Annotated in this window: 37 protein-coding genes (1 of these 37 cut by a window edge); 27 read left to right on the top strand and 10 right to left on the bottom strand. The window is 45.3% G+C overall.

Annotated features, from left to right (window positions below):
• A partial coding sequence (locus tag QVO66_RS04355) for an outer membrane beta-barrel protein (RefSeq protein WP_288172580.1) occupies window positions 1–347 on the bottom strand: 347 nt, incomplete at its 3' end.
• Window positions 348–569: 222 nt separating this feature from the next.
• Here QVO66_RS04355 and kdsA point away from each other — a divergent pair.
• From kdsA to cls, 3 genes are read left to right on the top strand one after another with little or no spacing between them, the layout of a single operon-like run.
• On the top strand, window positions 570–1,325 hold the full coding sequence (kdsA, locus tag QVO66_RS04350) for a 3-deoxy-8-phosphooctulonate synthase (protein ID WP_021854193.1): 756 nt from the start codon (window positions 570–572) through the stop codon (window positions 1,323–1,325).
• Window positions 1,326–1,337: 12 nt separating this feature from the next.
• Window positions 1,338–2,309: a KpsF/GutQ family sugar-phosphate isomerase gene (locus tag QVO66_RS04345; protein WP_021854192.1), complete on the top strand. Its 972-nt coding sequence runs from the start codon at window positions 1,338–1,340 to the stop codon at window positions 2,307–2,309.
• Between the two features lie 45 nt (window positions 2,310–2,354).
• Complete coding sequence (gene cls / locus QVO66_RS04340; protein ID WP_021854191.1) at window positions 2,355–3,614, top strand: cardiolipin synthase; 1,260 nt, start codon at window positions 2,355–2,357, stop codon at window positions 3,612–3,614.
• Window positions 3,615–3,806: 192 nt separating this feature from the next.
• Here the strand turns inward: cls and QVO66_RS04335 are convergent, their stop codons facing one another.
• Window positions 3,807–5,981 carry a tetratricopeptide repeat protein gene (locus QVO66_RS04335; protein WP_021854190.1) on the bottom strand — a complete coding sequence of 725 codons (2,175 nt, stop codon included), beginning with the start codon at window positions 5,979–5,981 and terminating at the stop codon, window positions 3,807–3,809.
• 6 nt (window positions 5,982–5,987) lie between these two features.
• Window positions 5,988–6,911: an ABC transporter substrate-binding protein gene (locus QVO66_RS04330; RefSeq protein ID WP_021854189.1), complete on the bottom strand. Its 924-nt coding sequence runs from the start codon at window positions 6,909–6,911 to the stop codon at window positions 5,988–5,990.
• A 273-nt stretch (window positions 6,912–7,184) separates the two neighbouring features.
• On the opposite strand from QVO66_RS04330, the gene radA reads away from it, so the two are divergent.
• The 15 genes from radA to QVO66_RS04255 all read left to right on the top strand — a co-directional run bounded on the left by radA (window position 7,185) and on the right by QVO66_RS04255 (window position 23,764).
• The gene (radA, locus tag QVO66_RS04325; protein WP_287601943.1) at window positions 7,185–8,576 is read left to right on the top strand and encodes a DNA repair protein RadA; all 1,392 of its coding nucleotides are present in this window, start codon (window positions 7,185–7,187) and stop codon (window positions 8,574–8,576) included.
• Window positions 8,577–9,370: 794 nt separating this feature from the next.
• On the top strand, window positions 9,371–10,210 hold the full coding sequence (locus QVO66_RS04320) for a hypothetical protein (RefSeq protein WP_021854187.1): 840 nt from the start codon (window positions 9,371–9,373) through the stop codon (window positions 10,208–10,210).
• A 132-nt stretch (window positions 10,211–10,342) separates the two neighbouring features.
• Window positions 10,343–10,693, top strand: a complete 351-nt coding sequence (locus tag QVO66_RS04315) for an NADH-quinone oxidoreductase subunit A (protein ID WP_021854186.1) — start codon at window positions 10,343–10,345, stop codon at window positions 10,691–10,693.
• On the top strand, window positions 10,684–11,349 hold the full coding sequence (locus QVO66_RS04310; RefSeq protein ID WP_021854185.1) for an NADH-quinone oxidoreductase subunit B: 666 nt from the start codon (window positions 10,684–10,686) through the stop codon (window positions 11,347–11,349). Before QVO66_RS04315 ends, QVO66_RS04310 begins: the two co-directional genes overlap by 10 nt.
• Window positions 11,350–11,363: 14 nt before the next feature.
• Complete coding sequence (locus QVO66_RS04305; RefSeq protein ID WP_021854184.1) at window positions 11,364–12,932, top strand: NADH-quinone oxidoreductase subunit D; 1,569 nt, start codon at window positions 11,364–11,366, stop codon at window positions 12,930–12,932.
• A gap of 87 nt (window positions 12,933–13,019) precedes the next feature.
• A complete protein-coding gene (nuoH, locus tag QVO66_RS04300; protein WP_053398488.1) occupies window positions 13,020–14,102 on the top strand; it encodes an NADH-quinone oxidoreductase subunit NuoH in 1,083 nt (360 codons plus the stop codon).
• A 97-nt stretch (window positions 14,103–14,199) separates the two neighbouring features.
• Entirely contained in the window at window positions 14,200–14,730 is a 531-nt protein-coding gene (locus tag QVO66_RS04295) for a NuoI/complex I 23 kDa subunit family protein (RefSeq protein WP_021854182.1), read from the top strand.
• Between the two features lie 15 nt (window positions 14,731–14,745).
• Entirely contained in the window at window positions 14,746–15,258 is a 513-nt protein-coding gene (locus QVO66_RS04290; protein WP_021854181.1) for an NADH-quinone oxidoreductase subunit J family protein, read from the top strand.
• A 6-nt stretch (window positions 15,259–15,264) separates the two neighbouring features.
• Window positions 15,265–15,573 (top strand): NADH-quinone oxidoreductase subunit NuoK, encoded by a 309-nt coding sequence (gene nuoK, locus QVO66_RS04285; RefSeq protein WP_021854180.1) that lies wholly within the window; start codon window positions 15,265–15,267, stop codon window positions 15,571–15,573.
• A 6-nt stretch (window positions 15,574–15,579) separates the two neighbouring features.
• Window positions 15,580–17,559, top strand: a complete 1,980-nt coding sequence (locus QVO66_RS04280; RefSeq protein WP_021854179.1) for an NADH-quinone oxidoreductase subunit 5 family protein — start codon at window positions 15,580–15,582, stop codon at window positions 17,557–17,559.
• Window positions 17,560–17,574: 15 nt separating this feature from the next.
• Window positions 17,575–19,080 (top strand): complex I subunit 4 family protein, encoded by a 1,506-nt coding sequence (locus QVO66_RS04275; RefSeq protein ID WP_021854178.1) that lies wholly within the window; start codon window positions 17,575–17,577, stop codon window positions 19,078–19,080.
• Between the two features lie 15 nt (window positions 19,081–19,095).
• The gene (locus QVO66_RS04270) at window positions 19,096–20,532 is read left to right on the top strand and encodes an NADH-quinone oxidoreductase subunit N (RefSeq protein ID WP_021854177.1); all 1,437 of its coding nucleotides are present in this window, start codon (window positions 19,096–19,098) and stop codon (window positions 20,530–20,532) included.
• Window positions 20,533–21,236: 704 nt separating this feature from the next.
• Window positions 21,237–22,325 carry a tRNA 2-thiouridine(34) synthase MnmA gene (gene mnmA, locus QVO66_RS04265; protein WP_021854175.1) on the top strand — a complete coding sequence of 363 codons (1,089 nt, stop codon included), beginning with the start codon at window positions 21,237–21,239 and terminating at the stop codon, window positions 22,323–22,325.
• A gap of 77 nt (window positions 22,326–22,402) precedes the next feature.
• Window positions 22,403–22,720, top strand: coding sequence for a heavy metal-binding domain-containing protein (locus QVO66_RS04260; protein ID WP_021854174.1), 318 nt, complete (start codon window positions 22,403–22,405; stop codon window positions 22,718–22,720).
• A 186-nt stretch (window positions 22,721–22,906) separates the two neighbouring features.
• Window positions 22,907–23,764, top strand: a complete 858-nt coding sequence (locus QVO66_RS04255) for an enoyl-ACP reductase FabI (protein ID WP_021854173.1) — start codon at window positions 22,907–22,909, stop codon at window positions 23,762–23,764.
• 134 nt (window positions 23,765–23,898) lie between these two features.
• Here QVO66_RS04255 and QVO66_RS04250 read toward each other — a convergent pair whose 3' ends face one another.
• From QVO66_RS04250 to QVO66_RS04225, 6 genes are all read right to left on the bottom strand, one after another.
• A complete protein-coding gene (locus tag QVO66_RS04250) occupies window positions 23,899–24,633 on the bottom strand; it encodes an HAD family hydrolase (RefSeq protein WP_021854172.1) in 735 nt (244 codons plus the stop codon).
• Window positions 24,634–24,753: 120 nt separating this feature from the next.
• Window positions 24,754–26,112 carry a glucose-6-phosphate isomerase gene (locus QVO66_RS04245; RefSeq protein WP_021854171.1) on the bottom strand — a complete coding sequence of 453 codons (1,359 nt, stop codon included), beginning with the start codon at window positions 26,110–26,112 and terminating at the stop codon, window positions 24,754–24,756.
• Between the two features lie 22 nt (window positions 26,113–26,134).
• On the bottom strand, window positions 26,135–27,163 hold the full coding sequence (locus QVO66_RS04240; RefSeq protein WP_021854170.1) for an NAD(P)H-dependent glycerol-3-phosphate dehydrogenase: 1,029 nt from the start codon (window positions 27,161–27,163) through the stop codon (window positions 26,135–26,137).
• Window positions 27,164–27,272: 109 nt separating this feature from the next.
• The gene (gene lysS, locus QVO66_RS04235) at window positions 27,273–29,015 is read right to left on the bottom strand and encodes a lysine--tRNA ligase (RefSeq protein WP_021854169.1); all 1,743 of its coding nucleotides are present in this window, start codon (window positions 29,013–29,015) and stop codon (window positions 27,273–27,275) included.
• Window positions 29,016–29,797: 782 nt separating this feature from the next.
• Window positions 29,798–30,484 carry a peptidylprolyl isomerase gene (locus QVO66_RS04230; RefSeq protein ID WP_288172587.1) on the bottom strand — a complete coding sequence of 229 codons (687 nt, stop codon included), beginning with the start codon at window positions 30,482–30,484 and terminating at the stop codon, window positions 29,798–29,800.
• Window positions 30,485–30,536: 52 nt separating this feature from the next.
• Window positions 30,537–31,175 carry an HD domain-containing protein gene (locus tag QVO66_RS04225; RefSeq protein ID WP_053398468.1) on the bottom strand — a complete coding sequence of 213 codons (639 nt, stop codon included), beginning with the start codon at window positions 31,173–31,175 and terminating at the stop codon, window positions 30,537–30,539.
• Window positions 31,176–31,451: 276 nt separating this feature from the next.
• Between QVO66_RS04225 and menA the strand changes: the two genes are divergently transcribed.
• The 5 genes from menA (at window position 31,452) to QVO66_RS04200 (ending at window position 35,177) form a co-directional block, all read left to right on the top strand.
• Window positions 31,452–32,354, top strand: a complete 903-nt coding sequence (gene menA / locus QVO66_RS04220; protein WP_021854166.1) for a 1,4-dihydroxy-2-naphthoate octaprenyltransferase — start codon at window positions 31,452–31,454, stop codon at window positions 32,352–32,354.
• 12 nt (window positions 32,355–32,366) lie between these two features.
• Window positions 32,367–33,050 carry a hypothetical protein gene (locus tag QVO66_RS04215; RefSeq protein WP_021854165.1) on the top strand — a complete coding sequence of 228 codons (684 nt, stop codon included), beginning with the start codon at window positions 32,367–32,369 and terminating at the stop codon, window positions 33,048–33,050.
• A 204-nt stretch (window positions 33,051–33,254) separates the two neighbouring features.
• Complete coding sequence (locus QVO66_RS04210; RefSeq protein WP_021854164.1) at window positions 33,255–33,776, top strand: DUF4494 domain-containing protein; 522 nt, start codon at window positions 33,255–33,257, stop codon at window positions 33,774–33,776.
• Window positions 33,776–34,450 (top strand): YggS family pyridoxal phosphate-dependent enzyme, encoded by a 675-nt coding sequence (locus QVO66_RS04205; RefSeq protein WP_021854163.1) that lies wholly within the window; start codon window positions 33,776–33,778, stop codon window positions 34,448–34,450. The genes QVO66_RS04210 and QVO66_RS04205 overlap by 1 nt, the downstream gene beginning before the upstream one ends.
• A 103-nt stretch (window positions 34,451–34,553) precedes the next feature.
• The gene (locus QVO66_RS04200; protein ID WP_021854162.1) at window positions 34,554–35,177 is read left to right on the top strand and encodes a flavodoxin family protein; all 624 of its coding nucleotides are present in this window, start codon (window positions 34,554–34,556) and stop codon (window positions 35,175–35,177) included.
• A gap of 363 nt (window positions 35,178–35,540) precedes the next feature.
• Here QVO66_RS04200 and QVO66_RS04195 read toward each other — a convergent pair whose 3' ends face one another.
• A complete protein-coding gene (locus QVO66_RS04195; RefSeq protein ID WP_288172576.1) occupies window positions 35,541–36,326 on the bottom strand; it encodes an EFR1 family ferrodoxin in 786 nt (261 codons plus the stop codon).
• A gap of 249 nt (window positions 36,327–36,575) precedes the next feature.
• Between QVO66_RS04195 and QVO66_RS04190 the strand changes: the two genes are divergently transcribed.
• From QVO66_RS04190 to dapA, 4 genes are all read left to right on the top strand, one after another.
• The gene (locus QVO66_RS04190; protein WP_021854160.1) at window positions 36,576–38,084 is read left to right on the top strand and encodes a ComEC/Rec2 family competence protein; all 1,509 of its coding nucleotides are present in this window, start codon (window positions 36,576–36,578) and stop codon (window positions 38,082–38,084) included.
• Between the two features lie 178 nt (window positions 38,085–38,262).
• Window positions 38,263–38,994: a tRNA pseudouridine(38-40) synthase TruA gene (gene truA, locus QVO66_RS04185; protein WP_021854159.1), complete on the top strand. Its 732-nt coding sequence runs from the start codon at window positions 38,263–38,265 to the stop codon at window positions 38,992–38,994.
• Window positions 38,995–39,041: 47 nt separating this feature from the next.
• The gene (locus QVO66_RS04180; RefSeq protein ID WP_021854158.1) at window positions 39,042–39,959 is read left to right on the top strand and encodes a DMT family transporter; all 918 of its coding nucleotides are present in this window, start codon (window positions 39,042–39,044) and stop codon (window positions 39,957–39,959) included.
• A gap of 100 nt (window positions 39,960–40,059) precedes the next feature.
• Window positions 40,060–40,479, top strand: partial view of a 4-hydroxy-tetrahydrodipicolinate synthase gene (gene dapA / locus QVO66_RS04175; RefSeq protein ID WP_021854157.1) — the beginning only. Its footprint extends 465 nt past the window's final position; only the first 420 of its 885 coding nucleotides appear in the window; it begins with the start codon at window positions 40,060–40,062; its stop codon lies beyond the right edge, outside the window.

The following is a 40,479-nucleotide window of genomic DNA, read 5'->3' as shown; positions in this document are numbered from 1 at the left end:
CATGAGAGGATAAAAGAGTTGCGGAAATGAGGGTTGATAAGTTTGCTGTGCAGGAATGTATAACGTGCATAGGGGCTGATTTCAAATGTGTGAGTAGTAAGGCGCTCTGATGTAGCAAACTCGCCATTGTCAATCTGGAGTCCAGCCTTAGACCATCCGAACATAACACCGGCAGCCCAGTTGTCGTTGAACTTATATCCAATTTCAGGAAGCAGGCTATAGATTGTTTCATCGTCGTCGCCGCCGTAATCAACACTTGCAATACCAACATTACCACCTAAATAAACCTGTGCGTTAGCGCATACTGCAATCATAACGACAGCTAAAGTCATGAAAAATTTCTTCATACTAAATCCTTTCTTTTCTTTAATGGTTAATTAACTATTGTTTTTATGCAGGCCGTTTACCAAAACAGCATGCATGTGATTGCAAAGATGGATATTTAATTTAACATTAGCAAATGTTTTATCCCTTTTTTTGAGTGTTTTGGCAATATGTGTTAAATATTTGGAATAAACGGACAAATTATTTATCTTTGCAAATCTTAATCAATATGTGAAACTTTTAAGATGCAGCGAGTTTTCATAGCAGGCCCATGTGTTATAGAGTCGCAGGATTTATTAAATCGTGTGGCAGAGTGTCTTGTGCGTATAAACAAGAAGTTTAACACTGATATTATTTTCAAGTCGTCTTTTGATAAGGCGAACCGTACTTCAATCAGTTCTTTCCGTGGTCCCGGTATCGACCGCGGACTGCAGATGCTGTCAGACATAAAAGAACGGTATGGCTTGAGGATATTGACAGACATACATGAGAGCTGGCAGGCTAAGCCAGTTGGAGAGGTGGCTGACGTTATTCAGATACCGGCATTCCTTTGCCGGCAGACTGATCTGCTTGTTGCTGCGGCCAAGACAGGACGCATTGTCAACATCAAAAAAGCGCAATTCTTAAGCGGAAAGGATATGGTTTATCCTGTGGAGAAAGCAAAGGATGCAGGTGCAGTAGATGTATGGCTTACCGAACGCGGCAATATGTATGGCTATAATAATCTTGTGGTGGATTTTAGGAATATTTCCGATATGCTCGACATCGTTCCCACTGTCATAATGGATTGTACGCACAGCGTGCAGAGACCTGGCGGTGGAGGAGGCAAGACTTCTGGCGACAGACGTTTCGTGCCGTCAATGGCTCTTGCTGCCAAGGCTTTTGGTGCAACCGGATACTTTTTTGAAGTACATCCTGATCCTGATAAGGCATTGAGCGATGGTCCAAACATGTTATGTATTGACGATTTGGAAAAAGTTATTGAAAGTATTTGTAAATAAAGTATTTATTTTATGATGGTCGCTAACGAAAGATTGACTCATGTAAGAGAGTATGCCGTCCAGTGTATAAAGGATGAGGCTCAGGCCGTAATGGAACTTCTTCCGCAATTGGATGATAACTTCGATAAGGCCGTTGCCTTGATGTATGGATGTCATGGCAAAGTGATAGTTACTGGAGTTGGTAAGAGCGGGCATATTGGTGCCAAAATAGCTGCAACATTGTCAAGTACCGGAACACCGTCATTCTTCATTAATCCGCTGGATGTCTATCATGGCGATCTCGGAGTTATGACAAAGGATGATGTCGTCTTGGCCATAAGCTACTCCGGACAGACAGATGAACTATTGCGCTTTATCCCGATGGTGCTTCACATGAACATTCCTATTATTGGCATGAGCGGAAATCCCGGTTCGTTGTTGGCTAAATATAGCACGGTGCATCTTCATGTGCAGGTAGAGAAAGAGGCGTGTCCGCTTAATCTTGCACCAACGAGCAGCACGACTGCTACTCTTGTTATGGGCGATGCTTTGGCTGTTGCCCTTATGCGTGTACGGGATTTCAAACCAAGAGATTTTGCTCAGTTCCATCCCGGAGGCGAACTTGGAAAGCGTCTTTTGACAACGGCATACGATGTTATGCGTACAGATGATATGCCTGTCGTTCCGCCGACGATGCATCTTGGTGAAGCTATAATCCATGTGAGCAAATGCAAACTTGGTCTGGCTGTGGCTGTCGTAGACGACAAGATTGTCGGTCTGATAACAGATGGCGATATCCGTAGGGCTATGGAAAAATGGCAGGCGGAATTCTTTGACCGCACTGTCAGTGATATTATGACGCGTACACCGAAGGTAGTTTCGCCGCAGACTAAGATTAGTGACATTCAGAATATAATGAACAAGTATAAGATACATTCGGTGCTGGTGGTTGACGACAACAATCGGCTTTTAGGAGTCGTTGACCATTATCGCTGTATGTTGTGATAATGTATAGCGCCTGCTTTGGGGCAGGCGCTGTTTTTATAAGGTATGAAGATTTGTATTTTTTCAGTATTATTATTTTTTACGTGTAACGTCTGTGCACAGACTTCAGACTCGTTAATTGTTGAGAATTTGCGCGATGAGGGCATAACATTCTCTCATAACAATTCCGTTACACTTTTGATGAGCGGACAGGAGAAGTTCGACGATATGTTTCAGGCCATACGACAGGCACGGAGCAGCGTACATCTTGAATATTTTAATTTTCGTAATGACTCAATAGCATCTTTGCTGTTTCGTCTTTTGGCACAAAAGGCGAAAGAAGGTGTTGAGGTGAGAGCCTTGTTTGACGGTTTCGGTAATGATTCAAACAACCGGCCGCTGAAGCGTAAGCACCTTAAGCAGATGCGTTCAGTGGGGATTGAAATATATGAGTTTGATCCGGTAAACTTTCCCTGGGTGAATCATGTGTTCCATCGTGACCACCGTAAAATTGTCGTAATAGACGGTAAAATAGCATACACGGGCGGAATGAATGTGGCCGACTATTATATCAACGGAACAGAGGTCGTTGGCGAATGGCGCGACATGCATTGCCGTATTGAAGGGGATGAAGTGAACACCCTGCAGAAGATATTCCTACGTATGTGGAATAAAGTGACAGGGCAGAATGTGTATGGTGCAAAATATTATCGTGGTTATCATGGTACCGACTATATCACAGGACTGAAGCCAGATACATGTTGTACGGCAGGAAAGAAGATGGTAGGCATTATAAACCGCGAACCGCGTGTGACGAATAAGATTATACGCAAGTTCTATACTGATGCCATCAATGAGGCCAAGGACAGCATAAAACTGGTAAATCCTTATCTTACTCTTAACAATACACTGAAACGGGCCTTGCGCAATGCCGTCAAGCGAGGCGTAAAGGTAGAGATTATGGTTTCTGCCCATAGTGATATTCCGCTTACTCCTGACTGCGTCTTTTATAACGTGCATAATCTTATGCAGCATGGTGTGGATGTCTGGATATATAAGAAAGGATTTCATCATACGAAGATCATAATGGTAGACGGGCGTTTCTGCACAGTCGGAAGTGCTAATTTGAATGCCAGAAGTCTTAACTTTGACTATGAAGAAAATGCTGTAATCATAGATCCGTGTACGACAAAAGAGCTTAACGATATGTTTGAAAGGGACAAAGCCGAATCGTTTAAGCTGACAGAAGAGACATGGGATGAATGGCGAACTCCGTGGCAGAAGTTTGTCGGATGGTTCGCTAGTCTGCTTACTCCGTTCTTGTAGTAGGTCGTTTGCCGGCAGATGTGAATTTTTTGGCTTGGTCTGCCATTTAGTCAAAGCCACAATGTTCTGACTATTGCCGTTAACATGTGTGTGGCTATAGATTAATAAATAAAGATGTCGCGCAAATTATAAGATTTTTTCTTATAGTTTGCGCGACAATTTTGAAATTACAAAGAAAACAGATAATTCCCTTTATTCCTTTATCAGGTCTGTCATCAGCAAGATGTCAATTTCATCAATGCCGTGTGAAAGCAGGAATTTTCTGTCTTTTGCCAATTCGTCGTATAAGGTTGTTGACGTATCCTTACTTTGGCAAGACATGAACTTCTTAAACATCTCTACGGCTTCGCTTATGTTTCCGAGAAGCCATTGGCAGTATCCGGCATTTAGCCAGTCGCCATTTTCTGTGTCGTTGCTCTTCAGTATGCGCCTGTATGCCTTTTCCGCCTGTTGAAGTTTGTCAAGTCCCATAAGGTTCCATGCAAGGACTCTTGTTACCGGAATAGAGTCGGGATACTCTATGTCGAGCTTAAACAACAAGTTGGTAGCCTCAGAGTATCTTTCGGCTTTTGACAATGCAACACAATAGTTAAGTGCGTTTGCCTGGCTTTGTGAGTTCTCGTTATATAGAACCTCATACCATTTAGCCGCATCATCATAGTTTTCTGCTTCAAAGCAGGCACGTGCGAGCATCGACTTGGCACGCCGGTTGTCAGGCTGAAGTTCCAGAGACTTTTCGAGATATTCTGCTGCAGATTTAGGATTGCCGCAATAATTAAGCTCATAGATGCCGTGAATCAGCATGCATTTAGAGTCGTTCGTGTCGTTGTATTTAGGCAGCAGATGCTCCAGGGCATTCTTGTTCTTGTGCTTAAGCATGAAATAACACAAGTCGGGGAGCACCTTCTGTATTTCTGTTCCATTGAAAAGGTCATCGGCAACAAATATAGAGTTCGACTTGTCGAACGGGTTTACAAGTTGTCCGCGCTGATGGAAAAGGCGGAAGAAACGATACATATCCTGCAGAATCATGCGTCGTATATATGCCGGCTGCCTTTGGTCTTCATCGCTGACTGTCTGGCCGAGAGCCTCTTTCGTGTTGAACATCTCGCGCATGTTGGCCGGTATATGACTGATGACAGATGCCACGGCAAGCGTGAACGAATATTTGTCGCTGTCGCAGAACGGGCCGTTGTTTAGAATGTTTGTCAGCAACGGAGTGTCTTTCAGCTTGTCAACCGTAGATGATATTTCCGGATGCTCAAGGTAGAAAGGACAGAACCAGTTGGCTGCATGATAGAAGAACGGGAAACGCTTCATCTGAGAGAAACCTCCGAAATAGATGTCTGAGCCTGCTTTCTGCATGTTCATCATCTTTTGGAAACTCTCTTCCATTTTCTCCATTGCACGGTCTGACGCACCCGGATCAAAGATGTCGTTCATCGGGTCGTCTTCTTTCTCGGTAATGCCGAATCGTGTAATGTTAAGGTTGTTGTTCTTCATCAGCTCCGGCATTATGTCGCGCTGAATGGTGTTGTTGTCCTGTTCAGCGTTCATGCAGAATATTATCTGCTTCTGCAGGTCGGCTATCTCGTTTGCCACGCCGTTGCCTTCAAGTACAGAAGCTACCATCTCCCGCATCTGCGGATGCAGTCGCGGACCGGCTGAAAGCGCAAACACCCATCCGACCAGTGCCCGCTGGCGCAGCTTGCTGTCGGTTGTCTTCTTATAGACGTTGATCAGAACATGAAACTTGTTTATGTCCATGTTGTTCATCGTGGCCAGCATTATTGCACTTGTAATCAGCTGCGCGTCAATGATGTCTGTGGCAGGCGACAGCAGTATGCCTTCAAAGAAATCACGCTCGTTGTCGGTCCATTGTCTTGAAACTATGATATAGCCGAACAGGGCCTGTATGAAATCGTTGTGGCGACGGTAAATCTCTTTGCTCTTTTCTGTCCTTGCAGGTTCAGGCTCAAGACTTAGCATGGCAACATCTGTAACAAAAGTCTCGAGAGCTGTCTTGATACGCTCTTCGGAGAACGACTGATTGACAGACTTTCGTGTGGCTTCGGTGTAAAAAGATATGTTCTGGGCCATATACGCTATGCGCAGGTTGCTTACGAAATTGTATAGCCTTGCCAGCAGTTTGCTGTAAATATCCTTGCGCTGCGGATCGTTGAAGCCCCGCTTCATATATTCCAGCATCAGGTTATAGTCGCGCTCGATGTTTTCAAGTTCATCGTCATACATCATGTATGGATGTGCGCTTACAAACGACCGTGTGGAATGAATGCAGTAGCCCAGTTTTTTTCTGCCGAGCTCTTTGATTATATTGTCAAGCTGTTTGATGTCCTTCGTGTCCATAGGTCTTTATTGTTTTTTAAGCCATTTGTCGGCTGTGTCGATGTCTTTCTGCCTCGGAGGCGTAGCATGCTCAAATTTGATTTTAGGCAGAGCCTTTATTGTACGGCTGTCTATTTTGTAATATTTTTCAAATATCGGTGCAAAGTGCTGCAGCCCATATTTATTTATGGTGTCGCATGCGGCATTGTATCCTTTCAGAAACTCCTGCAGTTGCTGCTTTCTCCTCTTGTCTGTCATGGCCTTGCTTCTGAATGCTATCACGCCCAGGCGCATGTCCTTGTCGCGGCTGTCCATGAGCACGTCGTTCTTATATATTCGTGCCGTCGTTGCCTGCGGCTCTGTCAGCAGCATTGCGTCCATCTCGTTGTTGAGAAGCATCTGCAGCCTTAGCGCTACGTCGTTAATCTGCACCTTGAACACCTCTTCCGGTTTTAGCTTAACGCTGTCTGTGGCATAGTCGGCAAGCAGGGCCGTGGCAGAAAATCTTGCCATGGCTATCATCTTGTCGTTAAGCTGCTTTATGTTTCTGATACGCGCCTTGCGGTTGCTTATCAGCTGCCAGTAAGTGTTGGTGGCACTGATGTAGTCGAGACCGGTGCCTTTGGCTTTCATGCGCTGTCCTCTTACCAGGTCTGTAATTCCGCCTTCAGTCTTTTCCGCCTTCAGGGCCGCGTCACAGTCAATCTGCGACATAAACTGCTTTAGCCTTATGTCTGCCTTGGCCGTGTCGAAGAGGCATTTCTCCTTGGCAACATACATGGGGAGACAGTCGAGCGTGGGCAGCACTCCTACTTTAAGTGCCAGCGAGTCTTCTTTTTTCCTTTTCTCATATTCGGCCTTTGACTGTTTCCTGGCTTCCTCATACGATTGTCCGCATGCTGTAAGAATCAAGGTTGACAGTAGGAAAATGACAATATGTTTGGCTTTCATATTTTTTTATAAAGATTAAAAGGGCAGCCCGGCTTTTATACACGGGCCGCCCTTCCGGTTTTATTATTAATGTGCGATATTAGTCATCCGTATTTATTGATGTTGCAAAGTTAGCGATTTATTTTGTAACTCAAAAAATAATCACTAATTTTGTATCGAAAAGGATAGTGGGCGGTGAATGTCTGTTTATTGCCTGACATGTCGGCGATTAGTGACTTTTCGTTTTTAAGGCCTTCATGTGCCCCCTTTACGTTTTTATATTATATAAAGGTTATGGCTAAAGACAAGATAGCTTATGTATGTTCCAACTGCGGTCAGGAGTCGGCAAAGTGGATTGGCAAGTGTCCGAGCTGCGGCCAGTGGAACACGTTTAAGGAAATCAGAATATCATCAGACGCAGGCCAGATGGCTGCCACGTCGGCCGCTGCTACAGTGAGGCGCACATTAAGAAACGGCGAGAGCCGCGCCGTGTCTCTTTCGGAGATAACGGCCGTAGACGAGCCTCGCATGGACATGCACGACGCCGAGCTGAACAGAGTGCTTGGCGGCGGGCTTGTGCCTGGCTCGATAGTGCTGCTTGGCGGAGAGCCTGGTATAGGAAAGAGCACGCTCACGCTTCAGACGATATTGCGGATGCCCGAACGTAAGATTCTGTATGTTAGCGGTGAGGAAAGCGCCCATCAGCTGAAGATGCGTGCCGACCGCATTGAGCATGGCGACAACGACGGTTGCCTGATTCTTTGCGACACCTCGCTCGAGAGCATATTCAGGCATATCAAGGAAATAGCGCCGGAGATAGTTATCATTGACTCTATACAGACAATAAGCACCGAGACTGTTGACAGCTCTGCCGGAAGCATCTCACAGGTGCGCGAGTGCGCATCGGCATTGTTGCGCTTTGCCAAGTCGAGCGGCATACCTGTTCTCCTTATCGGGCACATCAACAAGGAAGGAAGCCTGGCAGGACCGAAGATTCTTGAACACATCGTTGATACGGTGATACAGTTTGAGGGCGACCAGCATTATATGTACCGCATTCTGCGCTCAATAAAAAACCGATTCGGAAGCACTTCGGAGCTGGGCATTTATGAGATGCGCAACGACGGGCTGCGCCCCGTGAGCAATCCGTCGGAACTGCTGCTTACGCAAGACCACGACGGACTGAGCGGCGTGGCCATATCCTCGGCCATTGAAGGCGTGCGCCCGTTTCTTGTAGAGACGCAGGCGCTCGTGTCGACGGCTGCATACGGAACGCCGCAGCGCAGTGCGACGGGCTTCGATCAGCGAAGACTCAACATGCTTCTGGCCGTACTCGAAAAGAGAGTGGGCTTTAAGCTGATGCAGAAAGACGTGTTTATAAACATTGCAGGCGGACTGCGCGTAACTGATCTTGCGATGGACCTTAGTATTATTGCTGCCGTGCTGTCGAGCAATGTCGACACGGCCATCGAGAGCGGCTGGTGTATGGCAGGTGAAGTGGGACTGAGCGGTGAGGTGCGCCCTGTTAGCCGTATTGAACAGCGTGTGGCTGAGGCCGAGAAGCTTGGCTTTACGCATATAATAGTTCCGGCAAACAACATGCAGAGCCTTAACAAGGCAAAGAGCAACATAGAGATTGTGCCCGTGCGCAAGGTTGAAGAAGCGCTGAGAGCATTGTTCGGATAGCAGTGTAGGGCGCCTTAGAGTTTTCTGTTTTTCTGACGTTTAATGCGTCCAGAATGGCTATGCTGACGGCAAAGTCGTTGCTTGGCCGGAAAATATACTGTTTAATGTATTTTTGTGTAATGCGCTTATATACAGCGTGTTACATAAAATACAAGGGAAAGCCGTGTTGCATTAATTTATAAAAGGTATGCTTTTACAGCCTAAAAGGTGGCCTTTTAGGTTGCAAAATGTATGCTTTTGCCCCTCCGTTTGGCTTGTTTAGTTCTTGAAATTCATTGGTTTTTGCCCTGAAACACACTGATTTTGGCGTTATATGGGCATATTTTTGTCATTTATTGCATGTAAAAGTGTAATATATTTCTCTATTTCGCAAATTTATATTGTAATAACTTTTTACTGCGTTCGGTGTGCCTTCCGTCAAAAAGTTTTCTGTTCTTGGCTTCCGTCGTGCAATGCCTCAAACTGCTGAAGCATGTTCATCAGTATGCCGTTTTTATGTAAAAGAGAATTATCCTGCTAAACGCTGTGAGGCCGTTTTTGTGTCCTGCCGTTTCTTGTCTCGGCAGATTAAATCTTCGTCAGTATTATGCAGCTGCGGCAATGCCGTGTAAGTTGAAGCCCGTCGGCGCAAGATGCAAATGCAGCATTAATGCTTGCACATTTGCATGGATATGTGCCGTTTATCAGGTTAAATGCCGTGCGGGGCTTAAAGTTTTTTATGAAAATACGGCAGTTATTCAGACTTAATACTTATCTTTGCGAAATGTTTTAAACAAAAAATAATGTTATAAAATATGAAACTGATCGCTGACAGCGGAAGTACAAAAACAGACTGGTGTGTGATGGACGGCAGCCGTGTCGTCCAACGCATGGCGGGGCAGGGCATCAACCCCTTTCAGCAGTCCCCGCCGGTTATCCTTAAAACAATAACAGACGACGTGGTTTCAAAGATTACGTGTGCCGGAGATATTGATGAGGTCTATTTTTATGGCGCAGGATGCCGTGAGGAGATGAAGCCCATGATGCGTGGCGTATTGTCAGAGTGTTTCCCGGGTGCCGTAAAGGTGGATGTCGAAACCGACATGCTCGGTGCTGCCCGTGCCCTGTTTGCCGATGAGCCCGGCATTGCCTGCATATTGGGTACAGGGGCAAACTCGTGCATGTATGACGGTAAGAACATCACAGGCAACGTGCCGCCGCTAGGCTATATCCTTGGCGATGAAGGCAGCGGGGCTGTGCTGGGCAAGCTCTTTGTCAACGCAATGTTCAAGGGCGGTGTCTCTGATGCAGTGCGCGACGGCTATCTGAGCGAGTCGGGACTTACGCTTGCGGATATAATAAACAGAGTTTACCGCGAGCCTCTGCCAAACCGCTTTCTGGCAAGCATGTCGCTGTATGTTCACAGGCATCTTGACGATGAGAGAGTAAGGCTGCTCGTGGTGGACAATTTCCGTAATTTCTTCAGACGCAACGTTGCCCTCTATAGCCATGACGGCTATGCCGTAGGCTGTGTCGGCAGCATGGCATATTGTTATGGCAGTCAGCTGGCAGAGGCAGCGCGTATGGAAGGTTTTGAGGTGGCAAAAGTGCTTAAAAGTCCGATGGAAGGACTCGTGGCATATCATTCTCGTTGATAAGGTGCGTGTTTTTGTAAAGATAAAGTTATTTGGCTAAATAAAAAATGTGTATTTATGATTAATCTTTGCAAAATAAATTGTACCTTTGCATGCGTTTGTATATAATTACATTTTTTAAATAAAATATATATGTATTTTATCTTGTTAGTTACCGTTTTGATAACGGCTGTTTTCTTGGTAGTGGCTGCTTTTGTCATCGCTAAGTTGATAGGTCCGCGTACGTACAACAAGGTTAAGGGAGAGCCATTCGAGTGCGGTATACCGACTCACGGTTCTTCATGGATACCTGTGCACGTGGGCTACTATCTGTTCGCAATCCTTTTCTTGGTCTTCGACGTGGAAACAGTATTCCTCTATCCGTGGGCCGTTGTAGTTAAGGAGTTCGGCGTGATGGCTATGGTCAGTATCGGATTCTTTTTGTTAGTCTTAGTGTTTGGCCTTGCTTATGCATGGCGGAAAGGAGCGTTGGAATGGAAGTAAAGAAACCAGTAATCAAGAGTATTCCTTATGCAGAGTTTAAGGATAACGAGACCCTTGAGAGAACCATTCAGGAACTTCATGAGGGCGGAGTCAACGTCATTGTAGGCTCTCTCGATGAAGCTATCAACTGGGGACGCTCAAATTCTTTGTGGTCATTGACTTTTGCCACAAGTTGCTGTGGTATCGAGTTTATGGCAGTAGGTTGCGCCCGTTATGACTTTGCGCGCTTTGGCTTCGAGGTTACACGTAACTCTCCACGTCAGGCCGACCTCATAATGTGTGCCGGTACGATTACTCATAAAATGGCTCCTGTGTTCAAGCGCCTTTATGACCAGATGGCAGAACCGAAATATGTTGTTGCCGTCGGCGGATGCGCTATATCAGGCGGACCGTTCAAGAGCAGCTATCATGTTGTGAGGGGAATCGACGAGATTGTGCCTGTAGACGTTTACGTTCCGGGCTGTCCTCCGCGCCCCGAGGCAATTCTGTATGGCATGATGCAGCTTCAGAGAAAGGTGAAGATAGAGAAGTTCTTCGGTGGAGTGAACCACAAGGAGAAGAAGCCTATCATTGTTGACGGTAATGATGTTGACGAAGAAAAACTGAAGCAGGCATCGGCTGCGCTGAACGATGTTGATTCGTCTGTTTCTAAATAATTAAAAGGGAAGCAATGAAATTAGAAAATAAAGTATTCGAACTGAAGGATTTTGCCCGCGAGATGGCAAAACTGAAGAATGAGAAGCATTTCGACTTCCTCGTTACTATCGTAGGTGAAGATTTTGGTGAAGAAGGACTGGGAGCTGTTTACATCCTCGAAAACACCGAAACACACCAGCGCATGAGCGTAAAGGCTGTTAATGCCGACCGCGATAACGCCTATATCCCAACAGTGAGCAATCTGTGGAAGAGCGCCGACCTGCTTGAACGTGAGGTTTACGACTTCTACGGAATAAAGTTCCTCGGACATAAGGACATGCGCCGCTTGTATCTTCGTTCAGATTTCAATGGATATCCTTTCAGAAAGGACTATGACATGAGTCCTGAAAACAACAAGTATACATTGGAGGATGATCCGGAGCCCGACTACACCGTTGAGTATAACCTTAACGAAGACGGCACGCTGAGCGAGACGAAGCACAAGCTCTTCACAGAAGACGATTATGTGATAAACATAGGTCCTCAGCACCCTGCCACTCACGGTGTGCTGCGTCTGCAGACAATCCTCGATGGTGAGGTTATCAGAAAGGTTTATCCTCATTGCGGATATATCCACCGTGGAGTAGAGAAGATGTGCGAGAGCTATACATATCCGCAGACATTGGCTCTGACCGACCGTCTTGATTACCTTTCAGCCATGATGAACCGTCATGCGCTTGTGTCGGTTATCGAAGAAGGTATGGGCATTGAACTTTCTGACCGTATTAAGTATATCCGCACCATAATGGACGAGCTTCAGCGTCTTGACTCTCACCTGCTGTTCTACAGCTGTTGTGCTCAGGACCTCGGAGCGCTCACTGCATTTATTTATGGTATGCGCGACCGTGAGCAGGTGCTTAACGTTATGGAGGAGACCACCGGCGGACGACTCATTCAGAACTATTATCGTATTGGCGGATGTCAGGCCGACATCGACCCGAACTTTGTCAAGAACGTTAAAAAACTCTGTGAGTACATCAAGCCGATGTTCAAGGAATATCACGACCTCTTTACAGGCAACGTTATTCTGCAGAACCGTTTCAAGGGTGTTGGCGTGCTCTCTAAGGAGGATGCTATATCTTATGGATGTACCGGAGGTACCGGACGTGCTGCAGGATGGCACAATGATGTCAGAAAGTATCATCCTTACGACCTCTACGGCAAGGTTGATTTCAATGAAATCACTTACAACAACGGTGACTGCTTTGACCGTTATATGGTTCGTATGGACGAGATGGAGCAGAGCGTGCGCATTCTCGAACAGCTTATCGACAACATTCCTGAAGGCGACTTCTATATCAAGCAGAAGCCTATTATAAAAGTTCCTGAAGGTGAATGGTATACAAGTTGTGAGGGCAGCCGTGGCGAAATTGGTGTTTATCTCAGAAGCGACGGCGGCAAGAATCCTTGCCGACTCAAGTTCCGTCCTATGGGTTTGCCGTTGGTTTCAGCCATGGATGAGATTTGCCGCGGTGAGAAGATTGCCGACCTTATATCAATCGGTGCAACTCTCGACTACGTCATCCCTGATATTGACAGATAATCAAAAATATAAAAGTGCATGATGGCCGTATGGCTCTTGAATGCCTTTTATTATTTGAATTTCATAATATATTTAAATTTAAGCAAAGTGTTCGATTTTAGTATAGTAACAACGTGGTTTGACAGCCTTCTCAGAGATACTCTGGGATTGGGCAATTTCTTGTCAATCCTTATTGAATGCGTTTTGGTTGGGCTTATTATTCTTATGGCCTATGCCATGCTCGCCATTGTGCTTATATATATGGAACGTAAGGTCTGCGCCTTCTTCCAGTGCCGTCTTGGCCCGATGCGCGTAGGAAAATGGGGTATCTTCCAGGTCTTTGCCGACGTGGTTAAGATGCTTATAAAAGAAATCTTCCCTGTTGACAAGGCAGATAAGCTTTTGTATGCAATAGCTCCGTTCCTCGTTCTTATCGGAAGTGTTGGCGCTTTCTCTTTCATGCCATGGAACAAGGGAGCTGCTATTCTCGATTTCAACGTAGGTATATTCCTGCTTACAGCTATATCAAGTATAGGTGTAGTTGGTATCTTCCTTGCCGGTTGGGGTTCTAACAACAAGTATTCTGTTGTGTCTGCTATGCGTGGAGCCGTACAGATGATATCTTATGAGATGTCTTTGTGCCTCTGCCTTATCACGGCCGTAGCCTTGACTGGAACAATGAGCCTGACTGGTATTGTTGAGTCGCAGAACGACGGATGGCTTGTTTTCAAAGGCCATATCCCTGCTATTATAGCTTTCCTCGTATTCCTCGTTGCAGGTAATGCTGAGGCTAACCGTGGTCCGTTCGACTTGGCTGAGGCTGAGAGTGAGCTTACCGCCGGTTACCATACAGAGTATTCTGGTATGGGATTCGGTTTCTTCTACTTGGCAGAATACCTCAACATGTTTATCATTGCAGGCGTTGCGTCAACAGTGTTCCTCGGAGGATGGATGCCTCTGCATGTAGCAGGACTTGACGGATTCAATGCCGTAATGGATTACATCCCCGGCATTGTATGGTTCCTGGCCAAGACTTTCTTCCTTGTATGGATACTGCTTTGGATCAAGTGGTCTTATCCTCGTCTTCGTATCGACCAGATACTGAAGCTCGAGTGGAAGTATCTTATGCCGCTGAGTCTGCTTAACCTTGTACTGATGACTATCGTCGTTGCTCTGGGATGGCATTTCTAAGATGTTAAATTACTGAAAATTAAAAATTATTGAATTTACAGATTAAATGCAGAAAACTGTTGTTCATTGATTCTTTAATTTCTTAACGTAAAAAATAATGGAAGATAATAATAAATCTTATTTTGGTGGAATTAAGTTTGGTCTGAAGTCTTTGCTTACAGGTCTTGGTGTCACCTTCCGTGAGTATCTTACAAAGAAGGTTACCGAGCAGTATCCGGAGAACAGAAAGACCACGCTCCATGTTTCGCCGCGCCATCGCGGACGCCTTATAATGCCACAGGATGCTGAAGGCAACAATAAGTGCATCGCATGCAAACTTTGCGAGATGGCTTGTCCTAATGGTACGATTAAAGTCGTACAGAAGACAATTGAGACAGAGGACGGTAAGAAAAAACGTGTCCTTGATGATTATATTTATGATTTGGGCGAATGTATGTTCTGTGAGTTGTGTGTAAACGCATGTCCTCATGAGGCCATTAAGTTTGTGAACGACTTTGAGAACTCAACCTTTGGAAGAGACAAGCTGGTCTTGCATCTTGACAAAGAGAAGTTTGAGCCTGCATTGCCGAATATCGAGGATGGCGGTACTCCATTGGAGATCGGTGTCTTTAATACTAAAATTAAATAAAAGGAGAACGTAGATATGGCTAATATGGTAATGTTTATAATTCTTGCTGTTGTCATTTTAGGTTCTGCACTTATGTGCGTAATGACAAAGCGGATAATGAGAGCGGCCACTTTCTTGCTGTTCGTTCTTTTGGGTGTTGCTGGTTTATACTTCCTTCTTGACTACACTTTCCTTGGCGCAGCCCAGATAAGTGTTTATGCCGGAGGTGTGACTATGATTTATATTTTTGCAATACAGCTCGTAAGCAAGCGCACATTGCAGGGACTTGTAGAGCGTTTGAAAGGTAGCCGCGTTGTATTTGGCGCGCTTATAACCTTGATAAGCCTTGTTACGGTCGTTGCAGTGTTCTTGAAGAACAAGTTTATCGATATGGCAGTGCAGATGCCTGATGAGGAAGTTTCAATGAATGTCATTGGCAACACTTTGATGGGTTCTGAGAAATATCAGTATGTGCTTCCGTTCGAGTTTATCTCTGTATTCTTGCTGGCTTGCATTATTGGTGGAATCGTAATATCTAGAAAGGAGTAATAATTTATGATACCAGTAGAATATTTCTTTGTGCTTTCAGCACTGTTGTTTTTTATCGGTGTATTCGGATTTATAACCCGTCGCAACCTGATTGCAATGTTGATTTCTGTTGAGTTGATTCTCAACTCTGTTGATATCAACTTTGCAGCATTCAACCGCTTGTTGTTCCCCGGACAGATGGAAGGTTTCTTCTTCACTTTGTTCAGCATCGGCGTAAGTGCTGCGGAAACAGCTGTTGCAGTGGCAATTATTATTAATGTTTACCGCAACTTCAATAGTGATCAGGTGAACTGTATTGAAAACATGAAAAATTAGTGCGTTATGGATTATGGTTTTGTATTTTTAATACTCTTGTTACCGGCGCTGACATTTATTTTACTCGGATTGGCGGGTATGAAGATGTCGCATAAAGTGGCCGGTCTTATCGGAACATGCTCTATCGCTGTTGTTACAGTGCTTTGCTACTACGCTGCGTTTGAGTATTTTCTGGTTCAGGGAAGAGACGCTGCCACAGGTCTTTATCCTACGGTAACGGCATTTGATATTACATGGCTTAGATTTTCTGAGCTGCTGACATTTAATATCGGTTTCCGCATCACTCCGATTTCTGCGATGATGCTTATCGTTATATCAACAGTCAGCCTGATGGTCCACATCTATTCATTCGGCTATATGCATGGAGAGAAGGGCTTTCAGCGTTACTATGCGTTCTTGAGCCTGTTCACAATGTCAATGCTCGGATTGGTTGTAGCTACAAACATCTTCCAGATGTATCTGTTCTGGGAGCTTGTGGGAGTTTCTTCTTATCTCCTTATCGGCTTCTACTATCCTATGCATGCCGCAGTGGCAGCTTCAAAGAAGGCATTTATCGTAACACGTTTTGCCGACTTGTTCTTCCTTATCGGTATTCTTATCTACAGCTTCTATGTAGGTACGTTTAATTACGATCTGTCTCAGATGTCACCTGCACAGATGACAGCGCTCAATCAGGCCGGTTGGATTATGCCTACAGCATTGTTCCTTATGTTTATCGGTGGTGCCGGTAAGAGTGCAATGTTCCCGTTGCATATCTGGTTGCCCGATGCTATGGAAGGTCCTACACCTGTCAGTGCTCTTATCCATGCTGCAACCATGGTTGTTGCCGGAGTTTATCTCGTGGCAAGTCTGTTCCCGATATTTGTCAAGTTTGCGCCGGAGGCTTTGCACTGGGTTGCCTATATAGCAGCGTTTACAGCTTTCTATGCAGCAGCCGTTGCATGCTGTCAGAGCGATATCAAACGTGTGCTTGCATTCTCAACAATTTCTCAGATCGGTTTCATGCTTGTTGCTCTTGGCGTATGTATGCCAGATCCTGAAACAGGAGCTGTTGCCATGACTGCAGAATATGCTGATGCAAACGGACTTGGTTATATGGCCGGAATGTATCATCTGTTCACACACGCCATGTTTAAGGCTTGTCTGTTCTTGGGTGCCGGTTGTATCATCCATGCCGTTCATTCTAATGAGAAGATGTACATGGGCGGACTGCGTAAGTATATGCCTGTAACACATTGGACATTCCTTATCTCATGTCTTGCAATTGCAGGTATACCGTTCTTCTCAGGATTCTGCTCTAAGGATGAAATCTTGGTAGCTTGCTATAACTTCTCACCTGTAATGGGTGCGATAATGAGCGGCATTGCTGCTATGACAGCATTCTATATGTTCCGTCTGTATTATGTAATCTTCTGGGGCAAGAGCTATTATGAAACTCACAAGGCGGAGGGCGCACATCAGCCTCACGAAGCTCCGCTGACAATGACAGTACCTCTTATCATTCTTTCTGTCATAACAATGTTGGTAGGTATCTTCGGTACATTGCATGTATTTGAGTTTGGCGAGTTTGTTTCTGCCAACGGTGTTGCATTCGGCACACATACCAACTGGTTTGTTGCTGGAGTCAGCACAGTGCTTGCAATATGCGGTATCGGTCTTGCTACTTATATGTATAAAGGTGAGGAGACTCCTGTTGCAGACATGCTTGCCCGTAAGTTCCCGAAACTTCATCGTGCAGCTTACAAGCGTTTCTACATGGATGAGGTATGGATGTTTGTTACACATAAGATAATCTTCAAGTGTGTGAGCACTCCATTGGCATGGTTCGACCGCCATGTTGTTGACGGAGCTATGAACTTTATGGCTTGGGGTACGAATGAAGCCGGAGAAAGCATACGTGGCTGGCAGAGCGGTGACGTGCGCCAGTATGCAGTATGGTTCCTCACAGGTGCTATTGCATTAGTGTTGTTATGTATTTGTCTATAAAAGAAAACCGGTAAAATGAGTATATTAAGTTTATTTGTAGTTTTTCCCGTACTGATGCTGTTGGGTCTTTGGCTGGCCCGCAACCTTAATCAGGTACGTGGCGTAATGGTTGCAGGATCATCATGTCTTTTGATTTTGTCAATCTGGCTTACGGTAACATTCATACAGATGCGTGCTGGAGGCAACACAGACGAGATGTTGTTCACATACAGCATTCCTTGGTTTGCGCCGCTGAACATTGCCTACTCTGTAGGTGTTGACGGTATATCTGTGGTTATGCTTCTGCTTTCAAGCATCATCGTGTTTACTGGTACTTTTGCATCTTGGCAGCTGAAACCCATGACAAAGGAATACTTCCTGTGGTTTACTCTGCTGAGCACCGGTGTGTATGGCTTCTTCATCAGCACCGACCTGTTCACAATGTTTATGTTCTATGAGGTTGCCCTCATCCCTATGTATCTTCTTATCGGTGTATGGGGTAGTGGTAACAAGGAGTATTCAGCAATGAAGCTTACTCTTATGCTCATGGGCGGATCTGCATTGTTGATTCTTGGTATTATCGGAATCTATTTCGGTAGCGGTGCAACCACGATGAACATCCTTGAGATTGCAGCAATGCATAATATTCCTGTTGAAGTTCAGAAGGTATTCTTCCCGTTCGTGTTTATCGGATTCGGCGTTCTCGGAGCACTGTTCCCGTTCCACACATGGAGCCCCGACGGTCACGCATCAGCGCCTACAGCTGTGTCAATGCTTCACGCCGGCGTGCTTATGAAGCTTGGAGGTTATGGCTGCTTCCGCATTGCCATGTTCCTTCTGCCTGATGCTGCTCACGAGCTTGGATGGATATTCCTGATCCTGACAACAATCTCTGTTGTATATGGTGCTCTGTCTGCATGTGTTCAGACCGACCTGAAGTATATCAATGCATATTCCTCTGTTTCTCACTGCGGTCTTGTATTGTTCGCATTGCTTATGATGACCAAGACAGCTTGCACAGGAGCTATTCTTCAGATGCTTTCTCACGGATTGATGACAGCCCTGTTCTTCGCCCTCATCGGTATGATCTACGGCCGTACACACACACGTGACGTACGCAAGCTTGGCGGTCTGATGAAGATTATGCCTTTCCTCAGCGTGGGTTATGTTATCGCCGGTTTGGCTAACCTCGGTTTGCCGGGCTTCTCAGGATTCGTAGCTGAGATGACAATCTTTGTCGGTTCTTTTGCTAATAACGATGTGTTCCACCGTACATGTACAATCGTAGCTTGTACAAGTATTGTTGTTACGGCTGTCTACATCTTGCGTGTTGTCGGCAAGATTCTTTATCAGAAGGTTGCTGATCCGCATTATCTGACACTTACCGACGCAACATGGGATGAGCGCGTGGCTGTATGCTGCCTTATATTCTGCGTAGCAGGACTTGGTCTTGCTCCGTTGTGGGCCAGTGAGGTTATCGACAATGCAATGATACCAATCCTTGACCAGATTAACAATGTTTCAGCTATTGCATCAATATAATAAATCAGCAGAAAAATGAATTACAGTCAATTTCTTAATATGATTCCGGAAGCCACATTGATGGCTATCCTTATTATCGTCTTTATTGCCGATTTTGCATCATCGCGCAACAGTGAGCGCAAGTGGTTCAATCCGCTGGTTTGCATTCTGATGCTTGCTCAGGTGATTATCAACATCTTCCCTCAGGAGCCGGTTTCGGCATTTGGCGGAATGTATGTTACAACATCGGCTGTGAACGTTATGAAGACTATTCTGGCTGCAGGTACACTCATCGTGCTCATTCAGAGCCGTAAGTGGCTGAGCCGTCAGGATACATCTTTCAAAGAAGGCGAGTTCTACATGCTAACTGTTTCAACCCTGCTCGGTATGAACATGATGATGAGCGCCGGCCACTTCCTGATGTTCTTTCTCGGACTCGAAATGGCATCTGTGCCTATGGCATGTCTTGTTGCGCTCGACAAATACCGTCATAATTCAGCTGAGGCAGCAGCCAAGTTTATCCTTACTGCTACATTCTCAAGCGGAATAATGCTTTATGGTATTTCGTTCATCTATGGTGGAGTAGGTACTCTCTACTTCGATGACGTTGCAACAGTTCTTGCTCAGAAGCAGAACCTTACAATGAACGTAATGGGTATGGTATTCTTCATGAGCGGATTAGGATTCAAGATCAGCCTTGTTCCTTTCCACTTCTGGACTGCTGACACATATCAGGGTGCTCCTACAACGGTTACAGGTTATCTTAGCGTAATCTCTAAGGGTGCTGCCGCATTTACACTCATGGCTATCCTCATGAAGGTGTTTGCTCCGCTCACTCCGTATTGGACTTACGTTATGTATGTGCTCGTTGTGCTCAGTATCACCATCGCCAACCTGTTTGCCATCCGCCAGAAAGAGCTCAAGCGCTTCATGGCCTTCAGTTCTATCTCACAGGCAGGTTACATCATGCTGGCAGTTATTGGCGACAATGCTCTTGGCGTAGCTGCCCTGTCTTACTATGTGCTGGTTTATGTAGTGGCCAACCTTGCAGTATTCACCGTAATCAGCGTTGTTGAGGAAAACAACAATGGTGTTACCAAGATGGATGCATACAACGGCTTCTATACAACTAACCCCAAACTGTCATTGCTTATGACGTTTGCGCTGTTCTCTCTCGGCGGTATTCCTCCGTTTGCAGGTATGTTCAGCAAGTTCTTCGTCTTCATGGCAGCATTGGAGGAAGGTTCTGTACTTACTCACATAGTAGTGTTCGTTGCTTTGATCAATACAGTGATAAGTCTTTACTACTATCTTCTCATTGTTAAGGCAATGTACATCAAGTCTGCCGAGAATCCTCTGCCTACATTCAAGAGCGACTGCAACACTAAACTGGCTCTTGCCATCTGCACAGCCGGTGTGCTTCTTTGCGGTGTATGCAGCTTCTTCTATGACTGGATATGGGCATCAATTTAATGTTGAAGTTTAGTTGACAAAAACATTATAACAAGCGTGACCAAAGACATGGTTTTACACCGGTCTTTGGCCATGTTGTTTTTCAGAGCCTTGCATCTAAATTTATGTCTGCCTTGCATCCCATGTTTTTCCTCTAGGTTATAAATCGTCCATTTCTGATAGATTTGCCGGTAAAAAATATTGTCAAAATTATTTTCCGTTCTAGAAAAACAAATCCACAATATTCTTGTTTCTTGCCGTTTCTCATGCACTTCAGCCTGCTTGTTCATGCATATTTTTGTTGTTTTCTGCCTGAAACACATTGGTTTGCGCTGCAAAAATCAGCCTTTTGCGTTGCAAAAGACGGCTTATTGCATTATAAAATGTGCCCTTTTATGATGCAAAACGTGGTCTTTTGCATTGTCTGATTTCCCGCTATATTTTCTTGTTTGGGCTAATCTCTTGATATACAGCGCGTTAAACGTGAAGCGCGATTTTACGATAAATCATTCTTTTAGGCTGTTATTTTCTCGCCATGCCACTTCTGGAGCCCTTAACCGGAAAGGGGCTATAAGCTGATTGTTCCTGAATATCCCATTCTGTTCAGAATGTTTCAGCCGCAGTTGCGGCTCATTATTCGTGCATGTAAGCTCATATTTGTTGGTAAATTATCGTAGAATGTCGTTATTTTTATGTATGTTTGCATCACGAAAAAATGATTTGCGATGGAGAATCTGAAAGATAAAAAGATTGCAGTGCTGCTTTCCGGCGGAGTAGACAGCTCAGTGGTGGTTTATGAGTTGGCCCGTCAGGGATTGCATCCCGATTGCTTTTATATAAAGATAGGTCCCGAGGAAGAAGAGGAGTGGGACTGTTCGAGCGAGGAAGACCTCGAGATGGCCACAGCCGTTGCTGCCAGATATGGCTGCAGGCTGCAGGTGATCGACTGTCATAAGGAGTATTGGGAGCAGGTTACTAAATATACTATGGACAAGGTGCGCAATGGTCTTACGCCCAATCCTGACGTGATGTGCAACCGTCTGATAAAGTTTGGAGCTTTCGACCTGAAGGCCGGGCACGATTATGACTTGATAGCAACAGGGCATTATGCACAGACCGAAATCATAGACGGGCAGAAGTGGCTCGTTACAAGTCCCGATCCGGTGAAAGACCAGACCGATTTTCTTGCACAGATATACGACTGGCAGTTGCGCAAGGCATTGTTTCCAATAGGACATTACATGAAGGAAGAGGTGCGCGAGATTGCCGAACGCGAACATCTTGTTAATGCAAAGCGTAAGGACAGTCAGGGCATCTGTTTTCTTGGAAAGATAAATTATAATGATTATATACGGCGCTATCTCGGTGAAAATCCCGGCGACGTGCTCGAGCTGGAGACAGGAAAGAAGCTTGGCAAGCACAAAGGCTTGTGGTTTCACACTATAGGTCAGCGCCACGGACTCGGTTTCGGAGGCGGACCCTGGTATGCGGTCAAGAAGGACATGAAGCAGAACATACTTTATGTAAGTAAGGGATATGAGCCGCTTACGGCTTATAAGAAAGACTTCAGCATACATGATTTCCATTTCCTTACATGCAATCCTTGGGGCGATGCCGGTGAGGTAAGCGTAACGTTCAAGATACGTCATACGCCCGAATATCATCCGGCAAGGCTAGAACGTAAGGCAGATGGCGAATATGTGGTGCATTCAGAACATCTTATACAAGGTGTTGCTCCCGGCCAGTTCTGTGTGGTTTATGATGAAGACCATCACAAATGTTTCGGCAGTGCTGAGATTTCATGGAGCGAATAGCTCGCTCCACAGATATTGCCGTCAGCAATTATTTTGATGTAAAGGAAAGAAATGTGTAACAGAAAAATCATACGATTATGTTATTGTCAACAACTCAGACCATTGAAGGCAGACCTGTAAGGGAGTATCTCGGCGTAGTGACGGGCGAGGTTATTGTAGGTGCCAATGTGTTTAAGGATTTTCTGGCAGGCGTCAGAGATTTCTTCGGAGGCCGTAGCAGCTCTTACGAGGGAGTGTTGCGCAAGGCTAAAGACAATGCGCTGGCAGAGATGACGCAGCGTGCCGAGGCTCTTGGAGCCAATGCCGTTGTCGGTATTGATCTCGATTATGAAACCGTAGGCGAGTCAGGCTCAATGCTTATGGTGTCGTGCAGCGGAACAGCAGTGATTCTTTAGGCTGTATGTCAGTGGCGTTATAGCCAATTTTGCTTTATTGATTTTTATGACGGCTGCTTATTCTGTAATGAGTTTGTAAGCCGTCAAGTGGCTTGTGCTAATAATTCTTAACTTTAAATGTTTGCCTATTTTGTGTAAAAGTTGTAACTTTGCACTCTAAAATTAAATCAAAGAAATAAATTAAAGATGACTCAAAATTTGTTGAAAGGTAAGCGCGGTATTATTTTCGGCGCGCTTAATGAAGAATCCATAGCATGGAAAGTAGCCGTGAAGGCTGTAGAAGAAGGCGCCTCAATAACCTTGAGCAACACAGCAATGGCGCTGCGCATGGGTACACTTGATCAGCTGAGCAAGCAGCTCAACGCTCCTGTCATAGCAGCTGATGCTACAAGTGTTGAGGATTTGGAGAAGGTATTTGCCGAGTCTGTTCAGCTGCTTGGCGGAAAAATCGACTTCGTGCTCCATTCTATCGGAATGAGTCCTAACGTGCGTAAGCACCGTACATACGACGATCTTGATTACAATTATCTGCAGAAGACTCTCGACATTTCTGCCATCTCTTTCCACAAGATGTTGCAGGTTGCCAAGAAGCAGGATGCCATTGCCGAGTATGGTTCAGTGGTTGCCCTCACTTATGTTGCAGCTCAGCGTACATTCTTCGGCTACAACGATATGGCAGACGCCAAGAGCATGCTTGAGAGTATAGCACGCAGCTTCGGATATATTTATGGACGTGAGAAGAATGTCCGCATCAACACAATCTCTCAGTCACCTACACCTACTACAGCAGGTAAGGGAATTAAGGACATGGACAACCTCATGGATTTTGCCAACAAGATGTCTCCGCTCGGCAACGCTGATGCTGAAGAGTGTGCAAACTATTGCGTAATGATGTTCTCTGACTTCACACGTAAGGTGACAATGCAGAATCTTTATCATGACGGCGGATTCTCTTCAATGGGTATGAGCCTTCGTGCCATGAACCAGTATGCTAAGGACCTTGCTCCTTATGAAGATGAAAACGGAAAGATAATCTACGGATAATACGTTTTTTCAACAGTACTATTATATGCGAAAGGACAATGCCCATGTGGGTATTGTCCTTTTATTTATGTTTGCCAACTAAAGATTTTTTGTTCTTTACAGTTATTCTGGTCCTGCGGTATTTTGTTTTTTCGTTATCGGTTTTTCCAGTTTTCGCTTAGTAAATTCCACGAATCCCTGAATGACGGCATGCTTTCAAATATCAAGTTGGCTCCTTCGTCTGCAAGCATCTTTTGTGGCAGCGGACCTGTGTTTACTGCAACGGTGAATACGTTGGCAGCAACGCCGGCTCTTACTCCTAGGGGAGCATTTTCAACAACAATGGCTTCCCACGGCATGACGCCCGCCTTCTTCAGTCCGCATAGGTAGGGCTCCGGGTTGGGTTTTCCGTGTTTCACGTCAAAGCTGCTGATTATCAGTTCATGGTGTATAAGTCCGTTGAACTCGCTTTCTAATTTTTCCAGCAAACTTCTTTGCCCGCTTCCTGTTACAACAACAATTTTCAGACCGTCAGCTTTTATTTTTCTCATAAGTTCTTCAACGCCGTCCATCTTCTCTGCTTTGGGGCATTTTCTGAACTCGTTTGATTTCTCTTCATACATGTTGGCGGCTTCTTCGTCTGTCAGTTCTTTGTTCCATTGGCGCTTGGCCAATAGCTTTATCGTTTCAACACCCCTCATCCCTTCATATTGGTAGGCTTCTTCCGGTGAGATATTCAGTCCGAACCTCTCCATCGACTTATGCCAGCTGACTGCGTGATAGGGCATGCTGTTATATAGAACTCCGTCCATGTCAAAAAGAACGGCTTTGGGCTTAAAAGCCTCAAAGCCGTGTCTTTCTAGATATTGTTTAATTTCTTTTTCAAACATAATATGTCATATAGTTTGATTATACGCACATACGCAGATTTACTTGCGCTTATTTTGCGCTTTTAGCGTACCTTCTTAGTCCTTTATCCATGAATCGCTCATGGCTTTTTCCGGATATAATTATTTCTCTTTTGCGAGGCGTTCTTTTATTGCCTTGCTGTCTTCCTCGTATCCGGGTTTGTCAAGAAGGGCAAACATATTCTTCTTGTAAGCCTCAACACCGGGCTGGTTAAACGGATTAACTCCTAATATATTGCCGCTTATACCGCAGGCTTTTTCAAAGAAGTAGATAAGCTGTCCGATGTAGTATTCATTCAGCACAGGAACTGAAATTCTGATGTTTGGCACACCTCCGTCAACATGTGCGAGGCGTGTTCCGAGCTCTGCCATCTTGTTCACTTCGTCAACACGTTTGCCGGCAAGGAAGTTCAGACCGTCAAGATTTTCCTCGTCGTTAGGGAAGAGGAGTTTCTTTGCAGGCTCTTCAACGCTGATAACAGTTTCATATATTGAGCGTTCGCCCTGCTGAATCCACTGTCCCATAGAGTGAAGGTCTGTCGTGAAGTCGCATGAAGCAGGGAATATACCCTTGTTGTCTTTACCTTCACTTTCGCCGAACAGCTGCTTCCACCATTCGCTGATGAAGTGCAGTTTGGGCTGGTAGTTAACCATTATTTCGATTTTCTTGCCTGCCTGATCATAAAGTCCGTTGCGTACAGCAGCATAAACGGCAGCCGGGTTCTCTTCATAGGCAACATCCTTTCCGCATGCTTTTTCCATATCAGCAGCACCTTCAACAAGTTTTGTTATGTTGAATCCAGCACATGCTATTGGCAGAAGACCTACCGGAGTGAGCACAGAGAAGCGTCCGCCTACGTTGTCTGGAATAACAAATGTCTTGTAGCCTTCCTTGTCGGCAGCTGCTCTTGCAGCACCTTTCGTTGCATCAGTAACGGCAACTATGACTTTCTTTGCCTCTTCTTTGCCTCTTTGCTCCTCGCATTGTTTCTTCAGCAGTCTGAATGTGAGGGCCGTCTCTGTTGTTGTTCCTGATTTAGATATGTTGATTACGCCAAATTTCTTGTCTTTAAGATATTCAGTCAGCTCATACAGATAGTCTTCGCCGATGTTGTTTCCTGCGAAAAGAATTGTTGGGTTGCTCTTGTCGCCGATTAACCATGAGAAAGAGTTGCTCAAGGCTTCAATCACTGCACGTGCTCCAAGGTAGCTTCCGCCGATACCTGCAACGACAATAGCCTCGCAGTTTTCGCGTAAAGTGTTTGCGCAGTCTTGTATTTCTTTCAGAAATTCAGGTGTTATAGATGATGGCAAATGTAGCCAGCCTAAGAAATCATTGCCAGGGCAAGTGCCGTTTTCAAGAGCCTCTTGTGCCTCTTTTACTTTAGCTTCATAATTTTTTACTGTTCCTTCTTTAAGAAACTGAACGGCTTTAGATACATCTAATGTGATATTTTTCATTGCTTATTGATTTTTGTGATTCTTATCTGAAAGAATCGGTTAATAGCTTTATTTCAATTTGTGGAGATATGCGTTCGTACAAAATGTTGTAAACGGCATCAAGGATAGGCATGTTTACATGGCAGTGGCGGTTAATCTCTTTCATGCATTTTGTGCCAAAATAGCCTTCGGCAATCATTTCCATCTCAATCTGAGCGCTCTTTATGCTGTATCCTTTGCCGATCATTGTTCCGAATGTGCGGTTTCGCGAGAAGTTGGAATATCCCGTAACAAGCAGGTCGCCAAGATAAACTGAGTCGGTTATGTTACGGTCTATAGGATGTATTGTCTTGAGAAAGCGCGACATCTCCTGTACAGCATTTGACATAAGTACCGACTGGAAGTTGTCTCCATACTTAAGGCCGCTGCATACTCCGGCTGCAATTGCATAGACATTCTTCAGCACAGACGAGTATTCAATGCCGATAACATCGCTGCTGATTTTAGTCTTGATGAATTCGCTGGCCAGTATCTCAGAGAACGCCAGCGCCTTTTCGCGGTCGCTGCATCCTACAGTCAGGTATGAAAGACGCTCAAGAGCCACTTCTTCGGCATGCGACGGACCTCCAAGACATGCCAAGTTTTCGTAAGGAACATCATAAACCTGATGGAAATATTCTGAACACACCAGGTTCTCGTCAGGCACAATACCTTTTATTGCGGTAATTACGAATTTGTCTTTAATTCGTGTCTTCAGCTTTTTCAGATGATTCTTGAGGTAAGGTGAAGGTGTAACGAATATAAGAGTGTCGTATGCTTGAACGATTTTGTTGATGTCGCTCGAGAATTCTATTTCGTCAATGTTGAAGCGAACGCTTGTAAGATATGCCGGATTGTGTCCGAGCCTCCTGAAGTCTTCAATGCGGTCGTCACGGCGCATATACCATCCTAAATGATGTGTGTGCCCCACCACAATCTTGGCAATGGCGGTAGCCCAGCTTCCGACAATCTTGGCATTGGCGGTGCCCCAGCTCCCGCCGCCAATAACTGCTATTCTTCCGCAATCGTACATCTTTTCGATTTATGATTTATTATTTATAATCCGTGCATAAAATGTATTTATGCATTGCGGTGACAAGCCGGCAGACTTTACGGCCTGCCGGTGTGTCACCGCATAAGAATTATTCGTTATCAGAATTGTTTACGTTCTCAATCCATTTCGCAAAATCGTCTACTTTGGGATTTTCGTAGCCGAGTTTGTATTTCTTGTTTATTCCGCATACGTCCATTTGCAGTTTCTGCGGATTAACATCCTTGATGTCTGATGTAAGATTATAGCCGCATTTGTTGAATACGGGCACCCATTCTTCAGGCACACCAATAGCCTGCCATTCTGCAACGGTGCTCTTCGGAGCCTTTTTCTCCGGGCGCATCTGCGGGAAGAACAGCACTTCCTGAATAGACATTTCGCCTGTCATGAGCATAACCAGACGGTCGATACCGATGCCGATACCGCTTGTAGGCGGCATTCCGTACTGCAGCGCACGCAGGAAGTCCTGGTCGATGATCATTGCTTCGTCGTCGCCCTTGTCGGCTAGTTTCATCTGTTCGATGAATCTTTCCTCCTGGTCAATCGGGTCGTTAAGCTCAGAATATGCGTTGGCAAGCTCCTTGCCGTTTACCATAAGCTCAAAGCGCTCTGTCAGTCCGGGCTTGCTGCGGTGCATCTTTGTCAGAGGAGACATCTCTACAGGGTAGTCGATGATGAATGTTGGCTGTATGAATGTACCCTCACAGAATTCGCCGAATATCTCGTCTATCAGCTTGCCTTTGCCCATGGTGTCGTCTATTTCCATGTTGAGCTTCTTGCATACTTCGCGTATCTGGTCCTCGTCCATTCCGTTGAGGTCGTATCCTGTCTTCTCTTTGATGGCGTCAAGTATAGGCAGACGGCGGTATGGAGCCTTAAAGCTTATCACGTTGCCGTTGACTACGCTTTCGGGCTTTCCGTTTACGGCGATACATATTTTCTCAAGCAGCTGCTCTGTGAATGACATCATCCAGTTGTAGTCCTTATACTGTACGTACAGCTCCATGCAGGTGAACTCGGGGTTGTGAGTGCGGTCCATACCTTCGTTGCGGAAGTTTTTGCCTATTTCGTAAACACCTTCGAATCCTCCTACAATGAGTCGTTTCAGATACAACTCTGTTGCGATACGCATATACATCTCAACGTTCAGCGCGTTGAAGTGGGTTATGAACGGGCGTGCAGATGCTCCGCCTGGGATAGACTGCAGTATTGGGGTTTCAACTTCAGTGTATCCTGCCTCGTCGAGAGAGTTTCTCAGAGTTCTCAACACGGTGGCACGTTTCAGGAATGTCTCCTTCACGCCATCGTTGACAACGAGGTCTACATAGCGCTGGCGGTAGCGCAGCTCCGGGTCTTCAAACTTATCGTATGCCACACCGTCTTTATATTTAACGATAGGCAGCGGCTTTAAGCTTTTCGACAGCAGTGTCAGGCTCTGTGCGTGTACGCTGATTTCGCCTGTCTGTGTTCTGAATACGAAGCCTTTAACGCCGATGAAGTCGCCGATGTCGAGCAGTCTTTTGAAGACCTTATTATACATGTCCTTGTCTTCGCCGGGGCAGATGTCGTCGCGTGTGATATAAACCTGTATTCTTCCCTTTGAGTCTTGAATCTCGGCGAAAGATGCTTTACCCATTACGCGGCGGCTCATCATGCGGCCTGCTATGCACACCTCTCTCTGCGGCTCTTCGTCTTTGAATTCCGCTTTAATGTCTGTTGAGAAAGCATTTGTTGGATACTCGGCGGCAGGATATGGGTCGATTCCCATATCGCGCAGCTCCTGAAGACTTTGGCGTCTGCCAATTTCCTGTTCACTTAGTTCTAAAACGTTCATACTTAGAATTGTTCTTTTTTGATGAATGCAAAGTCTTCTCGCTTACGGTGACTGATAGGTCTGTCAGCGGAGCAGACTTTTCATACGGTAAACAACCTGGACCTAATGCAGACAAAAGACTTTTGTCTGAAAAGATGTTGTTTGGCTTGTGCAAAAATACAAAGAATTTTGGAATATAGGGACGTTATTTTGAAGAATATCTCAAAAATATCTTAAATAGGTGATGTTGTCCTTCGGCGTAGTGTTGCGTGTGGTTCGCATTTTCCGCTTTTTGCTTTCTTTTTGATTTTTCATGACGCTCTCATACTGCATAATTCTGTATTCTAAATCTTTTTTGCGTAAATATCGCAGTTTGGAGTGTGCATGCGTAAAGTGCAGTATGCCAACGGTATACTGCCAATGTTATGCAAAGTGTGCAGCTGGACGATGTCTTATATAATGCAAAAGGCCACCTTTTGCACTCTAAAAGGTAGCCTTTTACGCCTTAATATGTAGTATTTTATATGACGATTTATATTGTTTTATCCCCCAAAAAGCTATGTTTTAGCATGGCTGATGCCTGATTTTAGGCTGAAAATGGTCGTCTCCTGCGCTCAAATGGCACGTGTGCTGCCGTTCCGTTTGCTATTTTGCCTGCCTGAGAGTGCATATAGTCAACTTACGTTTTGTGCTGAATGCGGCCGGTATTCTTACATTCTGCATTCTTATGTTGCCTCCGTATACGGCCCGTCGCATATGTTGCCAGCTTGGCATCAGACATGAGTTTCTGTCGTTTGGACGTGTTATTTTATCACTGTTGCACGTATGATTTTTATGTCTTCAACGGGGCGGTCGTTCTTGTCGGTCTCAACCCATTGTATGCTGTCAACGGTTTCAAGCCCTTCAATTACTTCTCCGAATACCGTATACTGTCCGTCGAGGTGAGGGGTACCGCCTAAGCGCTTGTAGGCTTCTCTTATTTCGGGTGTCAGTTTCACTGTTCCGCCTGTGTTCTTGTCCAGTTTCAGCTGCACGTCGTCGAGCATGCTGTCGTTGAAACGGCGGCCGTAGACGATATAAAACTGAGATGCCGACGACTCTCTTTCGGGGTTTACATTGTCGCTTTCGCGTGCTGCTGCCACGGCTCCGCGCTTGTGGAATAGGGCAGGATACGTTATTTCGGCCTTCACCTTGTAGCTTTCGGGCGAGTCGCCAAGTAGCTGTCCCGGAGCGGCATGTCGGCTCGCGCTGTCGCCTGTCTGTATCATGAATCTGTCTATCACGCGATGAAACAGCAAGCCGTCATAGAAGCCTTCCTTCACAAGCCTGATAAAGTTGTCGCGATGGCGCGGTGTCTCGTTGTATAGTGCTATGCGTATGTTTCCTTTTGTCGTCTCAAGCATCACCTCATGGCGAAGCGTGTCTGCCTTCTGTGCCTGTCCTGCAACAGACATCAGCAGGGCCAAGGCTGTTGTTATAAGTGTCTTCATCTTTATCCTTTGTTTGATGTCGTTGTTTTTATGGTCGTTTGTCGTGGCATAGTCATTCTGCAGTCTCCTCTGCATATATCCTGTCGAATATTTCTTTCAGCCGCGCAGGCTGTATTATCAGGTCTCTTATCTGCTTCAGGCTTTTCTCGTTCTCCGATCCGGGTATCCAGAGCTTGATATATCCGTGGGCTGAATACTTGTTTTCAAGATGTTCGCAGAAGCGTTTCCATTGTTCCTCTTTGTTCTTTTCAGGATAGTGGTCTATGCCATATTCTATTGTCCTTCTGAACACTGTCTCTGGCTCTAGGTCGCGGTCTGCCTCGGCCACTATCTTTCCGTAGATGCTTCGTGGCGCGTGCGAGGCTGATGCCCTGTGGTCTTCAACGGCCTCTTTCATTATTTTTATCTGCTCTGTCGAGAACCATTTGCGCAGGCGCATGTCGGCAGCCAGAATCTTTCCGCTCGTTACGTGGTGTATGGCGCGCGGCCCTTCCAGTCCAAGGTCGTGGTAAGCTGCCGTGGCATAAGCCATATTGACGTCGGCACCAATCTTCTGCGCCAGCTTGATCGAGCGGTTTATCACGCGTGTAACATGAGTAAGATTGTGAGCTTTGTCAAATTCGGCATAGCGAGGCAGTATATCTGTTTCGATAAAAGCCATAAGGTCCAGACTTACATTCTTGTCAATCATAGCTTTAAGAATCATTAATTTCTTGCAAATATACGATATAATGTTTACTTTTGCAAGTGATTCGCCCGTGGATGTTACCTGAAGCATTAATTTATAGGTGTAGTGGCTTGATAAGGGTTTTTAGCCGGCAGCATGCCGTTGCTTGTCATCCCTCCTGTGCGCCATGAGGTACGCCGGCATGCCTTTCTCTTGGAGAATGCAATGCGCAAGGCATAGCTTGTTTACGTCCGGCGGCATTGCGGTCTGTCCTATGGGCATAATATAAAAGATTAAATCATGAACGAAAAACAAATAGATACAAACTCTGCAAAAGCGTGGATGCTGGCCTCGCGTCCGAAGACGCTTACGGGGGCAGCCGTGCCTGTTATGATAGGTTTGGCATTTGCGGCAAGAGACCTCGGGCTCGACGATTTCGGCTGGATGCCGGCCTTGTTGTGCGTGTTGTTTGCATTCATTATGCAGATTGACGCCAACTTCATTAACGACTATTTTGACTTTGTCCGTGGCAACGACGACGAGACACGTCTCGGGCCGCGCCGTGCGTGCGCACAAGGCTGGATAACACCCAAAGCCATGCGCCGTGCAATAATAATAACAACGGTGATAGCCTGCTGTATAGGTCTGCCGCTGGTGATATATGGCGGCTTGGAGATGATACTTGTCGGGGCGTTCTGCGTGGTGTTCTGTTTCCTTTACACCACATTGCTGTCATATCTTGGTCTTGGAGATGTGCTCGTGTTAGTGTTTTTCGGAATTATTCCCGTGTGTGTTACCTATTATCTCCAGACCGACAGGTTTACGTTTGAGGTGTTTATAGCCTCGTTGGCCTGCGGCTTTGTCATCGACACTTTGTTGCTTGTCAACAACTATCGCGACATCGACAACGATGCAAGGGCAGGCAAGAAGACGCTCATTGTTAGGGTGGGTGCCGAAGCCGGGCGCACAGCCTATCTCTGTTCTGGCATAATGGCATTGGTCTTTGGCGTTGCGTTTTTGCTCGAAGGACACATCTGTGCATTCTTGCTTCCTTTCCTTTATCTCATACCTCATTACGCGGCTTACCGCAAGATGGTGCGTATAAATAAAGGTAAGGCTCTCAACATGGTGCTTGGCGACACCGCACGCAATATGTTTATCTATGGTCTGCTCCTTTCTGTGGGCGTATTGTTGAATTGGTAATAATGTTATTTTATGAGAAAAATATTGTTCTTGTTCCTTTTTGCTGCGTTTTCGGCCTGTGCCGTTGCTCAGGAAACGCGCGACCCTGAAAACGATCATGTGCGTCTAACTCTTACAGACGGAAGCACGGTGGAAGGATATGTTCAGACTTATTGGGTGGACGGCAAGTTGTTTAAGCGCATGAACACATCGTTCACACTGTCTCCTGCGCCCGACGGCAATAATGCCGTTTCATATAGCGCCGACAATGTGAGGAGTATAGATTTTGTGAAAAAGACGTCGGCCAGCGGCAAGTATGACCATCTTGAGTCGCATCTTGTGGCTAATCCGTCTCTGCTTAAACCCAAGAAAACCATACGGCAGTTTGTATATAAAGAAGGTGAAAACGAAGTCGGCAAGATGTATTGGTGGAATGGGGTAGACTCGCAGAACATGCAGCTTGGCAAGATGAACATATCTACAATCTACGGCATAAGCCTTGCCGGCGACAGCGTTGTGGTTCCGTTCATGACGGGCAACGTCATAAGTCTTAATGCCATGCGTATACGTTACAAGAAGACAAATCCTGAACTTGTTGACTATGTAGACAAGCGTGTGCTTAAGGGTGGCAAACGGTTGTGGGAGACAATAGCCGCTGAACCAATGCTGTTTTTAGAGATTTGCAAAGATTTCTTTAATAAAAAGAATAGCTTTTAAAGCTGTTGTCTGGTTGATGCTGACCGGATGGCATGGTCATGGATGCCGTTCGTTTTAATTAAAGAAATATTAATATATGCCCTTCAATTTATTATTTCTGATTTTGTGTTGTCGGGATATTTAATTACTTTTGCACGATTTTATCAGCCCGCAGGGGTAAGATAAATATAGTTTTTTATCAGATTTAATTTTATAAAGGATAATATGAGAAGTAGAACATCAACATGGTTTGAGTGCAAAATACGTTACGAAAAGACGATGGAAGACGGAAGTCAGAAGAAAGTAACGGAGCTGTATGTTGTCGATGCGCTCAGTTTTACAGAGGCAGAGGCAAGCATAATTGAAGAAATGTCATCTTATATCAGTGGCGAGTTTGAGGTTAAGGATATTAAGAAAGCCGCTTATGGTGAAATTTTCTTCAGCGACTCTCCTTCTGCCGACCGCTGGTACAAGACCAAACTGCAGTTTATCACCATTGACGACAAGACTGAAAAAGAGAAAAAGTCTAACGTAAATTATCTCGTTCACGGCAGCACATTGCCAGGAGCTGTAAAGAGCATTGACGAGGTTATGGGCGGAACAATGATCGACTATGTTATCGCCAGCATTGCTGAAACTCAGATCATGGACGTGTTTGAGCACAATCAGATGCTGAAGAAGCCTGAAGTTGACGACAAACCTGAGTATGAACAGGACGGACAGAAAGCGGAGGAGGCGCTTCAATAATGAATGTTGACGTTGCGGCTAATCTGAAAAAAATAACAGACACTCTGCCTCAGGGCGTGCGCCTTGTGGCCGTGAGTAAGTTTCATCCCGATGAATATGTCGAGGCTGCATATAATGCCGGGCAGCGCGTTTTCGGTGAAAGTCATGAGCAGGAACTGTCAAAAAAGCAGCAGACCTTGTCTGATGACATCGAGTGGCACTTTATAGGACATCTTCAGACCAATAAGGTGAAATACATAGCACCTTATATTTCGATGATTGAAGCTGTCGATTCTCTGAAACTTCTGAAGGAGATAAACAAGCATGCCGCAAAGCATGACCGCGTAATCAAGGTGCTGCTTGAGCTGCATATTGCCGAAGAGGCAACCAAATACGGGCTCACCCTTGATGCCTGCCGCGAGCTACTTGAGGAAGGTGAGTGGCGCGAGCTTCACAATGTGCAGATCTGCGGCTTGATGATGATGGCCTCTAATGTTGACGATGAGGATCAGATTAGGCGCGAGTTTAACACGGCAGCCGATTTCTTTGATGAGGTTAAGGCCCGTTATTTTGCCGATGATGATGCTTTCTGCGAGCGTTCATGGGGAATGAGCGACGATTATCAGATTGCCGTTCAGTGCCGCAGTACGATGGTTCGTGTAGGAACAGCCATCTTCGGTCCGCGTGTATATTGAATGAAAATAATATACCTTTTGGGGACGGACATGTCTGAGAACTCTCGGGCAGTTCGTCCTTCTTTATTTTACTGAAGTAATTTATATTAAAGACACAGATATTATGAAGGTTTTATTGGTAAACGGAAGCCCTAAGGCTAACGGATGCACACATGCCGCTTTAGAGGTTGTTGCAGGAGAGTTGGCCAAGTGTGGCATTGATACAGAAATATTCTGGTGCGGCAATAAGCCCATAATGGGCTGTATAGGCTGTGGAAAGTGCAGCCAGACAAAGCGCTGCTGGTATGACACAGACACAGTGAACAGATTTCTTGAAAAGGTTGACGAGGCAGACGGATTTATCTTTGGCACTCCTATTCACTTTGCCGGTCCGTCGGGTTTCATAAAGCCGTTTATGGACAGGGCGTTCTGCAGCAAGGCATCGCTTTATACCAACAAGCCGGCAGCAACGGTTGTAAGTTGCAGGCGTGGCGGCGCCTCTGCCGGATTTGACGACCTTAACAAGTATTACGGTATATGCAATATGCCTACAGTGCCTTCTGTTTATTGGAATCAGGTGCACGGCAATAAGCCGGAAGACGTGTTTATGGATGAAGAGGGCATGCAGACCATGCGCCGTCTTGGGCAGAACATGGCCTGGCTGCTTAAATGTATAGAGGCAGGAAAGAAAGCCGGAGTAAGTCTGCCTGAAGTTGAACCTACTATACGCACCAACTTTATAAGATAACTGCTGTTGTCTTTTTCAGCAGATATTTCCGTTGCTGTTGTTATAGTTATGGTAAAATATCTTACGAAAAAACTCATCACACATAACATACGTCAGTAAGTTGCTTAAACTCAGATTGTTGTCGTGTGATGAGTTTATGATTCAAGTCATCACGCCATAATGTATTCGTAGCCAGATTGTTACATGTCTTTGTGATGAGTGATGACTTTTTATGCTAAAAAAACATTTGCTCACGTTCTTTAGTGTGAGAGCATAGGTTTCGTTTTGCGATTAATGCCAAATGGAGCTCTCAAAGGGCATCTTTTGTATTGCAATATGCGGCTTGTTGTATTGTGCTTGGATATGGCCGCTTTGACGTAACTTTTATCGTCTTTCGTTCTTTTCGAAGAAATATTGTCCCTTATTCTTTGTCCTGCCGCCGTATTCTATGGCATGTTTGGGACAATGATGATAGCAGGCGAAGCATGACAGACACGAACCGTTATGCTTCCATTTAGGCATGGAACCCTTACTCCAGATTATGTCGTTTACAGGACATGCTTCGGCACATTTGCCGCATCTGATGCATAAGTCTTCTGTTACATGGAATGGCTTGTCTGTTATAAGGTGCTTTACGAAGAAACTGCCGATGAGACGGCTGTTTATTTTTGGCCATCGCCCTATGACAAGGTCTTTTACGCCAGTCTGGCGCTTCATGATCATATCGGTAAAACGTTCAAGGTCTTCTGTCGCCTTTTCTTTTTTCTGTTTTTCTTTGTCGCGTGTGTCAACATCCATGAAGGGCAGACCGACATACGATTCGGGCATGATAAGCGAGAAGGCGCTGTCTAGATGAACACCAATTCTTTTGAGGTCTCTTTCGAAAATGTCAACAGCCTCGCCGACGTTGTCGCCAGTTGTACAAAGGACATAGCAATAGTGGCCTTCAGCATTTATTATTGAAAGCCTTCTGATGAAATTTCTTACAATGAGCGGCGGCCGCCATCCATGCACAGGAAAGCAGAAGCCAAGGCGTTCGCCTTCCTCGAGTTTGTAGCTTACATCGGTTCCGGCGATGTCTGTTATGTCAATGAGCTTTTCGCCTGTCTTTTCACTGAGAGTGGTGGCTGCCCATCTTGTGTTTCCTGTTCCTGAGAAATATATAATCATATCGCAAAGATAATGTAAAGCCGGCGCAAAACAAAACGAAAACCGCAGTTTTTTCTTTTTGTTATGTTTTGTAATGGTCTTGGGTGTCGTTTTAAATAAAATAGTCATGACATGTTTATTTTCTGTATGTGCTTTTAACGTAAATATTATAACTAAAAACCTTATGCCATGGTGGTGGCTTTAGGGATAAATTTGTATATTTGCATAACTGCAAACGGCTATTCAGTATAGTCTTGTTGGCCTTAATAAATGAAAACAAACGGACAAATACAGCTTTATCCTGTCTTGCGTGTGGCTTTGTTCCTTGTAGCAGGCATTGTGTCGGGCGAGCTTCTTTATGGGGCTGTGTCTTGTGATGCGTGGTTTGCGGCGACGGCTGTGTCTTTAATGTTTGCTTTATTAGCGTATAGGCGTTGTGTGTTGCAGACTGTTCTTATATTTCTTACTTGCTATTTCCTCGGAGCCATGCTCGTGTGTAGAGAATTGGATGAAGTCAATATGTCCGTGCCCGGGGAAGATACGGCATATTCGGCTGTGGTGGTCAGTCAGCCTGTCGTTGCGGGAAAAGTTGTAAGATGCGACTTGATAACGGTAAATACGCATCGTCCTATGAAGATAAAGGCAAGCATATACAGAGACTGGCGTGCGGACAGACTGCGTATAGGCAATGGTATAGAGGCAGTCTCGTTACTTGAAAAGCCAACAAATTATGCAGGTGCTGATTTTGACTATGCGCGGTATTTGCTTTATCACGGATATGTTGCCACCACATTTATATATATAGACGAATGGAAAGGGGCTGCGGTTGACCTCAGTCGGCTGTCTGTTGTTCTGCGTGCACGCATATCCGCATTAGTTTTCCGTGACAAACTGCTGCAGCGTTTTAGTGACATGGGCTTCAGCGGGCAGGCGTATGCTGTACTGGCGGCAATGACGTTAGGCGATAAATCCTCGCTTTCAGATGAGTTGAAAGAGGAGTATTCTGTGTCGGGAGCGTCGCATGTACTGGCTTTGTCGGGTCTGCATCTCGGCATAATCTACGCAATATTGTCGCTGTTGTTTTCGCGCCGCCGGTGGCAGATTGTTTCTCAGGTGCTGATTCTGCTTGCAATATGGTCTTATGTCTTTATCGTGGGCATGTCAGCTTCCGTGGTTCGTTCGGCCGTAATGCTTACGGTCTATTCGTTTGTAAGCTTGCTTAACCGCAACAGACTGTCGCTCAACACGCTGTCAGTGGCTGCTGTTGTCATATTGGCCGGCAGTCCGCTATATCTTTATGATGTAGGTTTTCAGATGTCGTTTGCCGCTGTATTGTTTATCATCATATTCTATCGTCCGCTTCTGGAAGTTATGCCCGGAAGCATCCGCAATATTCCTATAATAAAACAGGTATGGCAGATGACGGCTGTATCAGTGGCTGCACAGATAGGAGTGGCCCCGCTGATAGCGTTTTATTTTGGCCGTTTCTCATGCTATTTCCTCCTTACCAATATGATTGTAGTGCCTGCAGCCACAGTTATCCTTTATGGGGCTGTACTGACGGCTGCTGTGAGTTTCCTGCCTTGGCTTCAGACGTTGTTGGCCGGACTGCTGCTTAAAGTGGTGATATTGCTTAATGCCTGCGTATCCTTTGTGGCGGCTTTGCCCGGGGCAAGTGTTGACGGCATTAGGATAGGACTGCTGCAGCTGCTTCTTATTTACATTCTGATATTTGCTTTGTCAGTGTTGGGGCATTATTGCAGAAAGATGATAAGATAAGTATCTGTGCCATTGTGCCGGCGAGTTTAGTCATAAAAACTTATGGAAGGAGAGCTGTAAAGGCTTATGGAAATGCCCGTCAAGATGATTTATTTGTTTTCTTTCGCTCGTCAATATATCTTTAGTTTATGAAAAATATGTAATTTTGCACACGGATTATTCATATAGTGCGTAATACATGCAGAGATATTTTGTTTATTTTAAATATGACGGCACGGCTTATCACGGATGGCAGGTACAGCCCAATGCCGTTTCTGTTCAGGAAAAGTTGCAGGATGCCTTGTCAACTCTTCTGCGTGAAGAAATACAAGTGGTAGGAGCAGGCCGTACTGACACCGGTGTTCATGCCAGAATGATGGTGGCTCACTTTGACACGGATAAAGATATTGACGGCCCACAGCTGGTATATAAGCTGAACAGACTTTTGCCGAGAGATATTTCTGCAGATAAGGTTATTCCTGTCTGTCAGGATATGCATGCTCGTTTCAGCGCCAGGTCGAGAACCTATCATTATTATGTTCATCAGCATAAAGATCCGTTTTTGCGCCATTACTCATGCGAACTTTTTTATGACCTTGATTTCGAAAAGATGAATGAGGCGGCCGCAATGCTGCTGGAGTATGATGACTTTGCCGCATTCTGCAAGAGCAACACCGACGTGAAGACCACTTTGTGTGATGTAACAGAGGCCAGATGGGTGAAGGACGGCGAGTATAGTTGGCATTTTGTCATTACGGCCAACAGATTTCTGCGTAACATGGTAAGGGCTGTTGTAGGGACTTTGGTTGATGTTGGCCGAGGGCGGATAAGTGTGCAGGATTTCAGAGCTGTTATAGAAGGTCGCCGGCGTTCGGGTGCCGGTGAGAGTATGCCCGGCAATGCTTTGTTTCTGGAAAATATCGAATATTAAGCCATAGCGGCTATAATGTAAATAGGTAAATATAATTTTTAAGGTAAATGTGGTTATTATTAGCTTTTATGTCGGCAGCCCTATTGGGCTTTTACGACTCGTTTAAGAAAAAGGCATTAGACGGCAATGCCGTAATACCGGTGTTGTTTCTCAACACGCTGTTTTCATCGCTTATTTTCCTTCCGTTCATAATCCTTTCGTATAATACGAATGTTCTTGACGGAAGCATATTTCATGTAGGAGGCGGAGGATGGGAAGTTCATAAATATATTGTCCTGAAAAGTCTCATTGTCTTGTCCTCGTGGATTTTCGGATATTTCGGAATGAAGCATCTGCCACTGACCATAGTAGGGCCGATTAATGCCACTCGTCCGGTAATGGTGCTGGTCGGTGCGCTGCTGGTGTTTGGCGAGCGTCTTAATGTATATCAGTGGATAGGTGTGGCTCTTGCGGTGGCGTCATTTCTTATGCTCAGCAGGAGCGGAAAGAAAGAAGGCATTGACTTTAAGCACGACCGCTGGATATATTTCATCGTGCTTGCTGCCGTACTCGGTGCTGTAAGCGGACTTTATGACAAGTATCTTATGGCTCCGGTAAGCCAGGGCGGAGTAGGGCTTGACACGATGATGGTGCAGAGCTGGTATAACATATATCAGTGTGTCATGATGGGCATCATGCTGGTTGTGCTATGGCTGCCAAAGTCAGGACAGACCACGCGGTTCAGATGGGACTGGTGCATAATCCTTATAAGTATTTTTCTTAGTGCGGCCGATTTTGTTTATTTCTATGCCTTGAGCATTCCCGGAGCAATGATAAGCATTGTCTCTATGGTAAGACGTGGAAGCGTTATTGTGTCGTTCCTGTTTGGAGCAGTGCTCTTGCATGAGAAAAACTTAAAGAGTAAAGCTGTTGACCTGTTGCTGGTATTGCTCGGAATGCTGTTCCTGTATATAGGTTCTAATTGACACCATTAATTAGCGATATGTGTAAAATACGGCTTTTTATTTTGTGTTTTGATATAAAAAGTTTATTTTTGCATTCAATTAATAAGATGGAAATTGTTTTATGAAGCAAAATATTTTTAAAGGTTTAGGCATAGCTTTGGTTACTCCTTTCGCCTCAGACGGTTCGGTTGATTATGATGTCCTGAAAAATTTGTTGGACTATCAGCTGAAGAACGGCGCCGATTTCTTTTGTATTCTTGCCACAACAGGAGAAACTCCTACGTTGACAAAAGATGAAAAGCAAAAGATTAAAGAGCTTGTTGTTGAAAAGGTGGGTGACAAGGTTCCAATCTTGATTGGATGCGGAGGAAACAATACGGCTGATGTTGTAAACGAGCTTCAGACGGCAGATTTTTCTGGCATTGACGGCATATTAAGTGTTTGTCCTTATTATAACAAACCGTCTCAGGAAGGTTTGTATCAGCACTTTAAGGCTATAGCCGGGGCAACAAATATGCCTGTTGTGCTTTATAATGTACCC

This window comes from Prevotella sp. CAG:255, assembly GCF_000431195.1.
In the GTDB taxonomy this organism is placed as follows: Bacteria; Bacteroidota; Bacteroidia; order Bacteroidales; family Bacteroidaceae; genus Prevotella; species Prevotella rara.
The sequence above is the reverse complement of the archived record's forward strand: the minus strand, read 5'-3'. Positions and strand labels throughout refer to the sequence as shown.

Bases quoted from the DNA above. Each gene is read 5' to 3' on its own strand.
- QVO66_RS04310 (WP_021854185.1), top strand. From the start codon at position 10,684: ATGGAAGTAAAGAAACCAGTAATCAAGAGTATTCCTTATGCAGAGTTT.
- QVO66_RS04250 (WP_021854172.1), bottom strand. From the start codon at position 24,633: ATGTTTGAAAAAGAAATTAAACAATATCTAGAAAGACACGGCTTTGAG.
- QVO66_RS04330 (WP_021854189.1), bottom strand. From the start codon at position 6,911: ATGAAAGCCAAACATATTGTCATTTTCCTACTGTCAACCTTGATTCTT.
- QVO66_RS04255 (WP_021854173.1), top strand. From the start codon at position 22,907: ATGACTCAAAATTTGTTGAAAGGTAAGCGCGGTATTATTTTCGGCGCG.
- nuoK (WP_021854180.1), top strand. From the start codon at position 15,265: ATGATACCAGTAGAATATTTCTTTGTGCTTTCAGCACTGTTGTTTTTT.
- menA (WP_021854166.1), top strand. From the start codon at position 31,452: ATGAACGAAAAACAAATAGATACAAACTCTGCAAAAGCGTGGATGCTG.
- QVO66_RS04205 (WP_021854163.1), top strand. From the start codon at position 33,776: ATGAATGTTGACGTTGCGGCTAATCTGAAAAAAATAACAGACACTCTG.
- radA (WP_287601943.1), top strand. From the start codon at position 7,185: ATGGCTAAAGACAAGATAGCTTATGTATGTTCCAACTGCGGTCAGGAG.
- QVO66_RS04215 (WP_021854165.1), top strand. From the start codon at position 32,367: ATGAGAAAAATATTGTTCTTGTTCCTTTTTGCTGCGTTTTCGGCCTGT.
- QVO66_RS04240 (WP_021854170.1), bottom strand. From the start codon at position 27,163: ATGTACGATTGCGGAAGAATAGCAGTTATTGGCGGCGGGAGCTGGGGC.
- QVO66_RS04210 (WP_021854164.1), top strand. From the start codon at position 33,255: ATGAGAAGTAGAACATCAACATGGTTTGAGTGCAAAATACGTTACGAA.
- QVO66_RS04245 (WP_021854171.1), bottom strand. From the start codon at position 26,112: ATGAAAAATATCACATTAGATGTATCTAAAGCCGTTCAGTTTCTTAAA.
- QVO66_RS04275 (WP_021854178.1), top strand. From the start codon at position 17,575: ATGAGTATATTAAGTTTATTTGTAGTTTTTCCCGTACTGATGCTGTTG.
- QVO66_RS04225 (WP_053398468.1), bottom strand. From the start codon at position 31,175: ATGATTGACAAGAATGTAAGTCTGGACCTTATGGCTTTTATCGAAACA.
- QVO66_RS04335 (WP_021854190.1), bottom strand. From the start codon at position 5,981: ATGGACACGAAGGACATCAAACAGCTTGACAATATAATCAAAGAGCTC.
- QVO66_RS04180 (WP_021854158.1), top strand. From the start codon at position 39,042: ATGTGGTTATTATTAGCTTTTATGTCGGCAGCCCTATTGGGCTTTTAC.
- QVO66_RS04345 (WP_021854192.1), top strand. From the start codon at position 1,338: ATGATGGTCGCTAACGAAAGATTGACTCATGTAAGAGAGTATGCCGTC.
- mnmA (WP_021854175.1), top strand. From the start codon at position 21,237: ATGGAGAATCTGAAAGATAAAAAGATTGCAGTGCTGCTTTCCGGCGGA.
- QVO66_RS04260 (WP_021854174.1), top strand. From the start codon at position 22,403: ATGTTATTGTCAACAACTCAGACCATTGAAGGCAGACCTGTAAGGGAG.
- lysS (WP_021854169.1), bottom strand. From the start codon at position 29,015: ATGAACGTTTTAGAACTAAGTGAACAGGAAATTGGCAGACGCCAAAGT.
- QVO66_RS04290 (WP_021854181.1), top strand. From the start codon at position 14,746: ATGGCTAATATGGTAATGTTTATAATTCTTGCTGTTGTCATTTTAGGT.
- QVO66_RS04315 (WP_021854186.1), top strand. From the start codon at position 10,343: ATGTATTTTATCTTGTTAGTTACCGTTTTGATAACGGCTGTTTTCTTG.
- QVO66_RS04295 (WP_021854182.1), top strand. From the start codon at position 14,200: ATGGAAGATAATAATAAATCTTATTTTGGTGGAATTAAGTTTGGTCTG.
- truA (WP_021854159.1), top strand. From the start codon at position 38,263: ATGCAGAGATATTTTGTTTATTTTAAATATGACGGCACGGCTTATCAC.
- cls (WP_021854191.1), top strand. From the start codon at position 2,355: ATGAAGATTTGTATTTTTTCAGTATTATTATTTTTTACGTGTAACGTC.
- QVO66_RS04305 (WP_021854184.1), top strand. From the start codon at position 11,364: ATGAAATTAGAAAATAAAGTATTCGAACTGAAGGATTTTGCCCGCGAG.
- QVO66_RS04230 (WP_288172587.1), bottom strand. From the start codon at position 30,484: ATGAAGACACTTATAACAACAGCCTTGGCCCTGCTGATGTCTGTTGCA.
- kdsA (WP_021854193.1), top strand. From the start codon at position 570: ATGCAGCGAGTTTTCATAGCAGGCCCATGTGTTATAGAGTCGCAGGAT.
- QVO66_RS04190 (WP_021854160.1), top strand. From the start codon at position 36,576: ATGAAAACAAACGGACAAATACAGCTTTATCCTGTCTTGCGTGTGGCT.
- QVO66_RS04270 (WP_021854177.1), top strand. From the start codon at position 19,096: ATGAATTACAGTCAATTTCTTAATATGATTCCGGAAGCCACATTGATG.
- QVO66_RS04195 (WP_288172576.1), bottom strand. From the start codon at position 36,326: ATGATTATATATTTCTCAGGAACAGGAAACACAAGATGGGCAGCCACC.
- QVO66_RS04200 (WP_021854162.1), top strand. From the start codon at position 34,554: ATGAAGGTTTTATTGGTAAACGGAAGCCCTAAGGCTAACGGATGCACA.
- QVO66_RS04280 (WP_021854179.1), top strand. From the start codon at position 15,580: ATGGATTATGGTTTTGTATTTTTAATACTCTTGTTACCGGCGCTGACA.
- QVO66_RS04320 (WP_021854187.1), top strand. From the start codon at position 9,371: ATGAAACTGATCGCTGACAGCGGAAGTACAAAAACAGACTGGTGTGTG.